The sequence below is a fragment of the Litoribacillus peritrichatus genome (genome assembly GCF_039537985.1).
Lineage (GTDB): Bacteria > Pseudomonadota > Gammaproteobacteria > Pseudomonadales > Litoribrevibacteraceae > Litoribacillus > Litoribacillus peritrichatus.
In genome coordinates, this window is the sequence record NZ_BAABBN010000004.1 from 1587694 (window position 1) to 1637810 (window position 50117).

The window sequence follows — 50117 nt, forward strand, 5'->3', positions numbered from 1 at the left end:
AAACAGTGCAACTTTGCAGGCTCTGGGTTGTCAATGATGTGACACATTGGGTACATTATTGTTTGAGATGAAACATGGAGAATGTCATGAAAGGAATGTCCGTATTACTGTTTATATTCACCTCTCTTTTGATGCCTTTGCACACCTTTGCAGCCGACGAAGCATTAAGTATTGACAGATCCATCAACCCCGACCTGCACATCAGTTTTCCAAACGATGACAACATTGAACCAACCAGCAGCGATTTTATCATTGAGAATTACGTCCTCATGAGCAATGAAACAGGCGAACGCTGGGCGGTTTTAACCTTAAAAAACGAAGCCGCTGGCAACAGAATTTTTACACAAGACTATGTGCTGGCTCTTTTTGCTGATGGCCAACGAAAAAAACCTCTGAAGCATAACCAAAGGTTCAAAAGTAAAGAAATCAAGTCTATATTATTGTCTTTCGGTGAAAGCAAATTTCCGATTTTGGAGATATACAAAAAGCCCTAATTCACCTACAACACCTCAAGGAAGAGAGTTATGTTGCACAAAATGCATCGGTTATCCGCGATTGTTATTGCCTGTTTTGTTTTCTTTCACCTAATCAACCATTTACAGGCCGTTATCAGCATTAAAGATCACATTCAGTTCATGGAAGCGTTTCGTGAGATCTATTACTCACCCATTTTTGAAAATTTACTCATGCTGTGCGTCTTGTTTCAAATAGGGTCAGGACTCTATTTTGTAAAAAGACGCTGGGGGCAAAGAAGCGGTTTCTTTGAAAAACTTCAGGCGGCCTCCGGTGCCTACCTTGCATTTTTCTTATTGATTCATGTAACTGCGGTCTCATATGGTCGTTACGTGCTCACATTGGACACCAATTTTTACTTTGCAGCTGCAGGTCTAAATATTCATCCGATCAGTGCGTTCTTCTACCCTTACTACTTTTTGGCAGTGGTGGCCATTTTTTCTCACATCGCTTGTGCGATTCACTGGTTAAGCCGGGATAGCTTATCTCTGGAAAGCAGAAACCTTATTGGATTCTGTTTTATCACTGCAGGTATTCTGATCGGAGGTCTGATTGTTCTGTCCTTTGGGGGCCTGTTTTACGATATTGAAATTCCTGCAAACTACTTAAATACATACCAATAACCAACTGAAAAACAATAAAAAGGAGTTCATTTTGAAAACTATAGGGATGCTGGGAGGTATGAGCTGGGAGTCCACCGTCAGCTACTACAAAGAAATCAATGAAGGTGTAAGAGAGACGTTGGGAGGACTTCACTCCGCCAAAATTTATCTGCACAGCGTTGACTTCGACCAAATTGAGAAACTTCAACATAATGGCGACTGGGCAAAAACAGCCACCATTCTTGGAGAGGCAGCCAAATCCTTAGAGCTGGCAGGAGCGGATTTCCTGATGATTTGCACCAACACCATGCACAAAGTGGCTCCAGAGATAGAAGCTCAAGTCTCCATTCCTCTGCTTCATATCGCTGACGCTACCGCAAAAGAACTGTCAAAAAAGAACATAAAAAAGGTGGGCTTGTTAGGTACCCGTTTCACAATGATGGAGGACTTTTATAAAGGCAGGATTCAAGAAGGCTTTGGAATTGAAGTGATCGTACCGCAAACCGACCACCAAACTATTGTCCATGATGTGATTTACAATGAGCTTTGCTTAGGCGTCATCAAAGAAGACTCCAGAAATGAATTTGTCTCCATCATTAATAATCTTTACGAATCAGGGGCAGAAGCGGTTATTTTGGGCTGCACCGAAATTGCTTTGCTGATTCAACAGCAACATACCCCTGTTCCGTTATTTGATACCACCAAGATACACAGCCAATATGCGGTATCACTTGCTCTGGCCGATGGTTGATTGCGTATTTCTGACTGTATTCCGTTGTCGTTCATCTTTTTCAAGGTTTAAACAGTCTCCGCCTGGATACTGTTTACCTCGCTGGTTGATACTATCGCTTTTATTTCAGATGGCTTAGCAATGATGTACAAAGAAATAATCGTAATAATCACACCTGGCTGAGCACTCCAGAAGTTATTGCTGAATAAAACACCATCGATTGCCGCTACGAACGTTGGAATCAGATAAGAGAATGCCAACAATGTGTTAGGGCCTGACGTTTTCAATAAATATTGCTGAAGCAAAAAAGTAAGCAAAGTAGTAAAAACTGTCAGGTACAAGATGGACTCCCAGAACAAGCCATCCTCCCATGCAACAGAACTCAGCGCATCAGTAAGCAACATGAACGGAACCAAAATAATTGCGCCAACAGCCAAGATCAGAAAAGTCCCCAAAACAACCGGTATATCTTTCCCCCACTTCTTAATCAAGACCACATGCGTAGCCAGACTCAAGCAAGAAAATAAAAAAATAACATCGCCTTCACTCACATCCATGGCAATACCACCAGCGCCTGCAGTTGCAACTAATACCCAAACAGCACCAATACTGCCCAATGAGAAACCAAGCAACTTTGTAACCCCGGTGGTGACTTTAAGCAAAACAACACTTAAAACAACACTCATTAAAGGTATCAGAGTATAAATGACCGACGTATTTAGCGCGGTGGTCGTTTTAAGAGACTCAAACATGCCAAGAAAAAATAACACTAAGAACAAACTGATTACACCGTAACGCCATAACACAGGCCAACTCAACGTTGACATATATTTATAGGCAAAAGGCAGCATCAATAGCCCTGCAAGAATAAAACGAATCCCTGTGGTCGCCAGCGGGTTAGCCAATGGCGCAACCACGGCTGAAACCACGAAAGAAGACGCCATCAAACCTGTCCATATTACCAAAATCGCTAATTGTGCTGCTTGCTTGTTCATAATAAGCTCCTTGTTTTCAATAGAGCCAGATTACTTGAATGCTTTAAGCTAGAAATTAACCTGGGTTTATTACCCCAAATATTTTTTAAATTCTCCTTTTCTGTTCATCACCGTTGACTGAGATTACCTATTACCGACGAAATAAACGTTTAAAACGCGCTATAAGCCCCGGATTTGCCCCTTGCTGAAGTAAAGACTCAAGTCGCTTCATTTGCTCGTTACTCAGATATTCCATCAGCTTTTCAACGGAATAATTTTCACCACCCTCAGGCAAATAATTTAAAGGCATGAATGTAGCGTGCTCAAGAACCGGCTTAATTTCAGCTTCTGTTTTTTCACCACGAAGAAAGGCTAAAACGTCTGCGACCTGTTGTTTGAATACGCCGGTTTCGACCTCTTGCTGCATTTGTTGAATGGCTTGCGGATCAACCGTCTCATCAATGGCATAAAGGCCTGGATAGAAACCTTCATACGTGTTGATCAAAGGCGAACTGGTTCTCATCGCTTCTACCAACCAGGGTTTCGTTAATACTTGATAGTCTTGCCCCTCTGCAGCCATTCTCTGGACCATGAAATACTGATGAGTCAGAAAAACACTCTCGTCCAAAAGGTGTTTATGCATGCCTTCGAGTGAAAAGTCCGCTAACGACGAGTCAAACGTCAACGAATCCATGAACGCATGATATGCTTGGGCATTCTCGGTAATATCACTGGCCTGATGTTTTGTTTCAATCTGCTGTTCTTTCGTCAGACGCTGATACAAACGCTTTTCTGGTGTGGCCAAGCTGCGTTCCAACCAACGTTTCAGCGTCCAGAAACATTCTTCCTGCAAACGTTGACGTACGTTTTGAAGCTGCTGTTGGCCGGACGAACCTTCCTTAGTCTCTTGCTCTTCTACACGCTCTTCAGCGTATGCTTCAGATTCTCGTAAGAATCGGACGCGATCGTACTGATCAAGAATGTGCATACTTTCGTCGATGCCGTTGGATAAGGCCTCATACCCTGGTAAACCATAGTGTCCAGCAAAGTAGGCCCAACAGTCTCTTCGCTTATCAAGCACCCAAGCGTAGTAGTTGGCGGAAGGAATATTCAGACGAGCCATTATTGCCAACAACTGCTTTTCATTGTCTTGATGAAGCGCGATATCGAAAGGCTCATCAAGATCATCATCCTCTTCGTCTTCACTCTCAACAACGGGTTTGGCCAGATAAAAATCATTCAACGCTTCGACCAAATGAGTCGCTTCGGTCTCGATCAAACAATCAAGAACACGTCGCAAGGCAGGCGCGCATTTCAGAGGTAAGTCCAGAAGCTGCCAGAATGCAGTCAGCAAGTAATAATAGTCATCGAACTGGAACGCCCCTTCAAAACGCAGCTGCAGGTCCCAGATAAATTCGCGTTCAGGCGAATAGAAAGGTTTCATTTGCGCTTCTGCTTGCTGAGCGGTAAGTGCAGTATTTCTACCATACACAAAGGATTTCAGGTCTTCCCAACGCTGATAACACAGGGTCTCGTTCTCGCCTCTGAGGTAGTTGGTGGAAATTCTGCCTTTCATTTCCTCCAACAAAGCATCGACAACATCATTTTCAACAAAGTCCAAACACTCTTCGTGAAGTACATCGGCATCCTCTGGCTCTACCCCTTCACGGCCAATCACCAGGCAGCTAAAGGCATAACGCACTCTGTCATCATCCAGGTCTTCAAACCAATCCAGCGCCCCTCTTCGATGCTCACATATCAGCTCATAAGCCTTATCGAGTTTCAGTTGATTCGGTTCGTCAAACAGCTCCTGTAAATCGTGGAGTGAGGACATCGCTTCATTAACTTCAATTTCACAACGGAAACGTTCATCGAAGCCATCGGAATCAATCACGCCATAGTCATCAACCAATCGAGTCTTAATGTCATCGGATAATGGCTCACCACCACACAGACGGAAATACACATCAAAGAAGCGCAATACAGTGTCGGGTCTTCGTTCTTCCTGTATCTGATAATCCATATAGTCGTCGATTAACTCTTCGACTAACTCAAAACGTTTAGCATCCATGTCTTCGGCAGACTCAATGCCAGCCATGTCCGTCAACTCACCTAAGCCGTAATTGTCTTCGCTGAACTTATAGAGATTAACCGAGGGAATGGAATCAAGAAGTTCAGGGTTTTCACCCTTGGTCACATATTCCCAAACCGCTTCACCGTTACTGAGACCTCGCTCCAGCAGTTCGCTCCAGCAGTAAGACCCGGTATAACTTGCAAGGTAAACAATCTTTTTGCGTTGTTCAGCCCAAGGGTCAATGCGAGACGACAAAGGCTCATCCAGATAATGCTCTAACTGCTGCTGATGCTGATCTGCAAACTCTGAAACGGATGTTTTGAGGAATGGGAAATCAAAAGAATAAGCCGAGCCATCAAATTCACGAACACCACGAGCCACCAGACTGTAGTAGAAGTAATGGAGAGGCTTGATGGCTTGTGTCTGAGGCTGAATGTCTTTGCCCCAGTTATCGTACGGGTCAAGGTGCTCTTCAAAGGGCAAAAAGCCTTGATTGACAAAGCGTTCATTCAAGACTGCTTTTAATTCATGGATCTCTGATTCATCTTTGGCAAGATAAGCATACAAACCGTTAATAGGCTCGTCATGTAAGTCTTCATCATGAACATCAATGCCCGACGCAAACATGAGGTTGCGAACCACCGGGTGGTCGCAGTAACACCAAGCCTTAATGCTGTCTTCACAGATACCCACTTGAGCCGCCCAAATGTTAGCCAACATAGGGACACTCGGCGGGAAGTATTCATCTGCACTTGGCATAAACCCGGTAAATAAATAGCCCAACTTGGGATATTTCAAGGCAATAATAAACAAGCTGTATAGGCCAAAGAACTCACTTTCCGCAATAAACAGGTTGTACCAATTATTCATCAAACGACCGCGATCACGCATCGCTTCCGCCAACGCCACCAAGGTATCGAAGAGTTCTTCATGTTGGATCGCTTGTAGCACCAATAAGGTTTCAGAGGTAAACACATCCTCTATGTTGGCTAGGGTTTCCTCTTTGTATTGGTATTCAAGTATGCCCTCTTCCATCAGCACTCTAATCAAAGGTTGATTCGGATATTTGGCCCAATCTACGGGTTGAGTAAATTTAAAATAGTATTTGCAGTAGGTATGACGAAACGCTTCACTACTACGAATCAGCTGGATATATTGCTCCAGAGCATTTTTGATGCTGGTTGAGTCATGAGGGTTAACCGAAATAAAATGTGTGCCAATCGTTTGATTCATCAATAAAACATCCTTTTTAGAAACAACAAAAACTGCAAACAAGAACTGTAAACAAGAACTACGACCCGTCAGGTATATTGAATCTAGGGAAAAGAAAAACCAAGGTCATACAGTCTTTGGGTTAATACCAAGCCGCTATATTAGCGAGTACAAATGAATCAAAAAACCTTTTAATTTATCAAATCAACCAAATCGAATAAGCTAAAAACACAATTACCCATACGGTCAGGTTTTTACGACTTTTAACAATATAAACAGTCAGTTCTACTGTTTTTCATAGATAACGAGCTATATACTCGCCACCTTGTAAAGCCCTCAAATAGTTGACCAAGAGACAAGGAAAGCATGTTCAAGTTGTTAAAAGAGATATTCTGGGAAGGCGCGTTCAAACGGGATGCCGTATTACTGGATCGAGACAGATACCTGTTAGGTCTGATAGCACTGATTTACTTCCAAACCTGTTTGTTACTCAATAACAGCCTACTGATGCCATCACCCGACACGCTTTTCTTTGAGGGCGTTCGAGGACTCATTGCATCAATCTATTGGACCCTGCTCAGAGTCGAATTCGGCATAGACCCTATCTTTCTGGCCCTTCATATTCTGTTAGCTGCGCGTGCATTTGGTCGTTGGCTGGGCGTCCCTCTGGGACTACTTTCTTTCGTAGCAACCCTTGGCAGCGTACGTGTAGGCATAACAGTCATCAAAGAGTTTTATGGCTATAGCTTCCCAGACGAGATACTCATGGGACTGGCAGCTATAGTTGGTATTTGGTTAATCTCGGTTCTCATCATGCTCTTTCATTCAGGATTAAAAGAGCATCAGCCTGAACACGACTTGTTAGCACAGAACCCCGACATTGATCCCAACATGCAACTTACCCCAGTGGCATTCCTGCATAAAATACTGATTCTTAATGCGGCCGTGTTTGTATTTATGTTAGTCATCAACATTTTATTCGCAATCTTTGGCAGTCATGCAAGCCAAGAACCAATGATGATTCTTAACCTGATCATTAGTGCCGGTGCAATGATCCTAAGCTTTTGGTATGCCGTAAAACGATTAAGGAACTTAGGCTGGAAACCCCTCCCTTGGATGCTGTTTTTAGTGATTGTTCCCTTTCTGATATCCGCTCTCATTAATTGGCTTTACCTGGAAACCTATTTCTACAACGCCTGGATTTTTACTGCCGTTATACTCTTGGTTCCTGTCATCAAATGGTGTTTTATAGTCATTGCTTTCAAAATTATGCTGCAACCCTATCGTTCACCAGAGAAGCAACTCGCCCTGGATATCTAAATCCGCAAATACACCTAAATCTGCTGAAACGGACAATACTGCTCACGCATGCGGAGCAGTATTGCAATGTGATGATTCAAAACAGATTCAACAAAGGTCTTGAGTGAACGGGAAAAAGATAGCAAGGCTTCATTCCCGGGCAATTCCCTCAAATTAAACGATCATTTACTTAACTTTTACCCAAGTTCCGCTAAAATGAATGGGATATTCATCATTGGGCAGACAAGGAGTTAAAGCATGCAACAAACTATTTCAACACCTCAGACAAAATCACTATCCGTTTCAGCCGCTGTGCAAGTGGTAAGCGCCATTGCGATTGGGGTGGCTATTATCTTTGCTGTTGGATTTGCACCGATGGATGTGGCACACAATGCAGCACACGACGCTCGTCACGCTTTTGCTTTTCCTTGCCACTAATTCCAACACCCACTTTGAAAATCGTTCCGGGCAATGAACCTGCTTGCTCATGAGAAATTAATATGATTCTAAGAAATATCCTCTTGTCGGCCATTGTAGTTGGCTTATTCTCTGGCCTTTTATATGGCCTGTTTCAACATGCTCAAATCAGCCCTATTATTTACGCCGCAGAACAGTACGAAGTCAGCGAAGAAACGCCAGCAACACACAGCCATGAAGATGCAAAACAGGGAGATCACCACCACGATGCCGAAGCGTGGGCACCTGAAGATGGTTTTGAACGAATTGCCTACACCCTGGGAGCAGATATCGGCATTGCTATTGCCTATGCGATTTTAATGATTTCTCTGATGGCCCTGCACGATCTAAAAAGCAATAAGCCCAAATTGGACGCCATGCAAGGAATTGCCTGGGGCATACTTGCAATGATTATCTTTTTTGTAGCGCCAGCCATGTTCGGTCTACACCCGGAAGTTCCGGGGACAGAGGCTGCAGCACTGGAAGGACGACAAACGTGGTGGACAGCCTGCGTGGTATTAACCGCAGCGGGTTTTGCAACGCTTTATTACGCACCATTGAAATTCAAAGCAGCAGGATTGCTGTTTTTAGCTCTGCCCCATTTAATTGGTGCACCAATGCCCGATGAGCTAAGTTTTGCAAATACCAGCCCGGAAGCAGTTTCTGCATTAACGGAATTGAGTCATCAATTCTACTCGCTGACCGCCATAGGTATGGTTTTCTTTTTTGTGTTGCTCGGTTCTATGTCTGGCTTTGCTGTTAAACGTTTCGTTAAACTCGAATCGCTTTAACCGGAAAGGGCGCCATTGTGCGCCCTTTCCCTGACCAACGTATCTTCTGCCCTTTTCTCATTAACTTAACCGTCTCATGAACTTAAGCAACGCACTCGCTGAGTTTTTTCAGTCTTTATGGAACACTCGGATTGAATCCGCCGAACGCCTTCAGACATTCGATATTCATGCAGAAAGTTCTTGCGTGCAATTCACCTTACCCAATGTCCATCGGTTCTTCACTGAAGACCAACCGGAATTTAAATCTCTCACTTACAAAGAGTTCAGGCAAGGTCTGTTCAACAGCCCCATCAATGAACGCCTGAAAGAAATCGATGCTGAAATCGTTATTACCGACAATCAAAGAAAAGTAGACCTAAGCAGCTACGCCATCCAGCTACGTCATCCAACAACGGATTAATCCAGCCAACGACCAAGAGCAGCCAAAAGCTCACTGACTTCAATCGGCTTTTTAATGTAATCACTCATTCCCGCGTTTATGCACGCATCTCGATCACTTTCCATAGCATTGGCAGTCAGTGCAATGATCGGCGTAGCACAAAAGTGAGAACCGCCCTCTCCGTTTCTGATCCTTCCTGTGGCTTCATACCCGTCCATTTCAGGCATCTGACAATCCATCAGAATCAACGAATAGTACAAATCCGTTTTATTCTTTAACGTATTTAACGCCACCAAGCCGTTATCGGCCACATCAACTCTAAAGCCAAGCCCTTCGAGAATACCTGAGGCGACCTGTTGATTAATAAAGTTATCTTCCACCAACAAAATTCTGTGGTCGGTATTTATAGTAGGATTGTTACTTTGTTTAGATTCAACAAGGTTTTTCTTTACGTCTTGCCTGAACGCCAACCTCATAACTTCCGATAGAGCATCCGGCGAAACTGGTTTGGTTATTTCATATATGCCGTTAATGGCTTCCAGCTCAGCATAGTCTGTTTCATCAATCAGCGTTCGAACAAAAATAACAGGCAACGAATGCGCCTCTTGAATACTCTTAATAAAGCCAATGATCGTGCTTTCACTGACGTATTCAGACATAGCAACATCAACCAAAATGACATCAAACACCCAATCTTTACCGTTTTGAAGTGCTACCGCTTCATTCAGATTCGAAACAGCGGTGACACTCATCTGCCAACGACCAAGTATTTTTTTCATTAACTCACTGTTTTGACGATGGTCATCGATAATCAAGCAAGATCGCCCATCAAACAACACAGGTGTTTTTCCTTCTGTGACATGTTCAGACGCGTGTAAAACCACACAGAACTGGAAACTACTGCCGTCCCCAACGATACTGGTGGCCGACATTCCGCCCCCCATAAGCTCACATAGTTGCTTTGAAATCGCTAAACCAAGGCCTGTTCCACCGTATTTCCGGGTCGTCGATGAATCTGCCTGAGAAAAGGATTCAAACAGTTTGGGAATGATCGAAGGTTCGATGCCAATGCCTGTGTCAGCAACCGTCATGTTTAACAAAATTTCATCTGAGCCTTTGATTGCCTGTGATTCTGCACGAATTAATATGTCGCCTTCACTGGTAAACTTAATGGCATTTCCAACCAAATTAGAGAGCACTTGTTGGATACGAACGGAATCCCCTTTGACCCAACTGTGGTGTAAGCCTGTCACATCAACTACGACCTCCAATCCTTTCATTTGAATCGCAGGCGCCATCACATCCGCAAAATTGATAATAAACCGATCCAGTTCAAAATCTTCCGACTCCAGAACTAACTTACCTGCCTCGATTTTTGAGAAATCAAGAATGTCATTAATCAACGTCAACAAAGCATTCGCACTGGTATTAGCCAACTCCAGATAATGTTTTTGCTTTTTATTGATGTCTGTTTTTTCAAGAAGATGAAGCATCCCCTGAACACCATTCATTGGTGTTCTTATCTCATGGCTCATTGTGGCTAAAAAACCAGATTTCACTTTACTCGCTTCTTCCGCCTGTTCTTTAGCAGCAATGAGATCCCTTGTTCTTTGGGTTACTTCCTCTTCCAAGTGTTTATTAAAGTCCAACACCCGTTGCTTAGCTTTCGCCAGTTCATCCACCATCTGAGTAAAAGCGCGCTCTATGATGGTCAGTTCGTTCTCCTGTTTGGTTTTTAAGTCCACCTTAAATTCCGACAAAGTATCGAACTTAACGCTGGTAATGGCTCGGGTGAGAATGTTCAAAGGCCGGAGCAGTATCTTCTGACTCATCCACCAAAAAATAATCCAAAGTGCCACACCTTTAATCAATGCATTAATCACCAAAAAAGTGAAACCTAGCTTAACTCGATCCAGCACCACCGATGAATCAGAATACAAAATGGCTTTGCCAAGTTGCTGCTCCTCACCAAAGACTTCGTAAGTGATTGGAAATTCGTATGCAAATAAGTCCTCCAACCCTTTTGACTTAAAAGGCTTGAAGCTCCCTTCCTCACTGATCACGCCTTTGGTCCCGGCATGGGATATAACCGTCCCCGTTGCAGCCATTGGCACCAACTGTTGTTCCCGATAGCGTTCAATCTGAACACCAACCACCACAGGAACTTCCGACAACCCGGCAACGATATCTTTGATTTGTTCCCGATCAAGATTCCATAAAGCTTTCGCTAATACGGGCCCAAAAATCTTTTGGTAGGATTTCAGTTCCTTTTCAATGGTTTCTTGGGTATAGCGGTACTCCTCCACAATGTGCACCAAAGTGACTGACACAGCTACGATACAATAAAGGCCAAAAACAACTTTTAATAATTGAACCGCAACGGAGTTGTTCGCTAAAAAAGCCTTGCTCATTTATTACAGCCTTCCGGAATCCAGTTAACCCAAACGTCTTTGTTCTGATCCAACCATGTACGAACCGCTTGTTCATAACTGAGTTTATCGACGTCGACCAGTGCCGAAGCAGAGGCAATTTGCTGATTATTAAAACTGATATTCTTGAGTGTCCTGTATGCACAGTTCCAGGTTTTCTCCATCCCTTTCCAAGCGGCTTTCTTGAGCCATCCGCCTTTCGGGTTACCGCAATCGTATAAATAATTTGGATTTTCACCCCATTCCGGATCTGTTTCACATTCTCTAGCGTGAACCGGAAACTCAACAAAAGCCCCTTCAAATCTCGACTCCACCCAGTTAGGGGTCCAATTAAACAGAACAATTGGTTTTTTTATGGCATTCGCTTTTTTAAGTTCCACCCACAAGTCGTCACCATTGGCTAGAATTTTGACATTAAACCCCATATCTAAAGCCCTGATTCGGGCCTCATCCGGTTTTTCCCATGGCCCCGCGAAGTAAATACCACGGCCCTCACCGGATGTTGAAAACAGTTTCGAACAGGCTTTTAGTGCTCGCCAATCAGGTAGCCCAGGACAAATGTCTTCCACATAAGCCGGATACCACCAGTCCTCCCGAGTTTTTGCATCATGAGTTCCGGCGTCCACAATACTGCCTTCAGCAACCAGCCGGTTAAATACATCCGACATGGTTCCTTCCCATACCTCAACCTGAACATGGCCTGCACCATAGACCAGCGCCCCCCACTGATCGGACGTGGCCGAAGAAATATACTCAACCTGATAGCCAAGCGATTTAAATAATTCACCCGTCACTTTTGATAAAACTACCTGACTGGTCCAGTTATTCGTTATGATTCGTATCGGCTGGTCATTGGCCCGAGTGTTAATACACGTTAGTAAAAGTGCAATAAGAACTATGGAATTTATTTTTGTATACATACCGTCAGATTCCCTTCACTCGCCTCAATTTCTCAGTATAGACACAAGATATCGAGCTGCGGTCTCAGAATGAGTCTTAAACCAATATATATTTTTCAGCCTCTAAACCTAGGTTAATTGTTTGGCAAATGACTTGGTGTAGATTACGAGCCATGACAATGAAGGAGCAAACGATGAGTCAACTTAACCCGATTACTAAGCGTTATTTAGCCGATCTCGGCATCGACGCCAATCTGACCCCTAAAGAATTAATTAATCAGCTTCAAAGCCGCCACATAGCGAAATACAGTTTCAACAGTTTATCTGTGGTGCTTAAACAAGACATTTCTCTGGACCTTGAGATCATCTTCAAAAAAATCGTAACACAAGGCATGGGAGGCTATTGCTTCGAGCACAATAAGCTGGTGTTTGATGTTTTGCAGGACCTGGGACTGAACGTCAGAATATTGATGGCTCGAGTGGTTTATAATCAGGACATCGACAGCCCCAGAACACACAGGCTGACACTCCTAACCCTGAACAATGAGCAATACATTGTGGATTGTGGCTTTGGCCATTTCGGTGCCAGACAACCAATCAAACTGGAACTCGGAATGGAGCAAAACTTAGGCGACGCCTGCTACCGAATCATTCAGAATGAGCGCGGTGAGTATTGCTATCAAATCATCAAAGATGATGAATTCTTTACTCTTTTCACCTTCGACTTAGGCCAATACAATGAATCAGATTGTCTGTTAGGTCACTTTTATTCTCATAAATACCCAACCGCTGGATTTGTTAATAATCTGGTGGTGTGTCGTAAAGAATATGATCACATACGGTCATTGAGAAACCATGAGTTCCATCGTATTCAAGGGGCTAACACCGAGGTAGTGACCATTGATACTGCAGCTCAACTCACCGAAATACTGGAAGAAGAATACAGTTTGAATTTAGACCCTGCCATCATTGGGTTCTTATTTCAAAACTATGTGGAATTAAAAAAGGCGTCTTAATCAGACGTCGATACCGGACGCATAAGCCGCAACATGGATGCAGCGGATCATTTAACAACAAGGAAACGTAATGGATATCAAAAACGCCGAAGCCTCTTTTATTGATTACTTTAAGAAAAGCTACGGCGTTTTCGAAATCAAAGAGTTTGCCAGCCTGAATATTGAAACCACCTTAAAATACTACCCCAAAGGCAGTTTTTTAATAGAACAAGGTAAACCGGCCAACCAGCTGTTTTATCTGGTTTCGGGGCTCACCCGCTACGTCAGCATTTCCTACGAGGGCAAAGAGTTCACTCAGTCTTTCAGGGAAGCCCCCATCATTGCAGGTTCCACAAAGGCAATGGTTCAAAGAACACCTGCGTTATTCAGCATTGAAGTGTTAGAAGACGTAATATGCCTGGAGTTTGATTGGCAGGATTTCTTCTCTCGCATGAAAGATGTGCCCGGCTTTTTACAAACTTACGCGCATATGCTGGAAATGCTCTTCATTGGAAAAGAAGAGCGAGAAAATGCATTTGTTCAGAAAAGCGCTGAAGAAAGGTATCTGGATTTCATACACAACAACCCGAACCTATCCTCCCGGTTGCCCCTACAATACATCGCTTCCTATATTGGCATCACGCCCGTCGCACTGAGCCGAGTCCGAAAAAAACTCGCCAACAGTTAAGTTAAAATCAACGCCGCCGTTAACGACTCCGAATCTCAAGCTAACGTTTCACAAATCATTATGAACTTCCAGTTCAGGATCATGAGCATGGTGCTGCTCACTGCCTTTGGCATGTATATGAACATGACTGTGTTCATGATGGTGAGGGTGTTTGTGCAATACAGCCTCAACCAAAGTGCCATCGGTCAATATCACCGCACGAGTTGCCAGCCGTTCAATCAATTTTTGATCGTGTGAAACCAAAATCATCGCCTGATCCAAAGACTCTAAGAGTTCAATCAAGCGCAGTTCAGCGGAATCATCCAAACCATTCGTAGGCTCATCCAGCAATAATACTTCAGGTTTCATTGCAAGCACCGTTGCTAAGGCAACCAAACGCTTTTGCCCGCCAGACAGTTTGTGAGTAATCCGGTTTGCCAGCTCGCTCAAGCCAAGGCTTTCAAGTGTCTGAAGTGAACGATCAATCGCCTCCTGCTTTGTCATTCCTAAATTCAACGGCCCAAAAGCCACATCTTCTAAGACTGAAGGACAAAACAGCTGATCGTCTGAGTCCTGAAAAACCATGCCTGCTTTGGTTCGAACTTCAATAAAATCCCGTTCCTCCGATCTGTCCTTTCCAAACGCGTAAATGCCCCCGGATGAACGCTTGTTAAGCCCGACGATCAACTGTAACAGCGTACTTTTCCCTGCGCCGTTGCCACCCAGCAAAGCCAGCCTTTCCCCTCGATGCAATTCCAAATTTACATTTTCAAACACGTTTCGGTTCAGGTACCCGAACGATACCTTGTCTAATTTAATCAGAGGAGCTTGAGTCATAAAAATTCAACCAAACATAGAAATAATAAAACCAACGCCAAGCACCCCATGGCCAAGCTATCACCGGCCCGCCAGACTCGGTCATCCAGCAAATAGAACTGCCCCTGAAAACCACGACACTTCATTGCTTTCACCACCCGCTGAGACCTCTCCATACTCCTGACCAACAGCATACCAATTAACCAACCATAGGATCGCCACGTATGAAGGTCAGTTCTGGCATGAAACGCCCGTGCTTTCATAGCTAAACGGAGTCGCTGGTACTCATCTAACAGCACGTCCAGATAGCGCGCTGTCATCAAAAACAAGTGTGCAAACTTTTGTGGCACACCCAAACGACTCATGCCATGGCCCAGCTCTTCGGGTTCAAGAGTACCCAACAAGCTCAACATCGAAAGCACAATAATATTGGACCGAAGAAAGATAACAACCGCTCTGTCTACGCCCTGCTCGGATGCAGTCCACCCAAACACAACAAACAGCGAATCGCCTGACACTGTAAAAGGCAGAAACCCGATAAGCAACAGCACAAACCCTTCAAAAGCCAACAACCGTTTTATCAAAGTCTGGTAATCAAACCCTATACTCAAAACCAAGAACAAAGCGGCAACAAAACCAGCAACGAGTGTCGTGATCCCCGATAAAAAAATGACGACCAACGCGATCATGATCGCCGCAAGAATACGGGCTCTAGGATCAAAGCGATCCAGCCAGATAAACTCATCTTTGGTTTCTAACCGGGTCAACGAACTCACTCTTTACTGCGCCACCATAACAAGACACCTGAAAGACCAAAAATAAAACCGATACCACCCATAATATCACTGAAACGGGCACGCTCTTCTGAAGCCTGAAGCTCAGCCCTTAATGGACCGACTTGTTTGGCCACCGCGCGTTCCACAAGTTTGGCCAAGTCAGAATTGTTTATTTGTTCTAACGCCTGAGAATCAGGGGGTGACCCTGAGCTGCCATTCGACTCAGAAGAAACGCTGTGCTCACCAGCAAAGTCACTCTTATTGATGTTCCACGTCGCCAGGTGCCCGTCACCGGTATTCGCTACCACTTCGTAATCCGCTGCCTGGTCGGCTTGATAAACAAATTCCCCGGCTTCATTTAATTCAACCTGAGTTAATGGCTCTCCGCTTAATGCCTGATTGATAACTACCTTGGCCCCCGGAGCCGGCCCGCCACCAGCAAAGTACACGTAACCATGAATCTCACTCTCACCTTCCGCATATGCAAAAACCTTGAGTAAATGGCTGTAACCCACAGAAGGGGCAATCAAACAAAGCACTACAAACAGTTTTGCAGTTAATTTCAATCGGGCAGTCACGAAGGTTTTACTCCCAAAAGTTCAGGGGATACTTTACTGATGAAAGATAACGTCACCGCAGTGATAGCGGCTTCCGCTAATATTAAAGGAATGTAGGTCGCCAGGATCACTTTACTGGACGCCAGGTATTCAGATCCGCTCACCACAAGAGAAAGGCCAACCAACACCCCGGTCAACCCTGCCCCCAACAAGCCGGCACACGCCCCCAACATCGCAATACTGCGATTTGATTCCGCAAAAGAACGAAGTATAAAAGGCCGAATAATGAACCCACAAAGAAGCGCCGGTGCAGCAATATTAAACGCATTTACGCCAAGTGCAATCAAGCCGCCATGCCCGAAAAATATCGCTTGCATAAGTAGAGCCACTAAAATGGCCGGTACGGCAGTCCAGCCTAAAATGACCCCCATTAAACCATTCAACAATAAATGAACGCTGCTCGGCCCGACAGGCACACTGACCAGAGATGAAACAAAAAAGGCTGCAGCAAGCACTGCAGCCTGAGGAATGTTTTCGTTGTTTAATCGTTTAAACGCTAAACCCGCTAACGTTGCAGTGGCAAGCGCGCCACTGACAACGACAGGCAAGGCTAAAACACCATCAGGTATATGAGCCACTGTATTAGTTCTCGCTATTTCATATCTCGGGTTTGAACCCAAATCAGAGCACCTTGCTCAACAGGCACCATTTCGCCTTTCGGGTTCTTCATTTTTTCATCAGACTCTAATAAAGCAGCAAAGCCCCACCAACCTGCTTTTGGCATAGCATAACTGAAAACACCATTCGCATCGGCTTTAATCACCTGAGTGATGTAAGGGTCGGAAGGCATGGTCACTGACCCGTCATTTTTCCACTCCACTTCCACTTCCGCAAAAGGAACGGCCAAACCATTTTTCTTCACCACACCTTGAAATAAGTTACCCGCCCACAGACCGTAAGGTCTGACTAGCGGTTCAATTTCTACCGGCAGTCCAACCATGGTATCCCAGCCTTCTTCTGAGCCATACGCATCCACCACAACTTTCGTGTAATGCACAATCATAACGCCTTCGGCTGGCTCCCAGTAAGGAGCAGGTTCAATATAAAAAATATAATCTCCCGGCTTTTTAAACTTATATTCTGCTTTATAGGCCGTAACATCATTAACTTGATACGGTGTCAGAGCAGACATTAAGTTTTCTTTTCCGAACGGAGAAACAACGCCAAATTGCGAAGGGTGCGCCATATTCATTTCAGGCCCCTGGCTCATTGGATGTGTAAACACCATATTAATATCGATATTTCGTGCGGTGTTCTCATTCACAATATCATTCGAAGGAATTAGCTCCTGAAAGTGAGCCAAAGCATGTTGAGCGAATACACTTTGACCAATCAAAGCAAAAACCAAATAAATAAAGTTCAATTTTTTCATAATGTTACCAATTTTTATTAAACAAGATTACAAACATAAATATTACTAAATAATAATTCGTAATACCAAACAAACAAAATATCCCTCTGCGGGGCTACTAAAGTTAACAACGATTAAGTTTTCGGATGTGTATGCGTGTGGAAGTGCTCTGACGTACCGTGCTTATGCTTTTCACCCTGAACTTCGGCAGGAACCAGATTCAGCTTACCGTGCCTGACACCCGCCTGGCTGATAATCGCATTGGCAAATGCCTGTACCTCAGCAATACGCCCTTGCAGCACCACCGTTTCCATGCAGTTATCATGATCTAAATGAACGTGTAAGGTAGAAATGGCTACATCATGGTGATGATGTTGTACCCGAGTAAGCCTTCTGGCAAGCTCTCGTTCGTCATGGTTGTATACGTAGGTCAAGGTGCCAACACAGTGGCCATTCTTATCCTGTTCCACAACATCCGATTCAAGCTTGTCGCGAATGAGATCCCGGATTGCCTCTGAACGATTTTTATACCCATTCACCTTCAGATAAGACTCAAATTTCTCAATCAAGTCCTCATCAAGCGAAACAGAAATGCGTTCTAAAGCCACGTTCGGTCTTCCTTTGCTACCAAAATTTATCAGCGGATCTTGCTGTGCTTTCATCAAACACAGCAAAATCACTTTCTCAAACGAACATTAAGATCATACCAACTTTATATCATGCCAAATTCAGTGACATGCTATTAAGCCGCAGGATTATAAAGACGACGCTCAAACACACCGGAATCTTTAAAACGGTGCACAGTTTTTGCGCCTGCAAGCACGGCCAAATCAATCAAAGGTTCAACCAGAATCACAGAGGTGTACGCCAGGCAGAATGAGCCAACAGACGCCAGGTTCTCAGCGCCAAATCCGCTGCCATAGAACGCCCAAAATGCCACCCAGGAAATAATTCCACCTTGATAAGCGGCCGATAGTTTAAGAGTTTGAAGGTACGTCAAATCTTTATACGCTGTTTGCTCAGGAATCACCTTCTTGGCAACCCAGCTCATTGCAAACAAAGGCATCAGCAAAGTGGTTACATTCATTCCGTATTGCGGCAGATCAAACGGAGCAAAGAACGCCCCCTGAATGAACAAGCCTGCCGCGAGGCCAATGGCAGCCGGAGCCATGCCAAAAATAAGAAACAAAGTAGACCCCAGAATGATATGGACTTCTGAGACACCTACCGGTTCTTTGGGGTACACTTCAAAGAAAATAAATACAAAAAGTGTGGTCAATAAGCTTTTCACGACCAAAGAGCCGAAGCCACTTTGTTTAATGGCATCCAGCGCCAGCTTAGACATTATGCCAAAAGAGACGGCCGAAGAGCCGTAGCTCAATAAAAGTTTAGCGCCATTCACAACGCCTGGTTCAATATGCATCGAGTCTTGTTTCCTATTTCTTTCCGAATAGATATGAAGACCCCGTTAAAGCGCGGTCGCTTTAATCAGGTATCTTCGATGAGTTTCGAGCAGGTTTCCTGGCTTACATCGGCATACACTCTAACCTTCCCAGCTATTGCCAGTGGATAGAGATACCATTTAGATGATCACAGTTGCGGAGACAGCGACGGATTAAACACCGTACTTCCCTTTTACTTCACGTAGTGAACACTCGAACGGGAGCAAACTATGGCAAAACCCCGGCCATGTCAATCACGGCGCTGAATTAATGCGCCTTATTCAGGTTCCTTTTGAAAAACGGCCGAGTTCATTGCCTCGATGATCAACTCAGTGACGGACTTACGCTCCTCTTGTTCTTCACGAAGAGATTCACTGTAAGCCTTCTGTTCCTCTCTCAAGTTGTTCAAACGTTCGAGCGCTTCAGCCACATCGGGAGAAATTCGAATGAGACCGGCTTCAGCTTCTTCCTCTGCAGCCCCATCAGACTCCGCCTGTAAGGCAAAGTTTTTAATCTCATCCTCAATATCCTCTTCACTCATGACCTTCGGCTGATTCGGTTGACGGTTTTCCTCAGTGTGATCCACCAAATCAATTTCCTGAACGGAGCGAACTTCACCATTTTCCATCAACATCACGCCATTCGCTTTTATATTTCCTAAAGGCAAACCTTCCCGAGAAACCAAATCAAAATCGGCCGCCGAAGACCCAAGATAAATTGCACCAACCCCCGTTTCTTTCAGGGTTAACAGACTGTCATTCCCCTGCTCATCGGTGACCCAGACTTTCAATTGATCAAACACAGGATCAGACTCATCGATCCATAAATTACCGTCGTGATCAAATTCAGCCAACTCCTCAAAGCCCCTTCCCGTTGCAGGTCCAAAAAGCTCAGAACCATCATCAACCGAACCATTACCGTTACGATCCAGCATCAAATAACCACTGCCCTTACCCAAAGTCGCTATCGTTTCAGCCACACCATCACTGTCGATGTCGAACTCAAAAAACTGATCATTCAAGGTCGCACTCTCTGAGCCAAAGTTAATGACCAATGGATCAACCATCGGCGAAACATTAACCAACAGCTCAGAACTTGTTTCGATCGTCTCAGAACGCTCCATGGCCAAATACAACCCAAAATTGATCACCCGACCATCTGACGTACTCACTGTCCCATAGCCGTTATATATCTGAGATTGCTCGGTGTAGGAGCGCGTGTACTGTTCAACACGCATCAACCCAGAGCCTCTTGCCGTCAGTGGTTGCAGATTGAGATCTTCCACCATCGTCGTGACATTAATAATGTTATTTCCGGGAACCTCAAGCGGTACTTGCTCACCAACAGCCTGAATACTATTAGCGGAAACAGCGTTCGCTGCGACAACATTCGCTGCGGCAACATTTACTGGGACAGCATTCACTGCGACAGCATTCACTGCGACAGCATTCACTGCGACAGCATTCACTGGGACAGCCACTCGTGAAGCCGCCTTATTTCCCTGAAGAACAACATCCGCAGCTGCACGCACAAAATCCGAAGACCTGAATTTCTTCGCTTCTGTCGGATCTGTGTTTTTTGTTTCTGTAGCTCCCAAAGAAATATCACTTGAGCGATACGCATACTGCTCAAGCTCTTGCTGGTATTTTAGCTTCGCATTTTCTGAGATACCGACAATCACGCCATTGGAAAAGTTTCCTTGCTCACCTTCGAGCAACTCATCATCACCAATCAATGCGTTTTGTTTTGACTCGTATTGATATAAACGTCGCGCAGCAGAGTCCATCTGCACTTCCGATGCAACAATCTTCATAAAACCTCCAGCCTGAATGTTTTTAAGCGGCCAAGCTTAAAAACGTAAACCTCCATTAGAGGTTATCGGCGGGCACAAAAAGCAATCGACTACCTTCTGTCTGGAATCACAAAAAATACTTGCCACACACCAACACAAGCTGCCGAAAACACAAAAACAGCAACAAAATTTTTAGTATTGACTATAGTAAATAGAGGTATTTTCTGTGAGTTATATTATGAACTTATTGACTGATAGTTTATTCAAATATTTCGTAATACCCGTCGTCAGCGTGTTCCTGATTTCACTTTTCTGCTTCTGGTTGGTCATCCCTTCATACATTAAAGATCATGCAATCAGCCAAGCTGTCATGTCGTCTGAAAAGAAAGTACAGGAGTATAAAATTCTCCGGGGTTACTACACTAAAAACGTCATCAAAAAAGTCATTTCCAACTCTGACTTAAAAGGGTCGTTTAATCACAAAACAGAACAAAACTCGATTCCATTACCCGCCACCCTTATCCATGATTTATCTTCTGAGTTCGAAAAAAAAGGATTAAGCCTCAAGCTCTACAGCGCCTTCCCCTTCCCTAACCGGGCTAGCCGCCGCTTAGACAGCTTCGAACAAGACGCCTGGGATTATCTGCAAAACAATCCTAAAGAGCGCTTTTACCGTATCGAAGAACAAAACGACAAACAAACACTGCGCGTCGCCATTGCGGACACTATGTCTGCTCAGGTGTGTGTTACCTGCCATAACAAACACCCTGAAACCCCCAAAAACGACTGGAATCTGGGCGATGTGCGAGGCGTTTTGGAAGTAAAAACAGACATTTCCAACCAAATTGGCACAGGCCAGTCTCTCTCGTATTTACTGCTTATTATTCTTGCAGTGTTTATGATTGTTCTCTTAATGATCCTTGCTGTTGTCTACCGACAAGTCATTCAGAAAAAACTGATGTGGCTAAACAAAGGGCTTACGGACATATACGAGGGTAAATCTCACATTGATGAAGGGCTGGATGAACGAGGTAATAATGAAATCACCCATATCGTTAGAGCCTTCAACCGGGTAAACCAAAAGTCTCATGCAACGGAGTCACTGTTGGGCGATATGTCCAGTGATTTGGTGAATGTATCCAATCATGTCACCGACGACGCAAACTCCACATTGGCGTCTATGAACAAACAATCTCAGGCCACCGACCATCTGGTTTCCTCGGTCGCAGAACTGTCATCAGCCATTGAAACCATTACCTCCGACTCTCTACATGCAACCGAGCTTATTCAGAACGCAGCAAAGGCCGCCAACGAAGGCAAGTCTGAAATCATGGTGTCTTCCGACTTAATCAGCTCTCTCGCCAGCGAAGTCCAGAATGCAACCGCATCCATTGAAATGCTCGGCAAGGATACCGAAGAGATCGGCAGCGTATTGGATGTCATCAAAGGCATTGCCGAACAAACCAATTTACTGGCACTCAATGCCGCCATTGAAGCAGCACGAGCAGGAGAACAAGGCAGAGGTTTTGCCGTTGTCGCCGATGAAGTCAGAACGTTAGCCAGCCGGACTCAATCCTCTACCGAAGAGATTCAGAATATGATTGAGAAATTGCAAAACGGCGCAGCCAAAGCCATATCCGTTATTCAGAACGGGCAGACTAAAGCCGAAGAATGCGTTACCCAATTTGAATCGGTTTCAGGGTCAATTTCTACCATATCTGACGCCATGACTTCAGCAACGGAAATGAACGCTAATATCCAGGAACTATCCACCAAACAGAATACTCAGATGGAGGATGTGACCGAACAAATACAAAATATCTCAGAACTCTCTCATAAAACCGCTAACGAAGCGGAATCCTTAGCGAAGAGCGCTGAACAGCTAAACACGCTCTCCCACTCGATCAAGACGAAATAAGGTACGTAGGTTCATCGCCCTCAACCCAGGGGGCGTATTTTTTCATTATGGAAGTAAAGCGGTCAGACTCTAAAAAGTTGGTTAACCACACCTTTACACGCCCATAATCCGACTGATCGAACCACGCCTTATCAACATGCGCGAACTGGCGAATGAATGGTGCTATGGCTGCGTCAGCCAAACTGAAATGGTCGCCCATCAGGAAGTCATGCTTCATCAGCTTATTCTCCAACAACGTCAGGAAAGTTTCGCCTTTGGCCCGATAATTTTCTTCGGAGTCTTCAGGAAAACGCACCGAGTATTTATAGCGGTCTAAATGCCCTTTAAATTCATTATCATTCATCTCAACCAATGCTAGCGCCTCATTCAACAACAACTCGTTATTATTAAGCAGCCAGCCGTTCGGATCGTTTTGAGTCAGAGCCCACAGCATGATGTCAAAACTCTCATCAACCACCAGTCCCTCTCCAACCCACAACACGGGCACCGTGCCTTTAGGTGACAACGTCAACATATGGCTCGGCTTATTTTTCAAGGTGATTTCTCTCAGTTCAACATTAATGCCACTTTGTTTGATCGCAATCCTGGCGCGCATTGCATAAGGGCAACGCCTGAAAGAATATAAAACAGGCACTTTAAATTTGGACGTCATAAAACCAATCAACACTCAATATGGAGCCGAGAGTCTAATTTATTCAACCAGATAATCAACCGCTGTCGTAATTCGCACTGAAGGTTTCATGTTATGATGCGGCCATTCACCCACTCATATTCCATTTTCGTCGAGTTCTCTATGGCACTAAAAGCAACCATTTTCAAAGCAGACATTCAGATTTCAGACATGGATAGGCACTACTACGCAGGTCACGAGCTTACGATTGCTCGACACCCATCAGAAACAGATGAACGAATGATGCTCAGAGTATTAGCCTTCGCCTTGTATGCTCATGAGCAACTTTCTTTCACCAAAGGTTTGAGTACTGATGATGAACCCGACTTGTGGCAAAAAAGCTTGTCTGACGAAATCGAGCTTTGGATAGACCTTGGTCAACCCGATGAAAAAAGAATACGCAAAGCCGCAGGCAAATCTAAGCAGGTTATTTTAATCACTTACGGCGGAAACTCAGCGCAAGTCTGGTGGGATCAAAACCAGGATAAGTTTGACCGCTTTAACAACCTGAGCATTTTAAACATCGATGAGACGGCATCAAAAGCTTTAACGGAGCTGACCGACAGAAACATGCAGCTTCAATGCACCATTCAGGATGGCCAAATCTGGTTGGGCAACGAAACAACCACCGTTGAAATTACCCCACCCCGGCTAAAAACCAACTAACGCTCTATATCACTATCAAAAACTGCACCACGCTCAAAAACCACATCACTATCAACAACAATGTCGCTAAAAAACTACAGCACTAGCGAAAAAGGATGGCCCGTCACGAACGATGTTTCGCCCACGGGTCGACGGCAGGTATAGCAGAATGGGCAGGTTTAGCAGAATGACCGCTAGACTGCTCTCCTGTGCGCATTTCTAAAAACAACTGCTCCACTTTCGTTCTCGCCCAAGGCGTTCGCCTAAGAAACTTCAAGCTGGACTTGATGCTTGGGTCTTTCTTAAAACAGTTAATTTGTATTCGCCGAGCCATTTCTTCCCACTCATAGTAATCAACCAACTCCTCAAGAATATTCTCAAGCGTCATACCGTGTAACGGATCATGCGACTGAGAGTGATTTTTGTCCGAACCTGACATAGAGAACTCCAATTAAACGTCTATTATTAATGCATTCTAACCCATTTACCGATCTATTTGATCATGGAACCGAGAAATGACTGCTTCCAGCTCTGAACCACTTCACCAAAAAACCTGTCAGGCTTGCCAGGCCGGAGCCCCCCAAGTCACCGATCAGGAAGCCGAGACGTTACTTAACACTCTACCTGGCTGGAGCATTATCGACACATCAGGCACCAAACAACTTATCGGCGTATTTAAGTTTAAAAACTTCGTAGCGGCCTTGGACTTCACCAACAAAGTCGGCGAGGAAGCAGAAAAAGAAAACCATCACCCGGAAATCAGAACAGAATGGGGTAAAACCACTGTTTTATGGTGGACACACAAAATTCATGGCCTGCACATGAATGATTTCGTTATGGCTGCCAGAACCAGTCAAATCTATCAGCGTTCAACCACGAAAGAATGATTTAACATCAAACCATGACAACAATAAAAAAATAACCAAGGATGAGGCGATGACCCGAAAAACAAGCTATCACACCTGCAATCTATGTGAAGCCATGTGCGGCTTGGCAATAGAAACGGATAACGAGCAAATTCTGTCAATCAAAGGTGATAAGCAGGATTCTTTCAGTCGTGGTTACATTTGCCCTAAAGCAACGGCATTGCAAGACATATACGAAGATCCGGAACGCCTGACCAAACCACTGGAACGCACTGAACACGGCTGGACAACCATAGCGTGGGAAGAAGCTTTTGATAAAGTGGCCGCAAATCTAAAACGAATCCAGACACAATACGGGCAAAATTCAGTAGGAACCTATTTAGGCAACCCTAATGTACACAACATGGGAGCACTGCTTTTTGGCCGTGAGTTGTTGCAAACCCTCAATACTAAGAACATGTACTCGGCCACCTCCGTTGATCAACTACCTCACCACCTAGTGGCATCCAAGCTTTTCGGTCACATGCTTAAAATGCCCGTTCCCGACATCGATCGAACCGACTTTTTTTTAATGCTTGGCGCCAATCCTGTGGCCTCCAACGGCAGCATCATGACCAGCCCGGACATTAAAAACCGAATCAAAGCCATTCAGAAACGCGGAGGAAAAATCATTGTCATCGACCCCCGTAAAACAGAAACGGCCGAAATGGCGAATAAACACCATTTCATAAAGCCCGGCACAGACGCCTTATTGCTGCTCGCAATGATTCATGTAATTTTTGAAAGCAACATCATAGACGATCGCTGTAATCACTTGCTCTCCAATGAGCTGGATGCACTAAGAGAAGATGTCATCCCATATTCGCCGGAACGCGTTGCAGATAAAGTAGGCATGGACTCCGTTGAAATCCGACGCTTAACCTATGCGTTCAGCGAAGCAAAGAAACCGGTATGTTATGGCAGAATGGGAGCCTCAGTTCAGTCATTTGGCACATTAAGCCAATACCTGATCATGGTCTTCAACCTACTGAATGGCCGAGTCGATACCGAAGGCGGAATGATGTTTACCCAACCCGCTGCCGACTTACTTAGCCATACCAGCAAAGGCCATTTCGACCGATACCGCTCACGCGTCAGAAACCTACCAGAATTTAACGGGGAGTTTCCGGTTGCGACTCTTGCAGATGAAATCCTGACGCCCGGCAAAGATCAGATTAAAGCCATGATCTTCGCCGCAGGCAATCCTGTAATATCCACCCCGAATGGCAACAAACTGGATAAGGCACTCCAGGAATTGGACTTTGTGGTCTCGATTGACTTTTACCTCAACGAAACCAATCGACATGCAAACATCATCTTACCGCCCGTTTCTCAATTAGAGCGGGATCACTACGATTTAATCTTTAATTTACTTTCGGTTCGCAACACCGCCAAATTCTCTCCGGCCCTCTTTAGCGCGCCAAACAACGCCAAGCAAGACTGGGAAATTTACCTTTCATTGACGGATCGTTTGAAAAGCAAAAAATCACTCAGAGACAAATTGATTCATCGCTTCCATAAAAAATACGGGCCGACAGCGCAACTGGACTTACTGCTCAGAACCGGCCCCTATGGCAAATTATTAAACCCTTTTTCAGGCTTAACCCTAAAAGCATTAAAGTCCAACCCTCATGGCATAGATTTAGGGCCACTCAAGCCACAACTGCCAAACGGGCTTCGAACCAAGAACAAACAAATAGAGTTATCCCGCGATTTCTTCATGAAAGATTTAACGCGCCTTGAGAATACGTTCTTTAAACAACCCCAGGCAGACAAAGAGGACAAGGCCAACTTCACTTTGATTGGAAGGCGACACATCAGAAGTAACAATTCCTGGATGCACAACAGCCGCAGGCTGGTCAAAGGCAAAAGCCGCTGTACTGTCATGATGCACTCTTCGGATTGTCACGCTCTCAAGCTAAAAGACGGTGAAACTGTAGAGATCACCTCTTCGGTAGGCAGCATCACCTTACCCATTGAAATCACGGATCAAATAGCCAAAGGCGTCATCAGTATACCTCACGGCTGGGGTCACAATAAAAAAGGCACTCGATGGTCTACCGCCGAAAAGTACGCTGGTGCCAATGCCAACGACTTAACCGACGACAACATGATTGATCAGTTTTGTGGCACAGCCGTGTTAAATGGCCTTACCGTTAAGGTTTGTCCGAAGACAAAACCCAACACGTCCCAACAAAAACACCGTGAAGCAGCAGAACCAGAGGCACAGGAAGCCTAAATCAACATATTCTGAGAGAGAAAAAACAGAAAAAGCCCATAATTTAAGTGTATGAATGACTTAAGTTATGGGCTTTTTAGCGAAAAGATTACATTATGTCTGTTTTCTCAAACGGTTTGATATAGTGTTGAGCAAACTTCCATTCTTTGTCTTGCTCCATATGATATTCCATCTCACGAGGGTTGGTTTCTTGTTCAAGAACACTCTTCAGATAGTCGTCCGCAACATACGGGTCATACACCCTGAGAAACAAGTTATAACAACCATTCCATGTTGATTTTGCTAAAAACAGCGCGTTATTCTCTTCTGTTAGCTTAGTCACCAAAGCGCCACAAAATTTATCAACGATTTCTTTTTCTTCCGGTGTCGGTTGCCCGGTGGTTAACTGGGCTTCACATTCAATGACAATCGCCAAATGCCACCCGAACACTTCTTTATGTTTGAAATGCGCCAAAGCTTTATTTACAGAGCAATACGCAGGCATTTTATGCTCTTCCCACGTCAAACTGCCGTGCTCTTCTTTGGGAATACTCACATCGTACTGGGTGATTTTTTCATCTGTCATGGTTTGTTCACTATAAAAGATTGATCAACAGGTGCGCGATTATAACGGAAGACAAAACATCTGGCATCAGTAATATCCTGATGCCAGACTCTTGAAAGGGTCGACCAATGCACTTTAGAAAGGAGGGATTAATTAAGCCGTAAGTTTCTGAAACTCTTCATGATCATACAGAGGTTTTAGTGCCTCATCCGACATCAGATAAGCTTTATAAGAATCCGACTGTTTTAACGCTTCACCAAGATACTGAATGGCTTCATCGTAGAGACCAAGCGCCGTATAAGAACACGCCAACTGATAAAAAGCATGGCTGTTATGTGAGTCTATGCTTAACGCTTGGCGACACAGGTTTGCAGCCCATTGAGGCTCGCCAATTTCAAGAACCGCATCCGCTTTATAAGTCAAAGCTTCACAGTCTCCTGGCTTCAGTTTCAAAATCTGATCATAAACCAGAATTTTGTTCTGGTGGTTATTTTCCTGACCAGCACGCAACCATAGAGATTGTATTTCCTGAGTCAGCTCAATTTCTTCTTTATTCTGCCTGATATGACGTGTCTTCTGAGTTAACTGCTTTTCAATATGAGATAAACGTCCTTCATATTCTTTGACCAATTTAGCAATTTCTTCATCCGCCAACGAATGAACACGGTCTTTAATGTCCCGGATGGAATTCCACCCTACCACCACCAAAATGGAACTCGCCGCTGCAATCAAATAAAAGAAGTAAGTCACCGTATCTGTGGCATAGGTAACGCCCCGGTCAATCGAATTAATTTGTCTGTCGACAATCTGTTGGATCAACTCTGCTTTCTGAGCGCCGAGATCAACACGCAGCTGCTTGATTTCATCCAACACATAACGCTCGATAAAAGGCGTATACAACGGCTTCTCCAAAGCGTTAACACGCTCCAGTACTTGCTCTTTCTCTATTTTCACGTCAGGTTCTTTTTCCTGCACCGCTTTATCCTGCACTTCAGCAGATACAGCCCATCCCGTGACAGAGAAAGAGACAAACAGAACAAACGCTAAGATGCGAGACATATAGCGCGCCCATGATCGTGAATTTCAACTAAACGACTGTGCAATGCCTGAATGGATTCATCGTAGTCCGACTCATTCAGAATGAACTGCATGTCCACTTGTCTCATGGATTGATGCATCGCCAACACAGAAATATTCTTTTCAGCCAGCGCATTAACGGCTTGCGCCAAAATACCTGGTACTTGCATGTCACTGCCGATAGCAGAAACGATCGCAATCTTACGGAAGTTAACTTCAGCATCAGCAAAGCTTTCTTCCAGCACTTTCACAATACGCTTAATGGTCTTCAAGTTGGTCGACACATAATGTGAAACAGTATTCGCATTGATGTCTTTAGCAACAACATTCACCTTGAAGCGATCAATGGTGGCCAAAATAGTCGAATCATACTTGCTGATGTTACCTGCCATGTCCTGATCAAAAACTTCGATCCCGTACACGCCCTTACAGCCGGCAATAATTTCAACTCTAGGAACATCACTCACGTAGTCACTGGTGATTAAAGTACCTGTGTGTTCCGGCTCAAAGGTATTTTTTACCCTTAACGGAATATTGCTTTGACGAAGCCCCTTCGCGGCCTTCGGGTGAATCGCTTCCATACCAAGATTGGCCAGTTGATCCGCTACGTCATAGTTTGTTCGGCCAATGGGCACAGCTTTACGAACCCCGACCAACCTTGGGTCAGCACTGCTAAGGTGAAATTCTTTATGAATAATGGCTTCAGCGGCCTGCGTAACAACCGCAATCCGGCTGAAGGTCATCTCACTGTAGCCTCGGTCAAAGGTAGACATCAACCCAGTGTCGGTATGAGCATAGCCAGTAACAATCGGCAATTCATTTTGAATATCAATATCAGCAAACGCCTTTTCAATGTGCTCATCAAGACTGAATTGCTGTTCCAGCTTCCACCCCGTCAGATCTACAAAACGGGTATTGAATCCATCAGACTCCAGCAACTTTGCCATATTCCAGGCGCTGTGTGCCTCACCAAGACTTGCCAGCATTTCACGAACCGCAATCAAGTGCTGATCCAAGGAAAAATGCCCATGCTGACATAAAGACTGAAGGTTGGTCAGGCAATCTTTAACATCGTCAATCCGGCGCTCGATGAATTGATCCGCTTCCTTACCCAAAGCACGATCAATGAACAAATCCTGATTGATGGCCAAAAACTGGTATTTCAGTTTTTCAATTTCATCTTCCCAGTTGCTGTCATTAACACTGTCTGAGAACAAGGCATAAATGCCAGGTTGGCCAGTTTTTTTATGTTCCAGTAACTTATCCGTTATGCCGCCATAGGCCGACACAACAAACACACGACCATAAGGCGAGTTGCCATCATGCTTCTTAATAATATTATCTCGAACAGACTGGTAATCACTCATTGAAGTGCCACCAATCTTTTCAACACTATGATTCTTCATTCCGATCCTTTCATCTTTGAATACAATTCTCACAGCTTCGATTTGCAGGAGCCGATTTTAGCTTTTCAAACTCAATGGCTTCACCACACGCCTCACAACGTCCGCCGAAATCGGTATCCAGCCAAGCTAATGTCTTGGTTAAGTCCAGAATTTCACGCTGAGCGTTATCAATTACCTGCTGCTCAATACTGGAAAGCTCTTTGGCTGGCACAATAGGCCAGCCATCATCTGCATTCGATTCGCTTGCTGTTTTAACGTTTTCTTTGATTAACTCATTGAGTAACTCAACTCTGAACTGAATCACTTCTTTAAGCTCTTCCACCTGAGTGGCTGTCATAATCATGTTACGTCACCTTTATGTTCAAAATAGCAAACAAAAAAGACGAGCAATCAGTCAATGGCGTCAGCTGTGAGTTCGTATGCACCATCTTTATTATGAACTTCCTTCCCGTTTAAAGGAGGATTAAACACACAAGCCATTTTCATTTCAGATCGAGCCCGTAAGATGTGTTTATCATTCTTATCAAGAATGTAAATTGTCCCAGGGCTAATAGGATAGACCTGACCATCCTCTAACGACTCTACCTCTCCTTCGCCGGACATACAAAACACTGATTCCAAATGATTCTGATAATGCATTTGAAATTCAGCGTCTTTATAAATCGTGGTGACATGGAAAGAAAAACCCATTTTATCTTCTTTTAGCAGAAGACGCGTACTGTCCCAGTTGCCTTTAGGGTCTTTAATAAAGCGATTGGATTGCTCTGCATCCTGTAACTGTCTAACTATCATAACCTATTTCCAGCGAGTTGATTAAGTAAAGAAGATTTAAAACACCCATTAACTGATTAAACGAAGATCTTCAAAGTAGTCATTTTCTTCAGGCATCTCATCTTCACCCTGACAAACCTCTTTGATCGCCTTCTCAACAATATCCAGGCCCTTCGCTAAACTGGCGTTTGAAATCGTCAATGGACACAAGAATTTAATCACCTGATCATCACAACCACTGGTTTCAATGATAAGATTCTGCTGAAAACACTTCTTAGTTACTTTCTCGGCAAATTCACCACTGATGCAGTTGATGCCCTGAAACATACCACGACCCCTGGTGGTAAAGTTTCCTTCGCCGTATTCACTGACAATTGATTCCAGGCGCTGCGAGATATAGCGACCCTTTTCTTTCACAGACTCTGCGAACTTGTCGTCTGACCAGTATTCATCAATAGTCGCTTTAGCGGTTACAAACGCGAGGTTATTACCACGGAAAGTGCCATTATGCTCACCTGGCCGCCATAAATCGTGCTCCGGCTTAAACAACACAACCGCAAAAGGCAAACCGTAACCACTTAGAGACTTAGATAAGGTTACGATATCCGGATAAATACCCACCTCCTCAAAACTAAAGAAAGCGCCTGTCCGGCCACACCCTGCCTGAATATCATCAACAATCAACAATACGCCATGCTTTTTACAAATCACGTCGAGATTTCTTAACCAATCAAACGAAGCTGCATTGATACCACCTTCACCCTGCACGGTTTCCACAATCACCGCTGCTGGCGTATCAATACCACTGCTTGAATCAGACAAGACCTTGTCTAGGTATTCTGTGGTATCAATTTCAGTCCCCAGATAACCATCAAACGGCATTCGGCTGGAACCATTCAAACTCACGCCCGCTGCGCCTCTATGGTGAGAATTACCTGTTGCCGCCAGTGAGCCAAGACTCACACCATGAAAACCATTCGTGAACGAAATAATATTCTCACGACCGGTGATATTACGAGCCAGTTTCATAGCCGCTTCAACCGAGTTAGTTCCCGTCGGCCCGGTAAACTGCATAACGTATTCCAAACCGCGAGGCCTGAGGATTTTCTCATCGAACGCCTCAAGAAACTCACCTTTTGCTTTGGTATGTAAATCAAGTCCATGACTGATGCCGTCATTCGCAATATATTCCAAGAGAGGCTTCTTGAGTCGGTCATTATTGTGACCATAATTCAACGTACCCGCACCCGCCAAGAAGTCGAGATACTCGGTGCCGTCTTCATCATACAAAAACTCACCTTTTGCCCGGTTGAATACTCGCGGGAACGAACGCGCATAACTTTGTACTTCTGATTCAATCTCGTCGAAAATTTTCATTGTTAAATTCCTGTGATTTTTTATGTGCAATAATTATTGGTTGATGAGTGAAGCGACTTTAAATTGATCAAACGGGCCAATCCGCACCAAATATTCAGTGTCATGCAGATCATCAAGATGACGATCTCGATCAAATAAAACTGACTTATCCAACTCCGCCTCAAGTTTGTTCGCTAAGCTTTGGAACAGCGACCAAGATCCAACATTAGACGCAGTGATCGACGTTTCCAGATAGTTCACGTGATGGCATCCGGGCCGCTGTAAAATCTCAGCGATCATTTTCCGCGCCAACCCCTTTCCTCTTGCCTGATCATCAACTGCAACCTGCCAAATAAACAACGTATCCGGACGCTCTGGTATTACATAACCCGACACAAAACCAACCAGTTGTGACTGATAAAGCGCAGCAACCGAAGTTTTTGAAAAATGATGTGTTTGCAGAAGATTGCAATACATTGAATTGGCATCGAGCGGAGGGCATCGACTGATGAGACGATGAACCAAAGAGCCCAGACCGGCTTGTGGTTCCTTAAGAATTACCTTATCAACATTCATTTATTTACACTTCAAATATTTAGACACCTAAACATTTTAACAGCATAAATTATTATTTAAAGATAAAAACGCACAAATTCTGGGCAATAAATGAATATTTTCAGGAAATTACCCCGCAACCATGCAAAAAATACTTAGAACTATAAACTTTGACATCAAAATAAATTAACATCACTCAAGTAGTTTTAGTTCAAGCACAGCCCCTATAAGCCAATAAACAACCGGAAAAGCGACATACTCCACCATATCCGCCGAATTCATTACTGGCTTTTTGATTAACAATTAATGATGCTAAGATGGAAACGAACTACAGATGCAACCACCAATTTTTGAGAGAGAAATATTGAACAACGCAGATGAAGTATTAGTTGCTTTACGTCGGGTCATTCGAGCAACTGACTTACACTCAAAGTACCTATCCAAGACCACAGGCCTTACCGCTCCTCAAATACTTTTATTACAGTCGATAAGAGATAAAGGTCAAGTGACTATTGGTGAATTGGCTGCAGAAGTCAGTCTGAGCCAGGCAACGGTAACCACCATTTTAGACCGACTGGAAAAGCGCGACTTAATCTACCGCGAGCGCTCGTCCACAGATAAAAGAAAAGTCCATGCATTCCTGACAGAATCCGGAACAGAAACACTCAGAGACGCACCAACGCCGCTCCAGGATCAATTCACCCGACAGTTCAACGACCTTCAGGACTGGGAACAAACCATGATCATTGCATCTCTGCAGCGTGTAGCTCAAATGATGGATGCTCAGCACATTGATGCATCACCCGTATTGGATGTAGGCATTTTGGACAGACAAACGAATACCTCGGAAGAAAACCAGGTATACAAGAACAAATAAAAAAGTAATGCGCCTTTAGGAATAAAGGCGCAAGTTAATCAAGTTAATTAGCGCTGCCGATCGTAGTATCGACCACTGAAGTACACTCATAACCCCAGGTTGCCTGCTTTTCTGCGAACGCTTTCGCTTTCTCTTCGCAATAGCCCTCTTCCGACTGAGCATTCCATAAAGTAGTCATACCTGAAGACTTCTCATAAACCACTTCACACGGAACCGGTGAACCAGGCTCAGTATAAACAACGCTGATTTTCCGCTCATCCGCGCCATTAATACACACGTAAGATTCTCCCGCTGTAGCCGCACCTGAAACAGCCAAAGCAACACCTAACACAACCCCTTTTAAACTTAACATTATCATTCCTTAAAAATTTGAGAATTACAGCGTAAGACTATAGAACTGCACAGCAAACAGATCAAAAATAGTCTTAAGAATTTTGAACCAGGCACAAAAAAGCACAGCCTAAGCTGTGCTTTTTTAGCATAACGCCGATTTAATTAAACAAATTCGGCATTATGATAAACATTCTGAACGTCTTCACAGTCGTTCAACAAATCAACGAATTTATCAAACACTTCGCGATCTTCACCAGAAATCTCTGCTGTCACCTGCGGAAGAAAAGTAATTTCGTCCATTTCGAAGTCAATACCTTCAAACGCAGCCTCAAGCGCAACTTTCGTTTGATGATGTTCATTCGGCGGAACCATAACAGTAATCATGCCGTCTTCACTTTCGATCTCTGTTACATCGATGTCTTCCATCATCAATGCCTCAAGCACCGCATCTTCATCCGAGCCCTTAAAAGCAAATACGGCCAAATGATCAAACAAGTGAGAAACCGCACCTTGAGCACCAATCTTCGCTTTCGCCTTGTTAAAACAAGTACGAACATCACCAAAAGTACGATTATTGTTATCTGTTAAACAATCAACAATCACCATGGTATTGCCAGGGCCAAAACCTTCATAACGGGCAACAACGTAATCTTCACCTGCACCGCCTTTTGCTTTCTCAATCGCCTTTTCAATAACGTGTCCAGGCACCTGATCTTTCTTTGCCTTATCAATCATCCGGCGCAGAGAAAGGTTACCATCCGGATCAATACCACCGTTCTTAGCACAAACGTATATTTCCTTACCGTACTTAGAATACAGCTTGGTTTTCATGCCGGCTGTTTTAGCCATTGACTCTTTTCGGTTTTGAAACGCTCTGCCCATCGGTTCTACTCTTATCTAAACTTGGTGATTTAAAAAGCGTCTATTTTAATCCGTGTTAAGTCTAAGTTTCCAGAATTTATTTTCACCATACCTTTCGACACTGACATTCAACACACAAAATGCAATAATGCCGCGCAAAATTTCATCAAAAAGGACTTTGATTTTAATGACCCCTATTCTACGCGTCATCATCAGTACGATAACTGCCATTGCCTTTTACACATCACCGATCGCAAACGCTCAATTATCCAAAGAAAAAGCAGAAGAACTCTCTGCCAGCATTTATCTAAATTATCAGGTGCTAGCAACCAAGCTACTGCAAAACCAAGCACTTGATCGCTACGCCATGTTTGCCCCCACCCGCAAAATGCGTAAAGCTCGAAAAGACCTTCTGAATAAAATAAACCCAGACGAGCTGTATATTCACATATTTGACTCCATCAGCAATCATATTGAACCAGAAGATGCAGATAAACTGATTGAGTACGGAAAAACACTGGCTTACCGCAAGCTCTTGAAAAAACAGCTGTATATGGCCACCGACGAAGGATATAAAGTCACCAAGAAAATCCAGGCAAAATACGGCCTGGGGTTGTTTGAACCAAAACCGGAGCTCTTTCAAATCATCAACGAAAACAAAAGTTGCGACGCTCCAGATCAAAAAAAATTCGAATCCAGCCAAATCGTTATGCTGCATTTCTTTTGGCTATATAATCTGGAAGCCGGAAAAGCCTACCCTCGGTTTAAGCAACCCGCTGAAATGTTTAAAAATAATTTCCAGAAATACTTGCAAGATAAAGAAAAAGCACAAGAAAACTGCAAATACGCCCAGTTTGTCAAATACCTGAGTATGGAATCTTTGTCCATTGAAGAAATCAACGCCTCAAATCAAGAGGCCGAAAAGGATTATATAAAAAACTACAGCAAAGCCTATCACTTAGGAATAATAAACTATTTCAAGACGTTAGCAGACGAACCGCTGGAACCCACCAATACATAGCGCGACTTACATAGACTGCAGTCACACGAACTATGCCTGCTGCTGACTTCTGCGTCACAAATATAATAAATTGCTTCGTTACTCGTTGCTCCTCCGGCCTATTCCATACAAAAACAATGGGCGACCACCACTGAATCTGAGTGTGACGCGTCTTCCTGCATGTATTGCCTAAAGGCTTTCGCCGAACGAAAGGTTATGACGTATTACACTGCAATGACAATCCTCATCATTGATGACCTCAATTCATGCTTGTAAATCTGTTAATTAGCTTCGAGGTGGATAAACGCCAACATACGCCATACTGTAATTCATTGCCAGTACTGGCTGTATGATCGAAAAAGCTTCCGATCCTCCATTATTGTTAACCGTTACAACACCGTTGCCTCCACCGCCGGATACGCCACCAAGTTCAACGGTACCTGTACCTGCGTCCGGACGATAAAGGTCAATTCCTGGTAGTCTGCCATTTTTATTTACAGCCAAATAACTTCCTGTAGCAGGTATATTTTCGTTTGCTGTGTCCGTAGAAGCATAAACTACGGCTGCAGAGCCCCCACTGGTCGCCGTGAACGTTGCTGTGTGACTGTGGGCGGCCAGTTCAAGAACTGTAAGCGTGTGTGATTCTGCCCCGGCTCGTGTCCCCATCCTCCAATCAAACGCACTACCGGGATGCCGACCTTTACTCATTGCGGCCCTTCCGCGCAAATCGGGTAGAGCAAAGGTTGTTCTACCGTCACCACCATACATAGTGCCCAATAAAGAGAATAAAGTAGAATAGCTAGCGATACTAAGCAAAGAGCCATTACATAGAAACCAACCTCTTGGATTAAAATTAAAACTGAACAACCCTACTTCACCCATAAAAGGATCTGCCATAACGTTCTCCTTAACATCAATTTATTGCATCAAAATTTACTAAAAATTTAGGTTTATGTAGACACTAAATAAACTAGTTACGAGAAGGAAATAGTCCCTTCAACGCAATGCTGTAGTTCATTATCAGTGTCGTCTGTAAAATGTTAAATGGCTGACTATTTCCTGAAGAACCGACAGTGACATTGCCTTTTGTGGCACCCGATCCGCCACTGACACCGCCCAAAGAAACCGCATCAGTTGCACTTCCTGTCTGAAAAATAGCTTTCTCCGGGTTGCCCGCAAGATAGCTACCTTCACCAGGAACATTCTCAGTTGCAGCCGAAGTGGATACCTCCCATTTAACCGGACCTCCGGAGGCGCTGTAACTAGCCAAGTGAGCATGCCACCCCAGCTCAGCTAGCTTCATAGTGTGCGTTTCGCTACCTTTGGTGTTTCCCACTTTCCAATCAAATTGACTGCCAGGAAACCGACCTTGAGAGAGTGCCATTTTTCCGCGCAAATCGGGTAAAGCAAAGGTTGTTCGACCATCACCACCATAGAAGGTACCAATCAAAGAAAAAAGAGCCTGATTACTACTGATGGATAATAGCTGTCCTTCGCACAGAGCCCAATTTTCCTGCGCAAAACCAAAGCCTTTAAGACCGACCTGGCCAAGAAAAGGTTCTGACATAACTCACTCCTTTGTAATAATATTTCAAGTTAAGGACGGCCAGAAACCGTACTAAATTCCATTCCAGCGTTAATTTGAAATCGTTCCGCAAAACTTAGTCCGCTGAAAACACCATCGGCACCCGACAACACATCCAACTTTACAGCACCTTGATGGGTAGCCACTATCACGCCTTCAGGTTCACCAATATGGCAGATAGTGCCGGGGTTCACGCCATAAGTCGGATGCACCACTGGCGTGGCTTGTAATAAATTAATGGGTGTTTGTCCCAATAACAGCACGCATCCACCGAATTGAGCATTACCTGCACGCGCCATGTTCGCTATTTGTTGGCTGTTCATGCTCGACCAATCAACATAAAGATCTGTTTGTTCTGGTAAAGGGGCTGACGAGGATTCTCCACTCAGAGAATTAAACTCAAGCGCTCCCTGGACTTCCTGCAGGTGTTCAATAAACTGCCCGATAAACAATGGCAGCTGCTGTGCCACACGGTTTTCCAAGCTCTGGTAGGTATCCAAAGGGTCGATTGTTAAGGATTGCTGCATTGCAATGCCGCCCTCATCCTCATCACTGACAGCCTCTACTTTTTGTATGGCAAGTGTGGTTTCAACCTCACCATTTCGAATCTGCCAATAAAGCGGTTGTGGACCTTTGTATTTAGGAAGCGGGGCCACATGAACATGAAAAGCACCCAAATGGAGCTGATCAAGCAAAGAAGCGTCGAAAGAAAGTGGAAAACTAAAGGCCAGGCCTAAATCTGCTTCCCAGCGTTGTAACTGCGTTGGGATCTCTACTGTTTCAGCGGAGTCATATTTGACATAGGTTAAGCCGTTATGATGAAGCCAGCTCTCCAACTGATACTGTGCAGGATCAAGTTGTCCGGTAATAATTACTCCAGCCAACCGGCCTTGTTGTGCTAACTGATTTATCGTGGGAATCGCCACCGTATTCGTAGCAAAAACCACCACTTTAAGAGGCAAATTGCGAAGGTGGTTCGTTTTATCCATTGTTCGCATTCCCGTTGGCAAGCGTAGCTAAAAAGCCAGGTAGTCCATTCAAACGATAATAGAACTTCAACTTATCGCCGCTTCTTACAACTAAGTCACCGGGTTTAGATTCACTCGGTTCAAAATTAATAAACACCTGTAAATCTGCCAACGGATGGGTGATTCCCGAATCATACTCACCGATTAACTCCTGTTCATCGGGATGAATCCTTGTACAAATGAGTAGCAGAGGCTCTCCTTCTTGCTCTTTCAGTGCCGGAATAACAACTTCACCACATTCTATCAACGTGAAATGTTCATCCAGCTTATGCTCTGGCAAATCACGTAAGCTGGCTGGCGTCAGACGCAAAATTTCACCCAGCTCCACTCTTTCGTTAATCACGTCCTTGAGCATATTCGCTTCACATACGGCAGTTTTCCTGTTTTGCCATTGTTCCACATACTCCCGCTGTCCAGTATTGATCACAGCGCTCAGGCTGATTTGCTGTGGAATATAAATTCCGTTAGGTTGCATCAATCCAGCAAAATGACGGGCAATAGCCAAATGACCTTCACGACTGAAGCCATGTTGCATGGCCTCCAATACCACAATATTGAACGGCTTTGAGGGATGGTAATCGCAAGCATCCAGGCAGAGAACTTCATCAATAAATCCTGATATTTTCATTTTCTGAACGAGCATCTGCAAGCTGGCTACTGCGCCCTGCTGCATATCGATCAAAGTAATACGCAGATCATTTTCATCATACAATCCACATTCCTGATAATACGCAATGAGCGGTAACAACAATGGAGCAAAAGGGCCACAGGCAGGATAGGCGATGTGCAGTGGGCCGTCATTTTGGTGAACCGAATTTACGATGGCCCGATTAACAGCCCGCATATATGCACGCACTCGCAAACTGTCCTTTTGTGTCGTAACACAATGGTCAGGAGACATGACCAAACCATTTTTGCCAATGAATTGCCGTTTACGAGCAGCAGGATCGATATCAGCGCTTACATAGAGTTCATGCAGCTGGTCAAATAACGACTCCAGCTTCAAGTCTAATGTACTTCTATCTAAGGTATTTGGGCTCAGAATTTCTTCAACAGCGGCTATCAGACTTTCTGAAAGCCCCACCTGCTCAGTGTCGGGTTTTGGCTCCGGGGGAACAGGCATGTTCTGGCTTAATTGTCGGCGCAACAATTCATTTAGTGATGAAGTAATCGCTGCACTTTCTGTTGTGCATATAGCAGGAGACGTACTGTCAGCGAGTGCATCCGCTAAGAGCGTTTCCGTTTTATATTTATCCATTCCGTTTCATCCGTGATAGTTCTTTTTTCGGTCTAAGCCAGCATTAATACGCTGCCACTGATTCAATTAGTTTGTTCTCTGTTGTTCTGTAAATTCAATTCTCAAATAACCCAAAGAATGAGACTCTGTGTTATGAATTGTTTGGGTCATACTCCATATAAAGGTGGCTTCCATTTCGCCCTATTTGTTCAAACCCCAATTTTAAATAGAGGTTCAATGCTGGATTTTCAGGCAGTACATGTAATAATACTTTCGCCAATATGTCATCAGCTCGCTGCATTAAGCGTTTGATTAAATAGCTACCAACACCACTGTTTCTTAATTCTCGCACCAATGTAATATCTATCAGTCGAATGTCTTTATCAGACTGCTCGCAATATAGACGACCAACAGCCTCGCCAAAGTACTCTATAACGTTAAAAGCCTCTGGGCCATATACCTCAAAATAATACTTATGTTGTAAGCTAAACTGTTGTTGAAGAAAAGGAATCAATTGATGCTCGGGCCACCCGCAATTCAAAACTTCGTAGTCCCTGGATGTACAATATAAATCCCTTAAAAAAGGGATATCCTCTTCCGTGATCAGGCGTTGGCTGAGTGATTCAAGATCAATTTCACTGGAAGTATTCCTTTCCATTTTTGGTCATCCTTTCCATCCTAATATTCAGAGAGCTTCTTTTTCAGAAGCGTTTCTGTTTCAAACAACGTTTGATTAACCTCTTCAATCTTCCACAAGTTTATTTTTAAGGTAGCAGACAATTGAATACCTTCCACACTGAAAACAGAATTTATAAATAAATAACCTTCGACACTTAAAAAGTGACAAATATTGCTATTGCGACTATTACTTTATTTTGAAAGTTACGAGCGAGCCCAAGTAAAAAGGAAAACACATAAGGAGATACCATGAGCTTCACTCAAATCGCAGAACTTCCAAGCCAAAATCAGAGTTATTCTATTAATGCCACAACAGTAAAGATAAATGGCTATTCCCCCGTGGTTTATATTATCAAGGACGAAACAGTTCCTGAGCAGATGTACCGTTTTGATGTCGCTGAGAATCAGTGGCAGCACATTCCGCTGTTTGAGCCTGGTAAAGTGGATGATATTCAGGGTGAATTCAGTGAACGGGTTTGGGTGCTTAAGGGTGGACGTTTGTACTGCTGGCTGGATGAAGAACAACGCTGGGAAAACCGAAACTACAATCTCGAATCGATTGACCAGATTGCCCTGAGTAAACAAGACTACGAACATGCATTTGTTCATGCGGCAGACAATCACATCTATCAACTGAACATAGAGGACAGAGTTTGGGAAGACACGGGGATTGTCGTAGACAATGTACAAGATATCGAATGCACCTGTGAGCACTTTCAGTCAATACGTTGCTTGCGCCGAAACGGTGACTACCTTCGCTTTGATGATGACAAAAATGCCATCACCATCGAAACCGGAAGAAAACTCGAACTTGAGGCCGCATCTCGGATTCGCTTGGGAGGCACAGGCTCAGAGCTTGTCAATTTCTTACTGACGAATCAAGACACCCTCTTACGCTATAACGGGAGGAAGAACCTTTGGGAGTCCATTCCTCTAACCTTCAGCGATAATCTGGCTTTTAAAGATACCAGTTACTTCTACCCTTCGGGCATTGACGTCGCTGGTTACAACGGAGAGTGGGTTACCGTTGCCAATAATGACCATCTGTTTATATATGGCTACGCTAGCTAGCGAATAATCACCACCTCCGAGCTTCAGACTGAGGCTCGGGATGGCACCATCAAAAACGAACTCCAAGACCCACACCCAGGAGGTCTACATCCTGGTTCTCAACCAAAATACGACGAAGCTTCAGGTTGAGACTCAGGTGCTCATCCAGCTGATAACCGGCGCCAAACCCCACAAACACATCGGTCTCGTTGTCATCATCGCCTTCAATATTGGCACCACTGATATCAATGTCTTGTTTCCAAAAAAACAAACCGGCTTCACCAAACACAGTTATTCCCGGAGCGGGTTCCGCCTGAAAACGATTGCCTAACGTCAGGCCTTGTCCTGTCACCGGATAATGCTTGTTCAGCGATTTTTCAAGATCCGACGCACTGGCCGCCAACGTTGAGAAATTCACATCCACGCTGCCTAAATCCAGGTAACCTACTTCCAAAAAAGACCAATCCAGATATCGATAGCCCAAGACAAACTGATAGCCGGATCGGTCGACGTCGTATTCTTCCACATTCACCGCAAAACCGTCTGACGCCAGGCCGTCCCGAAAGTCTTGTTCCCCCTGAGACGAAGTGACCCGGTACATACTCACTTCAAAGTAGCTTCGATCTTTCAATGTTTGTTGGGCAGACGTCCAGTCCTGCGCCTGACTATGCAACGGTAATAACACTAATACCGGACACAACAGCAATACCGGAAATAACATTGCAACCCTACGTCCCACGAGCGTGATTTGACGTGCATATTTAGCCATCATCATACTTATCATCATAACGATCCATCCCAATCCAAAACTTCCTCCTCCACTGCCGGAGCTTTTCACCGACGTATTAATGAGACTGCCAACTCCACCCGGATCAATGACACTGCCGTTTGCCATGCCATCCGCGTCATTAGGGCCACCGTCTTCAATGATCAACTGAACACACCAGTCTCCGGCGTTCAGCCCAGGACGATAGAGGTCCGACTGCGGCGGCGGACACGTGCCTTGCTCACCCGGTGCGGACATAAGCGAGTTATTCGCGTCTTCCACAAACGTGAACCAAACGCCATCAAACTTGCGGTACACCACATTTTCAGCAATGGCCATCCGTTGAGGAATGACAATATTGACGCTTTGACCAATGACCGGAAGGTCGTTCACCACAAAGTCAAAGTAACCACTGATATTTTCCACTTCATCTTCAGGGATCTGGAGCGCACCAGACAAAGTCTCCGGTTCAACCTTGGCGCCTCGGCCGTCATTAGACAGGGCGCGTTCACCCAACACCATTTTCAATCCGGGTTCGGTTTCTATCAGGAAGGTAAATCCATCTTCCGCCACTTCATTCAGTACATTTGACTGTGATGAGACGTCAAGATAATTGGGCTGTCCATCCTGATCATCATCCAACCAGCCTTCGTCACTGTCACTGATGCCATCACCATCGGAGTCTTGGGTTGTACTCAGGGCAGGTAAACTTGTCACCACCCGATAGGAAATAGACAGTTCGTTACTGATGGGTGGTAATCCATTATCAGTGACGGTCACTGTCGCTCGGTAAACGCCCGGTTCAACATCCGCTGGGTTCAGTTGTCGCTGGGTATCGCTCACTTCATCGGTGGTCACACCGCCCGTAAACAACCATTCAACGGTATGTTGATCATTCGGATTCGGGTCGTTGATTTGAACAGAGAAGTTCACTGCCCCGGAAGACTGCTCCACAATGAGTTGCGCCACCCCACCCTGGGTAATAGCAAGCTCAACCTGCGGCGCCACATTTTCTTCCACCACCGTGATGGTGTGTGTCTTCTTGGCACCAAAGTTTGCGTCACCGGTCAAAGAGACAAGGATGTGTTCAGTCACTTCAACGTTGTCATCTTCTGTCGTTGCAAACGGAATGTTCTTCGTCAACTCACCTTGTTCAAACACGACCTCACCGGACTGTAAGTTATGATCCGTGTTATCCGCAGAACCGCCCACCTCGTAGGCCACCGTCAACGGATAGCTCGGTGCCAAACCATTGAGCAACACCCGCACTCTGCCGTTCACGCCTTCACCGACCACCTGATCTTTACCCAGAGAGATCAGAGGGTGCACATGAATTTGCTGCACCTGCTCCGCTCTGTTACCGGCCGCGTCCACCGCAAACCAAGTCACCTGATGCGAACCTGGCGCTAAGTTGGCTGGCGCACCGCCCACCAAACTCACACTGACCTCGCCGTCTAAAGCATCAACGGACGTTGGGGTCACCAACCCGGTCACCGGTGTCAACAGACCCGTTGCATTAATGTTCAAGGTTTCAACACCGGTGATTTCCGGTGCCTGATCATCGGCCAGCGGGTTACTGCCTGCGTTTTGCTCATTCAGATTCGAGAGACCATCGTTATCCGCATCTTGTGTTGCATCCGACGGGTCGAACACATTGAAGCCATTGGCGATTTCAAATTCATCCGACATGCCATCGTTGTCATCGTCCAGGTCTTCGGAGTTTGCCAGGCCATCGGTATCGTTATCACCGATCACTTCAATCGCAAACGCGGTGAAGTTGGTTGTGCCCTGGCCATCACTGACCTGAAGTACGATGTTATCGTACACACCGGCATCACCGACCACCGGAGCACCGGACAGCTCGCCCGTCTCTGAGTTCAAAGTCAGCCAGCCCGGAAGATTGGAAGCAGACACCGATAAGGTATCGCCTTCGATGTCGGACAGCGTTGGCGTGAAGGCATACGCTGCACCCTCAAGCACACTGCTTGCTGGCGAACCGCTGATCACAGGCAGATCATTGACACTGGTCACCGTCACCATCACCGTCGCACTGTTGGAGGCCTCAGCCGAGTCATCGTTGACGGTGTACGTAAATTGATCCGAACCATTAAAGTTATCTGCCGGCGTATAAGTAGCCACGCCATTGTTCACCTCAACACTGCCGTTAGCAGGCTGGCCAATGACAATACTGGTTGCATCCAACGTTCCGTCAATGTCCTGGTCATTCGCAAGAATGGCGATATCGATCGGCGTATCTTCATCCGTTGTGACGGTATCATCATTCGCCAATGGCGCATCGTTGACGGGTTGAACCGTAATGGCGACCGTCGCAATGTTTGATGTGCTGCCATCGGAGTCATTAATGGTGTAGGTAAAGCTATCTGAGCCATCAAAGTTCTGATTCGGCGTATAACGGAACATGTTATTCACCAAGGTCACCGCACCTTGCGCTGGCTGCGCGGCAACATTCAAAGATGAAAGGTTTAATGTGCCATCCACATCGGAGTCATTACCTGCCACGTTGATGTCCAGACTGGAATCCTCCAATAACACCGCAACATCATTGGCAGCGACCGGCGCATCATTGACGCTGTTCACCGTAATAGTCACCGTGGCTTGTGAAGAGACCGCATCCTGGTCGTCCTTCACGGTATAAGTAAAGGAATCGGAGCCATTAAAGTCGGCGACTGGCGTATAAGAGAATGAACCATCACTCAGCGCCGTAACCGAGCCATTGGTCGGACCAACCACAGCGGTAATGGTGGACACATCAAGGGTGCCGTCCACGTCCGAATCATTGCTCAATACCGCAATTGAAACAGCGGTATCTTCTTCCGTTTGAACCGTGTCATCCACAACGGTCGGTGCGTCATTAGAGCCCGAGACATTCACGGTCACGGTCGCAGCATTCGAAACCGCGCCACTGTTATCACTGACGGTGTATTCAAAGGTATCACTGCCAAAATAATTTGATGACGGCGTGTAAGTCACTTGACTGTTTGCAACCACCACACTGCCGTTTGCTGGTTGCGCTGAAATGGCCAAGCTGGCACTGTTGACTTCATTAGCACCATCCACATCAGTATCATTCGACAGAACATCTATATTGACCGAACCGTCTTCAGCGACCGAAGCAGTATCAGCCACCGCGACTGGCGAGTCATTGACGGCCGTGACCGTTACGTTAACCGCCGTACTGGCGGACGCATTCCCCTGAACATCGCTTACCGTGTAAGAAAACGCATCAGAACCATTGAAGTTAGCCGCTGGCGTATAAGTGATCACACCGTTTGCCGTATTGATGCTGGTTGAACCGTTCGAGGCCGACGCCACGATAGCAACGCTCGCCGGGTTCAATGCCGATCCGTTACCCACATCATTGCTCAGTACATCCACCTGGACGCTGCTGTCTTCATCCACCGTCGCAGTGTCTGCGGTGGTTTCATTATCGTCGTTGGTGATGCTCACCGTTTGTTGCTGCGTACCGCTTTCACTGGCACTGCCGCCGCTGACGCCCGTGACATCCACAATGATGGTTTCATCACTTTCTTCCGACGTATCCTGAATCGCCGTCAGTATTGCAGTTCCTGTCGTTTGGCCTGCAGTAATGGTGATACTGCCTGCTGGCGTAACGTAGTCGGTGCCACTGGTGGCGGTACCGGAGTAACCGAGGCTGACGGTCACGTTTTCGAAGGTGGCCTGATCCAGTGTCGCCGTCAGAGTGCTGGTGCCCGCCGCTTCTGCAATGCTGGATGCGCTTGCGGATAGAGTCACGGTGGCCGTGTCGTCGTCGGTGATGGTTACGGTTTGTTGTTGAATACCACTTTCACTGGCCGAGCCGCCGCTAACGTTGGTGACATCGACGATGATGGTTTCGCCCGCTTCCACATTGCTGTCGTCGGTGGCCGTCAACGTGGTGGTGCCGGTGGTTTGACCTGCGGTAATGGTGATGCTGCCGGCTGGCGTCGCATAGTCGGTGCCACTGGTGGCCGTACCGGAGTAGCCGAGGCTGACGGTCACGTTTTCGAAGGTGGCGCTGTCCAACGTCGCTGTAAGAACGCTGGAACCCGCCGCTTCTGCAATGGTATTTGCGCTTGCGGTTAAAGTCACGGTGGCCGTGTCGTCGTCGGTGATGGTCACGGTTTGTTGTTGAATACCACTTTCGCTGGCCGAGCCGCCACTGACGTTGGTGACATCGACGATGATGGTTTCGCCCGCTTCCACATTGCTGTCAGCCGTTGCTGTCAGGGTGGTGGTGCCGGTGGTTTGGCCAGCGGTAATGGTGATGCTGCCTGCTGGTGTGACGTAATCGGTGCCACTGGTGGCCGTACCGGAGTAGCCCAAGCTGACCGTCACGTTTTCGAAGGTGGCGCTGTCCAAGGTCGCCGTCAGGGTGCTGGAACCCGCCGCTTCGGCGATAGTATTTGCGCTCGCGGTTAAAGTTACCGTCGCTGTGTCGTCGTTGGTGATGCTCACCGTTTGTTGTTGGGTACCGTTCTCGCTGGCAGAACCGCCGCTGACGCCCGCCACATCGACAATGATGGTTTCATCACTTTCTTCCGACGAGTCCTGAATCGCCGTCAGTATTGCAGTTCCTGTCGTTTGACCTGCAGTAATGGTGATGCTGCCTGCTGGTGTGACGTAGTCGGTGCCACTGGTGGCGGTACCGGAATAGCCCAAGCTGACCGTCACGTTTTCGAAGGTGGCGCTATCCAAGGTCGCTGTAAGAGTGCTGGTGCCCGCCGCTTCTGCAATGCTGGTTGCACTCGCAGACAAGGTCACCGTCGCTGTGTCGTCGTCGGTGATGGTTACCGTTTGTTGTTGGGTGCCGTTTTCACTGGCCGAGCCACCACTGACGTTGGTGACATCAACGATGATGGTTTCGCCCGCTTCCACATTGCTGTCGGCGGTGGCCGTCAACGTGGTGGTGCCGGTGGTTTGGCCTGCAGCAATGGTGATGCTGCCGGCTGGCGTAGCGTAGTCGGTGCCACTGGTGGCCGTACCTGAGTAGCCCAAACTGACGGTCACGTTTTCAAAGGTGGCTTGATCCAAGGTCGCTGTAAGAACGCTGGAACCCGCCGCTTCTGCAATGGTATTTGCGCTTGCGGTTAAAGTTACCGTCGCGGTGTCGTCGTCGGTGATGGTTACCGTTTGTTGTTGAATACCACTTTCACTGGCACTGCCACCACTGACGTTGGTGACATCGACAATGATGGTTTCGCCCGCCTCCACGACGCTGTCAGCCGTTGCTGTCAGGGTGGTGGTGCCGGTGGTCTGGCCTGCGGGTATGGTGATGCTGCCTGCTGGCGTAGCGTAGTCGGTGCCACTGGTGGCGGTGCCGGAATACCCCAAGCTGACCGTCACGTTTTCGAAGGTGGCGCTGTCCAAGGTCGCTGTAAGAGTGCTGGTGCCCGCCGCTTCGGCGATGGTATTTGCACTTGCGGTTAAAGTTACCGTCGCGGTGTCGTCGTCGGTGATGGTTACCGTTTGTTGTTGAATACCACTTTCACTGGCACTGCCGCCACTGACGTTGGTGACATCGACAATGATGGTTTCGCCCGCTTCCACATTGCTGTCGGCGGTGGCCGTCAATGTTGCGGTGCCGGTGGTCTGGCCTGCGGTGATGGTAATGCTGCCCGCCGGCGTCACGTAGTCGGTGCCACTGGTGGCGGTACCGGAGTAGCCGAGGCTGACGGTCACGTTTTCGAAGGTGGCGCTGTCCAAGGTCGCCGTCAGGGTGCTGGTGCCCGCCGCTTCGGCGATGCTGGCTGCGCTTGCAGACAAGGTCACCGTCGCTGTGTCGTCGTCGGTGATAGTCACCGTTTGTTGTTGGGTACCGTTTTCACTGGCCGAGCCGCCACTGACGTTGGTGACATCGACGATGATGGTTTCGCCCGCTTCCACATTGCTGTCGGCGGTGGCCGTCAACGTGGTGGTGCCGGTGGTTTGGCCTGCAGTAATGGTGATGCTGCCTGCTGGTGTGACGTAGTCAGTGCCACTGGTGGCGGTGCCGGAGTAGCCCAAGCTGACGGTCACGTTTTCGAAGGTGGCCTGATCCAAGGTCGCCGTCAGGGTGCTGGTGCCCGCCGCTTCTGCAATGGTATTTGCACTCGCTGTTAAGGTCACCGTCGCCGTGTCGTCGTCGGTGATGGTTACGGTTTGTTGTTGAATACCACTTTCGCTGGCACTGCCGCCACTGACGTTGGTCACATCAACGATGATGGTTTCACCCGCTTCTACGACGCTGTCAGCCGCTGCTGTCAACGTGGTGGTGCCGGTGGTTTGACCTGCGGCAATGGTGATGCTGCCCGCTGGTGTGACGTAGTCGGTGCCATTGGTGGCCGTACCGGAATACCCCAAGCTGACCGTTACATTTTCAAAGGTGGCCTGATCCAGTGTCGCCGTCAAGGTGCTGGTGCCCGCCGCTTCGGCGATGGTGCTGGCGCTTGCGGATAGAGTCACGGTGGCCGTGTCGTCGTCGGTGATGGTCACGGTTTGTTGTTGGGTGGTGGCTTCTGTGGCGGTATTACCGGTGATGCTGTCGATGTCCACAATGATGGTTTCATTGCTTTCGACCGCCGCATCCTGAACCGCTTGCAGGGTCACGTTGCCGGTCAAAGAACCGGAGGAGATCGTGATGCTGTTGCCCGTTGTTGAGTAATCCGCCACGTTAGTCGCGGTGCCTGAGTAAGCCAGATTCACGACCACATCCACACTGCTTGCAGCGGAAAGCGTCGCTCTGATGACGGAGGTGCCCGCCGCTTCCGCAACGGTGTTGGTGTTCGCGCTCAGAATCACAGTAGGCTTGGCGGCGTTAGCAACCGTAATGCCATTGCCGGTGGTGTCAGAAAGGTCGGTGGTGGCCGCTGCCCCTGGCATCCAGTTGTCTGCTGCACTCAAGTTATAGACGGTACTGTCCACCGCACTGGTGCCGTTTTTATTCAGTAACACGGCCAGGTTTGACTGGTCCGTTGCATTCAACACCTGCGTGAACGAGGTGGCATCCGTGATTTCAACGGCATCACTGGTTAATGTGTACGTGCCTGCGCCCTGACCCGACAGCGTCAGTTTAGAGAGGTCAACGTCGTTGGTCGCACCGCTCAGGTTACGTAAGTTGGTGCCCGTGACGACTAAGGTACCGGAGGTGCCATCGTAAGTGGCAGAGGTAATGGTCGGTACGGTCACGTTCGAGACGGTTACGCCATTGGTCGCGTCGGCGATGTCGGTGGTGGACGCTGCAGCCGCCATCCAGTCATCGGCAACGGCTAAGTTGAACGTGGTGGCATCGTCGGAGCTGGTGCCGTTCTTATTCAGTAACCCATCCACATGGGTTTTGTCTGCACCGCCCAAGGTGACAGACACTTGGGTGGCAGAACTGATGTCCACATCCGTTGCACTGGTGAGGGTGTAAGTGTTACCAGCCTCACCCGTCAGCGTCATGGTCGATATGTCTACATCATTGGCCGCCCCAGAGAGGCTGCTGAAGTGGGTGCCGGTCATCACCAACACCCCGGTGGTGGCATCGTAGGAGGCCGAAGTAACGGCAGGCGCGGTGACATTACTTACGGTGACGCCATTGCCTGTGGTATCCGCAATGTCGTCATTGGCGGCTGCGGCGGCCATCCAGTTGTCCGCCGCCGCTAAATTAAACGTGGTTGCATCGTCCGAACTGGTGCCGTTTTTATTCAACAACCCATTAATATGGGTTTGATCTTGCCCGGTCAGGGTGACAGAGAACTGGGTGGCCGAGGTGATTTCCACGTCTGAGGTGCTGGTGATGGCATAACTGGCACCGCCTTCGC

At 46.1% G+C, this 50117-nt stretch carries 45 protein-coding genes and 1 riboswitch; of the genes, 16 read left to right on the plus strand and 29 right to left on the minus strand.

Annotated elements, in window-relative coordinates:
* Window positions 1-86: 86 nt before the first annotated feature.
* From ABD744_RS08460 to ABD744_RS08470, 3 genes are read left to right on the plus strand one after another with little or no spacing between them, the layout of a single operon-like run.
* Complete coding sequence (locus tag ABD744_RS08460; RefSeq protein ID WP_344797413.1) at window positions 87-494, plus strand: hypothetical protein; 408 nt, start codon at window positions 87-89, stop codon at window positions 492-494.
* Window positions 495-524: 30 nt separating this feature from the next.
* Window positions 525-1136: a hypothetical protein gene (locus ABD744_RS08465; protein WP_344797415.1), complete on the plus strand. Its 612-nt coding sequence runs from the start codon at window positions 525-527 to the stop codon at window positions 1134-1136.
* 31 nt (window positions 1137-1167) lie between these two features.
* Entirely contained in the window at window positions 1168-1866 is a 699-nt protein-coding gene (locus ABD744_RS08470) for an aspartate/glutamate racemase family protein (RefSeq protein ID WP_344797417.1), read from the plus strand.
* Window positions 1867-1913: 47 nt separating this feature from the next.
* Here ABD744_RS08470 and ABD744_RS08475 read toward each other — a convergent pair whose 3' ends face one another.
* Both ABD744_RS08475 and ABD744_RS08480 read right to left on the minus strand, forming a co-directional pair.
* Window positions 1914-2840 carry a DMT family transporter gene (locus ABD744_RS08475; protein WP_344797419.1) on the minus strand — a complete coding sequence of 309 codons (927 nt, stop codon included), beginning with the start codon at window positions 2838-2840 and terminating at the stop codon, window positions 1914-1916.
* A 130-nt stretch (window positions 2841-2970) separates the two neighbouring features.
* Window positions 2971-6126: a hypothetical protein gene (locus ABD744_RS08480; RefSeq protein ID WP_344797421.1), complete on the minus strand. Its 3156-nt coding sequence runs from the start codon at window positions 6124-6126 to the stop codon at window positions 2971-2973.
* Window positions 6127-6471: 345 nt separating this feature from the next.
* On the opposite strand from ABD744_RS08480, the gene ABD744_RS08485 reads away from it, so the two are divergent.
* The 4 genes from ABD744_RS08485 to ABD744_RS08500 all read left to right on the plus strand — a co-directional run bounded on the left by ABD744_RS08485 (window position 6472) and on the right by ABD744_RS08500 (window position 9051).
* On the plus strand, window positions 6472-7425 hold the full coding sequence (locus ABD744_RS08485; protein ID WP_344797423.1) for a hypothetical protein: 954 nt from the start codon (window positions 6472-6474) through the stop codon (window positions 7423-7425).
* A gap of 237 nt (window positions 7426-7662) precedes the next feature.
* Window positions 7663-7842, plus strand: coding sequence for a CbtB domain-containing protein (locus ABD744_RS08490; RefSeq protein ID WP_344797425.1), 180 nt, complete (start codon window positions 7663-7665; stop codon window positions 7840-7842).
* Window positions 7843-7904: 62 nt separating this feature from the next.
* Window positions 7905-8651 (plus strand): CbtA family protein, encoded by a 747-nt coding sequence (locus ABD744_RS08495; RefSeq protein WP_344797427.1) that lies wholly within the window; start codon window positions 7905-7907, stop codon window positions 8649-8651.
* Between the two features lie 76 nt (window positions 8652-8727).
* A complete protein-coding gene (locus ABD744_RS08500) occupies window positions 8728-9051 on the plus strand; it encodes a hypothetical protein (RefSeq protein WP_344797429.1) in 324 nt (107 codons plus the stop codon).
* On the opposite strand, the gene ABD744_RS08505 is transcribed toward ABD744_RS08500, so the two are convergent.
* Together ABD744_RS08505 and ABD744_RS08510 are read right to left on the minus strand one after the other, a co-directional pair.
* Window positions 9048-11441 carry a response regulator gene (locus ABD744_RS08505; RefSeq protein WP_344797431.1) on the minus strand — a complete coding sequence of 798 codons (2394 nt, stop codon included), beginning with the start codon at window positions 11439-11441 and terminating at the stop codon, window positions 9048-9050. The genes ABD744_RS08500 and ABD744_RS08505 overlap by 4 nt on opposite strands.
* Window positions 11438-12379 (minus strand): ABC transporter substrate-binding protein, encoded by a 942-nt coding sequence (locus tag ABD744_RS08510; protein WP_344797433.1) that lies wholly within the window; start codon window positions 12377-12379, stop codon window positions 11438-11440. The genes ABD744_RS08505 and ABD744_RS08510 overlap by 4 nt, the downstream gene beginning before the upstream one ends.
* Window positions 12380-12552: 173 nt before the next feature.
* On the opposite strand from ABD744_RS08510, the gene ABD744_RS08515 reads away from it, so the two are divergent.
* Together ABD744_RS08515 and ABD744_RS08520 are read left to right on the plus strand one after the other, a co-directional pair.
* Window positions 12553-13374: an arylamine N-acetyltransferase family protein gene (locus ABD744_RS08515; RefSeq protein ID WP_344797435.1), complete on the plus strand. Its 822-nt coding sequence runs from the start codon at window positions 12553-12555 to the stop codon at window positions 13372-13374.
* A 70-nt stretch (window positions 13375-13444) separates the two neighbouring features.
* Complete coding sequence (locus ABD744_RS08520; protein ID WP_344797437.1) at window positions 13445-14041, plus strand: Crp/Fnr family transcriptional regulator; 597 nt, start codon at window positions 13445-13447, stop codon at window positions 14039-14041.
* Window positions 14042-14089: 48 nt separating this feature from the next.
* On the opposite strand, the gene ABD744_RS08525 is transcribed toward ABD744_RS08520, so the two are convergent.
* From ABD744_RS08525 to ABD744_RS08560, 8 genes are all read right to left on the minus strand, one after another.
* A complete protein-coding gene (locus ABD744_RS08525; RefSeq protein WP_344797439.1) occupies window positions 14090-14857 on the minus strand; it encodes an energy-coupling factor ABC transporter ATP-binding protein in 768 nt (255 codons plus the stop codon).
* Window positions 14854-15612, minus strand: coding sequence for a cobalt ECF transporter T component CbiQ (cbiQ, locus tag ABD744_RS08530; RefSeq protein WP_344797441.1), 759 nt, complete (start codon window positions 15610-15612; stop codon window positions 14854-14856). Before cbiQ ends, ABD744_RS08525 begins: the two co-directional genes overlap by 4 nt.
* On the minus strand, window positions 15609-16190 hold the full coding sequence (locus ABD744_RS08535; RefSeq protein WP_344797443.1) for a hypothetical protein: 582 nt from the start codon (window positions 16188-16190) through the stop codon (window positions 15609-15611). The genes cbiQ and ABD744_RS08535 overlap by 4 nt, the downstream gene beginning before the upstream one ends.
* Window positions 16187-16807 carry a cobalt transporter CbiM gene (cbiM, locus tag ABD744_RS08540; protein WP_344797445.1) on the minus strand — a complete coding sequence of 207 codons (621 nt, stop codon included), beginning with the start codon at window positions 16805-16807 and terminating at the stop codon, window positions 16187-16189. The genes ABD744_RS08535 and cbiM overlap by 4 nt, the downstream gene beginning before the upstream one ends.
* Window positions 16808-16821: 14 nt before the next feature.
* Window positions 16822-17601 (minus strand): DUF4198 domain-containing protein, encoded by a 780-nt coding sequence (locus ABD744_RS08545; RefSeq protein ID WP_344797447.1) that lies wholly within the window; start codon window positions 17599-17601, stop codon window positions 16822-16824.
* A 113-nt stretch (window positions 17602-17714) separates the two neighbouring features.
* Window positions 17715-18188 carry a nickel-responsive transcriptional regulator NikR gene (gene nikR / locus ABD744_RS08550; protein WP_344797449.1) on the minus strand — a complete coding sequence of 158 codons (474 nt, stop codon included), beginning with the start codon at window positions 18186-18188 and terminating at the stop codon, window positions 17715-17717.
* Between the two features lie 134 nt (window positions 18189-18322).
* On the minus strand, window positions 18323-19003 hold the full coding sequence (locus ABD744_RS08555; RefSeq protein WP_344797451.1) for an energy-coupling factor ABC transporter permease: 681 nt from the start codon (window positions 19001-19003) through the stop codon (window positions 18323-18325).
* 71 nt (window positions 19004-19074) lie between these two features.
* A riboswitch (cobalamin riboswitch) is annotated at window positions 19075-19254 on the minus strand.
* 45 nt (window positions 19255-19299) lie between these two features.
* The gene (locus tag ABD744_RS08560; RefSeq protein ID WP_344797453.1) at window positions 19300-20835 is read right to left on the minus strand and encodes a hypothetical protein; all 1536 of its coding nucleotides are present in this window, start codon (window positions 20833-20835) and stop codon (window positions 19300-19302) included.
* 217 nt (window positions 20836-21052) lie between these two features.
* Between ABD744_RS08560 and ABD744_RS08565 the strand changes: the two genes are divergently transcribed.
* Window positions 21053-22732, plus strand: coding sequence for a methyl-accepting chemotaxis protein (locus ABD744_RS08565; protein ID WP_344797455.1), 1680 nt, complete (start codon window positions 21053-21055; stop codon window positions 22730-22732).
* On the opposite strand, the gene ABD744_RS08570 is transcribed toward ABD744_RS08565, so the two are convergent.
* Window positions 22719-23384 carry a glutathione S-transferase gene (locus ABD744_RS08570; protein ID WP_344797457.1) on the minus strand — a complete coding sequence of 222 codons (666 nt, stop codon included), beginning with the start codon at window positions 23382-23384 and terminating at the stop codon, window positions 22719-22721. The genes ABD744_RS08565 and ABD744_RS08570 overlap by 14 nt on opposite strands.
* Window positions 23385-23525: 141 nt before the next feature.
* Between ABD744_RS08570 and ABD744_RS08575 the strand changes: the two genes are divergently transcribed.
* The gene (locus tag ABD744_RS08575) at window positions 23526-24068 is read left to right on the plus strand and encodes a YaeQ family protein (RefSeq protein WP_344797459.1); all 543 of its coding nucleotides are present in this window, start codon (window positions 23526-23528) and stop codon (window positions 24066-24068) included.
* Window positions 24069-24171: 103 nt separating this feature from the next.
* Here the strand turns inward: ABD744_RS08575 and ABD744_RS08580 are convergent, their stop codons facing one another.
* Window positions 24172-24486: a VF530 family protein gene (locus tag ABD744_RS08580; protein WP_344797461.1), complete on the minus strand. Its 315-nt coding sequence runs from the start codon at window positions 24484-24486 to the stop codon at window positions 24172-24174.
* Between the two features lie 76 nt (window positions 24487-24562).
* On the opposite strand from ABD744_RS08580, the gene ABD744_RS08585 reads away from it, so the two are divergent.
* Window positions 24563-24934, plus strand: a complete 372-nt coding sequence (locus ABD744_RS08585; RefSeq protein ID WP_344797463.1) for a 4a-hydroxytetrahydrobiopterin dehydratase — start codon at window positions 24563-24565, stop codon at window positions 24932-24934.
* 49 nt (window positions 24935-24983) lie between these two features.
* Window positions 24984-27191: a molybdopterin-dependent oxidoreductase gene (locus tag ABD744_RS08590; RefSeq protein WP_344797465.1), complete on the plus strand. Its 2208-nt coding sequence runs from the start codon at window positions 24984-24986 to the stop codon at window positions 27189-27191.
* An 88-nt stretch (window positions 27192-27279) separates the two neighbouring features.
* Here ABD744_RS08590 and ABD744_RS08595 read toward each other — a convergent pair whose 3' ends face one another.
* From ABD744_RS08595 to ectA, 7 genes are all read right to left on the minus strand, one after another.
* On the minus strand, window positions 27280-27756 hold the full coding sequence (locus tag ABD744_RS08595) for a DUF695 domain-containing protein (RefSeq protein WP_344797467.1): 477 nt from the start codon (window positions 27754-27756) through the stop codon (window positions 27280-27282).
* A gap of 132 nt (window positions 27757-27888) precedes the next feature.
* Complete coding sequence (locus tag ABD744_RS08600) at window positions 27889-28794, minus strand: tetratricopeptide repeat protein (protein ID WP_344797469.1); 906 nt, start codon at window positions 28792-28794, stop codon at window positions 27889-27891.
* Window positions 28779-30218, minus strand: a complete 1440-nt coding sequence (locus ABD744_RS08605; protein ID WP_344797471.1) for an aspartate kinase — start codon at window positions 30216-30218, stop codon at window positions 28779-28781. The genes ABD744_RS08600 and ABD744_RS08605 overlap by 16 nt, the downstream gene beginning before the upstream one ends.
* Window positions 30219-30228: 10 nt before the next feature.
* On the minus strand, window positions 30229-30561 hold the full coding sequence (locus tag ABD744_RS08610; RefSeq protein ID WP_344797473.1) for a hypothetical protein: 333 nt from the start codon (window positions 30559-30561) through the stop codon (window positions 30229-30231).
* A 47-nt stretch (window positions 30562-30608) separates the two neighbouring features.
* Window positions 30609-31010, minus strand: coding sequence for an ectoine synthase (locus ABD744_RS08615; RefSeq protein ID WP_344797475.1), 402 nt, complete (start codon window positions 31008-31010; stop codon window positions 30609-30611).
* A gap of 48 nt (window positions 31011-31058) precedes the next feature.
* Complete coding sequence (gene ectB, locus ABD744_RS08620) at window positions 31059-32366, minus strand: diaminobutyrate--2-oxoglutarate transaminase (RefSeq protein WP_344797477.1); 1308 nt, start codon at window positions 32364-32366, stop codon at window positions 31059-31061.
* A gap of 33 nt (window positions 32367-32399) precedes the next feature.
* A complete protein-coding gene (gene ectA, locus ABD744_RS08625; RefSeq protein WP_344797479.1) occupies window positions 32400-32921 on the minus strand; it encodes a diaminobutyrate acetyltransferase in 522 nt (173 codons plus the stop codon).
* Window positions 32922-33234: 313 nt separating this feature from the next.
* Here ectA and ABD744_RS08630 point away from each other — a divergent pair, with 313 nt between their 5' ends.
* Complete coding sequence (locus tag ABD744_RS08630; RefSeq protein ID WP_344797481.1) at window positions 33235-33777, plus strand: MarR family winged helix-turn-helix transcriptional regulator; 543 nt, start codon at window positions 33235-33237, stop codon at window positions 33775-33777.
* Between the two features lie 43 nt (window positions 33778-33820).
* Here ABD744_RS08630 and ABD744_RS08635 read toward each other — a convergent pair whose 3' ends face one another.
* Together ABD744_RS08635 and ABD744_RS08640 are read right to left on the minus strand one after the other, a co-directional pair.
* The gene (locus ABD744_RS08635; RefSeq protein ID WP_344797483.1) at window positions 33821-34129 is read right to left on the minus strand and encodes a hypothetical protein; all 309 of its coding nucleotides are present in this window, start codon (window positions 34127-34129) and stop codon (window positions 33821-33823) included.
* A gap of 143 nt (window positions 34130-34272) precedes the next feature.
* Window positions 34273-34992 carry a YebC/PmpR family DNA-binding transcriptional regulator gene (locus tag ABD744_RS08640; RefSeq protein WP_344797485.1) on the minus strand — a complete coding sequence of 240 codons (720 nt, stop codon included), beginning with the start codon at window positions 34990-34992 and terminating at the stop codon, window positions 34273-34275.
* 166 nt (window positions 34993-35158) lie between these two features.
* On the opposite strand from ABD744_RS08640, the gene ABD744_RS08645 reads away from it, so the two are divergent.
* Complete coding sequence (locus ABD744_RS08645) at window positions 35159-35992, plus strand: hypothetical protein (RefSeq protein ID WP_344797487.1); 834 nt, start codon at window positions 35159-35161, stop codon at window positions 35990-35992.
* Window positions 35993-36256: 264 nt separating this feature from the next.
* Here the strand turns inward: ABD744_RS08645 and ABD744_RS08650 are convergent, their stop codons facing one another.
* From ABD744_RS08650 to ABD744_RS08670, 5 genes are all read right to left on the minus strand, one after another.
* Window positions 36257-36868, minus strand: a complete 612-nt coding sequence (locus ABD744_RS08650; RefSeq protein ID WP_344797489.1) for a phage tail protein — start codon at window positions 36866-36868, stop codon at window positions 36257-36259.
* Between the two features lie 73 nt (window positions 36869-36941).
* Window positions 36942-37538: a phage tail protein gene (locus ABD744_RS08655; protein WP_344797491.1), complete on the minus strand. Its 597-nt coding sequence runs from the start codon at window positions 37536-37538 to the stop codon at window positions 36942-36944.
* A 29-nt stretch (window positions 37539-37567) separates the two neighbouring features.
* Window positions 37568-38545 carry a methionyl-tRNA formyltransferase gene (locus tag ABD744_RS08660; protein ID WP_344797493.1) on the minus strand — a complete coding sequence of 326 codons (978 nt, stop codon included), beginning with the start codon at window positions 38543-38545 and terminating at the stop codon, window positions 37568-37570.
* Window positions 38538-39842, minus strand: a complete 1305-nt coding sequence (locus tag ABD744_RS08665) for an SAM-dependent methyltransferase (protein WP_344797495.1) — start codon at window positions 39840-39842, stop codon at window positions 38538-38540. The genes ABD744_RS08660 and ABD744_RS08665 overlap by 8 nt, the downstream gene beginning before the upstream one ends.
* 130 nt (window positions 39843-39972) lie before the next feature.
* Window positions 39973-40479 carry a GNAT family N-acetyltransferase gene (locus ABD744_RS08670; RefSeq protein ID WP_344797497.1) on the minus strand — a complete coding sequence of 169 codons (507 nt, stop codon included), beginning with the start codon at window positions 40477-40479 and terminating at the stop codon, window positions 39973-39975.
* A 269-nt stretch (window positions 40480-40748) separates the two neighbouring features.
* Between ABD744_RS08670 and ABD744_RS08675 the strand changes: the two genes are divergently transcribed.
* The gene (locus tag ABD744_RS08675) at window positions 40749-41570 is read left to right on the plus strand and encodes a hypothetical protein (protein ID WP_344797499.1); all 822 of its coding nucleotides are present in this window, start codon (window positions 40749-40751) and stop codon (window positions 41568-41570) included.
* A 49-nt stretch (window positions 41571-41619) separates the two neighbouring features.
* Here the strand turns inward: ABD744_RS08675 and ABD744_RS08680 are convergent, their stop codons facing one another.
* Window positions 41620-50076, minus strand: coding sequence for a tandem-95 repeat protein (locus ABD744_RS08680; RefSeq protein ID WP_344797501.1), 8457 nt, complete (start codon window positions 50074-50076; stop codon window positions 41620-41622).
* Window positions 50077-50117 lie beyond the last annotated feature (41 nt).

Bases quoted from the DNA above. Each gene is read 5' to 3' on its own strand.
- ABD744_RS08460 (WP_344797413.1), top strand. From the start codon at position 87: ATGAAAGGAATGTCCGTATTACTGTTTATATTCACCTCTCTTTTGATG.
- ABD744_RS08465 (WP_344797415.1), top strand. From the start codon at position 525: ATGTTGCACAAAATGCATCGGTTATCCGCGATTGTTATTGCCTGTTTT.
- ABD744_RS08475 (WP_344797419.1), bottom strand. From the start codon at position 2,840: ATGAACAAGCAAGCAGCACAATTAGCGATTTTGGTAATATGGACAGGT.
- ABD744_RS08480 (WP_344797421.1), bottom strand. From the start codon at position 6,126: ATGAATCAAACGATTGGCACACATTTTATTTCGGTTAACCCTCATGAC.
- ABD744_RS08485 (WP_344797423.1), top strand. From the start codon at position 6,472: ATGTTCAAGTTGTTAAAAGAGATATTCTGGGAAGGCGCGTTCAAACGG.
- ABD744_RS08490 (WP_344797425.1), top strand. From the start codon at position 7,663: ATGCAACAAACTATTTCAACACCTCAGACAAAATCACTATCCGTTTCA.
- ABD744_RS08495 (WP_344797427.1), top strand. From the start codon at position 7,905: ATGATTCTAAGAAATATCCTCTTGTCGGCCATTGTAGTTGGCTTATTC.
- ABD744_RS08500 (WP_344797429.1), top strand. From the start codon at position 8,728: ATGAACTTAAGCAACGCACTCGCTGAGTTTTTTCAGTCTTTATGGAAC.
- ABD744_RS08505 (WP_344797431.1), bottom strand. From the start codon at position 11,441: ATGAGCAAGGCTTTTTTAGCGAACAACTCCGTTGCGGTTCAATTATTA.
- ABD744_RS08510 (WP_344797433.1), bottom strand. From the start codon at position 12,379: ATGTATACAAAAATAAATTCCATAGTTCTTATTGCACTTTTACTAACG.
- ABD744_RS08515 (WP_344797435.1), top strand. From the start codon at position 12,553: ATGAGTCAACTTAACCCGATTACTAAGCGTTATTTAGCCGATCTCGGC.
- ABD744_RS08520 (WP_344797437.1), top strand. From the start codon at position 13,445: ATGGATATCAAAAACGCCGAAGCCTCTTTTATTGATTACTTTAAGAAA.
- ABD744_RS08525 (WP_344797439.1), bottom strand. From the start codon at position 14,857: ATGACTCAAGCTCCTCTGATTAAATTAGACAAGGTATCGTTCGGGTAC.
- ABD744_RS08545 (WP_344797447.1), bottom strand. From the start codon at position 17,601: ATGAAAAAATTGAACTTTATTTATTTGGTTTTTGCTTTGATTGGTCAA.
- ABD744_RS08555 (WP_344797451.1), bottom strand. From the start codon at position 19,003: ATGCATATTGAACCAGGCGTTGTGAATGGCGCTAAACTTTTATTGAGC.
- ABD744_RS08560 (WP_344797453.1), bottom strand. From the start codon at position 20,835: ATGAAGATTGTTGCATCGGAAGTGCAGATGGACTCTGCTGCGCGACGT.
- ABD744_RS08565 (WP_344797455.1), top strand. From the start codon at position 21,053: ATGAACTTATTGACTGATAGTTTATTCAAATATTTCGTAATACCCGTC.
- ABD744_RS08570 (WP_344797457.1), bottom strand. From the start codon at position 23,384: ATGACGTCCAAATTTAAAGTGCCTGTTTTATATTCTTTCAGGCGTTGC.
- ABD744_RS08575 (WP_344797459.1), top strand. From the start codon at position 23,526: ATGGCACTAAAAGCAACCATTTTCAAAGCAGACATTCAGATTTCAGAC.
- ABD744_RS08580 (WP_344797461.1), bottom strand. From the start codon at position 24,486: ATGTCAGGTTCGGACAAAAATCACTCTCAGTCGCATGATCCGTTACAC.
- ABD744_RS08585 (WP_344797463.1), top strand. From the start codon at position 24,563: ATGACTGCTTCCAGCTCTGAACCACTTCACCAAAAAACCTGTCAGGCT.
- ABD744_RS08590 (WP_344797465.1), top strand. From the start codon at position 24,984: ATGACCCGAAAAACAAGCTATCACACCTGCAATCTATGTGAAGCCATG.
- ABD744_RS08595 (WP_344797467.1), bottom strand. From the start codon at position 27,756: ATGACAGATGAAAAAATCACCCAGTACGATGTGAGTATTCCCAAAGAA.
- ABD744_RS08600 (WP_344797469.1), bottom strand. From the start codon at position 28,794: ATGTCTCGCATCTTAGCGTTTGTTCTGTTTGTCTCTTTCTCTGTCACG.
- ABD744_RS08605 (WP_344797471.1), bottom strand. From the start codon at position 30,218: ATGAAGAATCATAGTGTTGAAAAGATTGGTGGCACTTCAATGAGTGAT.
- ABD744_RS08610 (WP_344797473.1), bottom strand. From the start codon at position 30,561: ATGATTATGACAGCCACTCAGGTGGAAGAGCTTAAAGAAGTGATTCAG.
- ABD744_RS08615 (WP_344797475.1), bottom strand. From the start codon at position 31,010: ATGATAGTTAGACAGTTACAGGATGCAGAGCAATCCAATCGCTTTATT.
- ectB (WP_344797477.1), bottom strand. From the start codon at position 32,366: ATGAAAATTTTCGACGAGATTGAATCAGAAGTACAAAGTTATGCGCGT.
- ectA (WP_344797479.1), bottom strand. From the start codon at position 32,921: ATGAATGTTGATAAGGTAATTCTTAAGGAACCACAAGCCGGTCTGGGC.
- ABD744_RS08630 (WP_344797481.1), top strand. From the start codon at position 33,235: ATGCAACCACCAATTTTTGAGAGAGAAATATTGAACAACGCAGATGAA.
- ABD744_RS08635 (WP_344797483.1), bottom strand. From the start codon at position 34,129: ATGTTAAGTTTAAAAGGGGTTGTGTTAGGTGTTGCTTTGGCTGTTTCA.
- ABD744_RS08640 (WP_344797485.1), bottom strand. From the start codon at position 34,992: ATGGGCAGAGCGTTTCAAAACCGAAAAGAGTCAATGGCTAAAACAGCC.
- ABD744_RS08645 (WP_344797487.1), top strand. From the start codon at position 35,159: ATGACCCCTATTCTACGCGTCATCATCAGTACGATAACTGCCATTGCC.
- ABD744_RS08650 (WP_344797489.1), bottom strand. From the start codon at position 36,868: ATGGCAGATCCTTTTATGGGTGAAGTAGGGTTGTTCAGTTTTAATTTT.
- ABD744_RS08655 (WP_344797491.1), bottom strand. From the start codon at position 37,538: ATGTCAGAACCTTTTCTTGGCCAGGTCGGTCTTAAAGGCTTTGGTTTT.
- ABD744_RS08660 (WP_344797493.1), bottom strand. From the start codon at position 38,545: ATGGATAAAACGAACCACCTTCGCAATTTGCCTCTTAAAGTGGTGGTT.
- ABD744_RS08665 (WP_344797495.1), bottom strand. From the start codon at position 39,842: ATGGATAAATATAAAACGGAAACGCTCTTAGCGGATGCACTCGCTGAC.
- ABD744_RS08670 (WP_344797497.1), bottom strand. From the start codon at position 40,479: ATGGAAAGGAATACTTCCAGTGAAATTGATCTTGAATCACTCAGCCAA.
- ABD744_RS08675 (WP_344797499.1), top strand. From the start codon at position 40,749: ATGAGCTTCACTCAAATCGCAGAACTTCCAAGCCAAAATCAGAGTTAT.